Below are 51071 nucleotides of genomic sequence, written 5' to 3' on the forward strand. Positions count from 1 at the left end.
CCGCGCAGGGTCATCAACTTCTCGTTCTGCTCGTCCACCAGGGCGGTGTACTCGCGGAAGATGTCGTAGCGGCGCGAGCGGGTCGCGTGCTGCAGCTTGAAGACGGTCTCGGGGTTGAACAGGTGCGGGGCACCGTCGCGACGCCACTGGTACTCGCCACCGGTGTTCAGGCGCTCGTGCACCCGCTCGGCGGAGTTGTCCGGGTAGGCGCTCTTGTGCCGCGACATGGTCTCGGCGGCCAGGACACCGAGGTCCACGCCACCCAGGGTGCTCACGGTGCCGCCGAAGTAGCCGTCGATGAGTTCCTGGGACAGACCCACGGCCTCGAAGGCCTGGGCGCCGGCGTAGCTGGACACCGTCGAGATACCCATCTTCGACATGATCTTCAGCACGCCCTTACCCAGGGCGTAGATCACGTTCTTGACGGCCTGCTCCGGGGTGATACCGGTGATCACACCGATACGGGTCAGGTGCTCGCAGGTCTCCATCGCCAGGTACGGGTTGACCGCGGTGGCACCGTAGCCGATCAGCAGGGCCACGTGGTGCACCTCACGCACGTCACCGGCCTCGACGATCAGGCCCACGCGCATGCGGTTCTCCCGCTCCACCAGGTGGTGGTGCACGGTCGAGAGCAGCAGCAGCGAGGGAATCGGGGCCAGGTCCTTGGTGGACTCGCGGTCGCTCAGCACCAGGAACTCGGCGCCGCGGGCCAGCGCGGTGTCCACCTCGGCGCGGATCTCGTCCAGGCGGTCGCGCAGCGCGTTCTCGCCGCGGTCGAAGCGGTAGAGACCACGGATGGTCACCGCGAGCTCGGCGGGCGCGCTGGAGAGGTCCTCGGGCTCGATGTGCTGGATCTTGGCCAGCTCATCGTTGTTGATCACCGGGAACTTCAGGATCACCCGGCGCGCGTGGGCGGGGGCGTCCTCAAGCAGGTTGTGCTCGGGACCCAGACCGATCGAGAGCGAGGTGACCCGCTCCTCACGGATCGCGTCCAGCGGCGGGTTGGTCACCTGGGCGAAGCGCTGGGTGAAGTAGTCAAACACCAGGCGCGGGCGGTCCGACAGCACGGCGATCGGGGTGTCGGATCCCATCGCACCGAGCGGCTCGGCACCGTTCTGACCCATCGGGGCCAGCAGGATGCGCACCTCCTCCTCGGTGTACCCGAAGGTCCGCTGACGGCGGGTGATCGAGGCGGCGGTGTGCACGATGTGCTCGCGCTCGGGCAGGTCCTCGAGGGTGATCTGCTCGGTCTCCAGCCACTTGGCCCAGGGCTCGGACTCGGCCAGGCCCTTCTTGACCTCGGTGTCCTCGATGATCCGGCCCTCGGCCGTGTCCACCACAAACATCTGGCCCGGACGCAGGCGACCCTTGCGGGCCACGCGCTCGGGGGCGATCGGCAGGATACCGATCTCGGAGCCGAGGACAACCAGGCCATCGGTGGTCTCGAGCCAGCGGCCCGGACGCAGTCCGTTGCGGTCAAGGGTAGCCCCCACCTGGGTGCCATCGGTGAAGGTCAGGGCGGCGGGGCCGTCCCACGGTTCCATCTGCAGTGCGGAGAACTCGTAGAACGCCCGCAGGTTGTCATCCAACCCGGCCTTCTTCTCCCAGGCCTCGGGCACCAGCATCGTCATCGCGTGGGTGATTGAGCGACCCGACAGGGTCAGCAGCTCAAACACCTCATCCAGCGACGCCGAGTCGCTGGCGCCGGGGGTGCAGATGGGCAGCAGCGGCGAGAGGTCGCCCAGCAGGTCGCTGGCCAGCTGAGACTGACGCGCGCGCATCCAGTTACGGTTACCCTCCACGGTGTTGATCTCGCCGTTGTGGGCGAGCATACGCAGCGGCTGTGCGAGCGGCCACGACGGGAAGGTGTTGGTGGAGTACCGCGAGTGCACCAGCGCGAGCTTGGAGGCGAAACGGGCATCCGAAAGATCGGGGTAGAACGGCTCAAGCTGGAGCGTGGTGACCATGCCCTTATAGACCAGGGTACGGCTCGACAGCGAGGCAAAGTAGGCACCGAGCTCATGCTCGGCGCGACGGCGCAGTCGGTAGGCCAGCCGATCCAGCAGGAGGGGATCCGGGCGGGCGGGACGCGCGGCGGTCGTGGGGACCGCGGGAGGAACGTCCTCGGAGCGCGCGGGAGTGGGGATCGAGGCGCTCGACGAGGGGGTGGTGATCGTGGGGATCGAGGAGGTGGCCGTGGAGGCCGCGGAGAGGTTGGTGACAAGCTTGGTGGGGCTGGGGTTCACCTCCTCCGGGGCGCCGGGTTCGATCGGCGAGTGCTCGTGCAGCTGGGGCTCGGGGGCGTGGTGAGCGATTTCGGTTTCCACGCGCACAAACAGCTGCTCAAACGCGGGCATGGCCTCGCGAGCGAGCGTGCCGAGGTGCTCGGGGTCGGTGGGCACCTCACGCCAACCCAGCACGGTGAGCTCTTCCTCGACGGCGATCTGTTCGATCGCGGCCTTCTGAGCGGCGCGCTCTGCGGCGTCCTGGGGCAGGAAGGCCATACCGACCGCATACTCCCCCGCCTCGGGAAGCTCGAACGGGGTAACCTCGCGCAGGAATGCGTCGGGCACCTGGCTCAGCAGACCCGCGCCGTCACCGGTGCCGGCATCCGAGCCGATCGCACCGCGGTGCTCGAGGTTACGCAGGGCCTGCAGGGCCAGCTCGATGATGTCGTGTCCGGCGGTACCACGCAGGGTAGCGACCGCGGCCAGGCCACAGGCGTCCTTTTCCTGGACCGGGTTGTAAAGCCCCTGCCGCGGCGGAACCGCGGAGAAGCTTTGATAGGGACTGTGTTGCGTCATGAATCCACCCTTACGGAGTGTTTAAGGGGATGGGACGCCATTGGCCCGGGGCAGGTCTAACCTGTCCCGGGCCAATGCGTTGTAACTGGGTATGTTCTGGCTGAACCCGAGCGGGTTAGGGGGTTGCGCCTTCCCGGCTTGTGGCCGGTTCAGCTACCGGCGCCGTTGCCGGAACCGAGGGGTCAGTGGTATCTACGTACTCCACATCGGTGTGTGAAGATCCTACTCCAGCCTGAGCGTCCTTATCGCCACGACCCGGCCGGTAGGCCGAGGGGATCAAACCGGTGTGGCGCTTGTTCTGCACGATGATCAGGACAATTCCCACCACGATGGCGAGCAGAGCGGCCCAAACATTTACCCGAATTCCGAAGAAAATCTCGCTCGGGTCGATGCGAATCGACTCCCACACGGTGCGTCCAGCGCCGTACCAAATGAGGTAGGCGCCAAAGACCTTGCCCCAGCCCACGTTGATCTTGCGCGAGAGCCACAGCAGGAACAGCACACCGAGCAGGTTCCAGATGACCTCGTAGAGGAAGGTCGGGTGGAACAGGGTACCGGCGGGCAGGCCCAGCGGCCAGGCAGCGTTGGTGCTGTCGATCTGCAGGCCCCAGGGCAGGTCGGTGGGGGTACCGAAGAGCTCCTGGTTGAAGTAGTTGCCGAAGCGACCGAAGGCCTGGGCCAGCAGCAGACCCGGGGCCAGAGCGTCGGCGAAGACCCAGAACCGCAGTCCGGTCCACTTGCAGCCGAGCCAGGCACCCACGGCACCACCGAGCAGCGCACCAAAGATCGCGATTCCACCACTACGGATATCCACGACCTCCCAGAGGTTCGCTCCCGGATAGAAGTAGTCGTTGGGGTGGGTCAGCACATGGAAGATCCGCGCACCGATGATGCCGATCGGCACGGTCAGCAGGATCATGTCCAGCACGACGCCGTTACCGGCACCCAGCTTATTCAGGCGGTGGTTCACCAGGAACGCCGCGGCGACGATGCCCGCCATGATGCAGAGGGCATAGAAGTAGATGGTTACGGGCCCGATATTAAACGAGTTAATCTCGGGACTGGGGATGCTCAGGGAAATCACCCGGGTCACGCCTTTCTTCAGATACGCCTGGCGGCGCGGATAATTCTACTTCGACTCGCTCTTACCGGTTGCCAGCTCGGCGGCCTTGGCGGCCACGGCGGGCACTCCACCCTCGGCGAGGGCGGAGACCAGAGCGGAACCGACGATGGCACCGTCGGCATAGCTGAGCACGTCACGCACCTGGGCGGCACTGGAAATCCCCAGTCCCACACAGGCGAAGTTGTCTCCGGCGGCGCGCAGGCGGGTGGTCAGTGCGCGGGCGGCACCGTCCATCTCGCTGCGGGCACCGGTGATTCCCATCGTGGACACCGTATAGACGAACCCACGGCTGAGCTCCGACACGGTCTTCAGGCGCTCGTCACTCGAGGACGGCGCGGCCAGGAAGATGCGTTCCAGATCGGTCCGATCCGAAGCCGAGAGCCAGTCGGCGGCCTCATCCGGGATCAGGTCCGGAGTAATCAGCCCGGCACCGCCGGCGGCGACCAGGTCGTCGGCGAAGCGGTCGGGTCCGTACTGAATGACCGGGTTCCAGTAGGTCATCAGCAGGACCGGCACGTCCACGCGGGCGCGGATCTGACGAACCGCCTCAAACACGTGGGCAAGCTTGAACCCACCGGCCAGGGCCTGAACGGTGGCCGCCTGAATGGCGGCCCCATCCATTACCGGGTCCGAGTAGGGCACACCGAGCTCGATGATGTCCACGCCGTTTTCGGCGATGGCCACCGCGGCGTCCACGCTGGTCTGGAAATCGGGGAAGCCAACCGGAAGGTATCCGATCAGGGCCCCGGAACCGTCGCGGCGCAGGGCCGCAAGGGTATCGTGTACCTGGGTCACAGCTGCGTGGCTCCCTCGTCGATCAGGTCGAAGTAGCGACCCGCGGTTTCCATGTCCTTATCGCCACGACCCGACAGGCTCACCAGGATGGTGGCGTCCGGTCCAAGCTCGCGGCCGAGCTTCAACGTGCCGGCCAGCGCGTGTGAGGACTCGATCGCCGGGATGATGCCCTCGGTGCGGCTCAGCAGGCGGAAGGCCTCCATCGCCTCGGCATCGGTGATCGGGCGGTACTGCGCACGGCCGAGGTCTGCGAGCCACGAGTGCTCGGGACCCACGCCCGGGTAGTCAAGGCCCGCCGAGATCGAATGCGACTCGATGGTCTGGCCATCCTCGTCTTGCAGCAGGTACGAGCGCGCACCGTGCAGCACGCCGGGGCGGCCCTTGGTGATCGTCGCCGCGTGACGCGGGGTGTCCACGCCCTCACCGGCGGCCTCGAAGCCGTACAGGGCCACGTCGGCGTCGTCGAGGAACGCGTGGAAGATTCCCATCGCGTTGGATCCTCCGCCAACACACGCGGTCACCGCGGTGGGCAGCGCGCCGGTCAGGTCCAGAACCTGCTGACGGGCCTCCTCACCGATGATCTTCTGCAGATCACGAACCAGCGCGGGGAACGGGTGCGGTCCGGCCACGGTTCCGAAGATGTAGTTGGTGGTCTCGACGTTGGTGACCCAGTCACGCATCGCGTCGTTGATCGCGTCCTTGAGGGTGCGCGAACCGGTCTTGACCGGAATAACCTCGGCGCCCAGCAGGCGCATACGGGCCACGTTGAGCGCCTGGCGCTCGGTGTCCACCTCGCCCATGTAGATGACGCAGTCGAGTCCAAACAGCGCGGCGGCGGTGGCCGTGGCCACACCGTGCTGTCCGGCACCGGTCTCGGCGATCACCCGGGTCTTGCCGATGCGCTTGGTGAGCAGCACCTGACCCAGCGCGTTGTTGATCTTGTGTGAACCGGTGTGGTTCAGATCCTCGCGCTTGAGAATGATCCGGGCACCACCGGCGTGCTCGGCAAAGCGGGGCACCTCGGTAATGATCGAGGGACGACCCACGTAGTCCCGCAGCAGCGCGCGGAACTCATCGAGGAAGGCCTCGTCATTCCGGGCGCTGTCCCACGCCTCGGTGAGCTCATCGAGGGCCGCGATCAGCGACTCGGGGGAATAACGACCACCGAAGGCACCGAAGTACGGTCCGGTTTCGGAACGAAGATCCGTCATAGGGATTAAACCGCCAGATATTCAGCGAGGGTCGCGACCGGGTCTCCGGTCACCAGGGCCTCGCCGATCAGGACCACATCGGCACCGGCCTCGCGGTAGTGGCGCACATCGGCCGGCGAGAGCACGGCGGATTCGGCCACCCGGATGACCCCGGCGGGGATCTGCGGGGCGAGGGTGCCAAAGAGGTCACGATCGAGTTCGAATGTGGAAAGGTTGCGGGCGTTCACACCGACCAGCTGGGCGCCGAGCGCGAGCGCGCGGTGCAGCTCCTCCTCGCTGTGCGTCTCCACCAGCGCGGTCATGCCGAGCTCGGTGATCAGCGCGTACAGCGAGGCCAGGGTGGCATCATCCAGTGCGGCCACGATCAGCAGCACCAGGTCGGCTCCGGCCGCGCGCGCCTCGTACACCTGGTACGGGGACGAGATGAAGTCCTTGCGCAGCACGGGCAGCGCGACCGAACGACGAACCTCCTCGAGGTCGGCCAGCGACCCCTTGAACTTTCGTCCCTCGGTGAGCACGCTGATGGTGCTGGCGCCGCCGGTCTCGTAGGACACGGCCAGCTGGGCGGGATCGCGAATCTCGGCGAGGTCACCGCGCGAGGGGCTCGCGCGCTTGACCTCGGCGATGATCTTCACCCGGTCACTCGGCGCCAGCGCTGCGAGGGCATCGATCGCGGCGGGGCGGGCGAGCGCCTCGGCTCGCACCGCCTCGAGCGGCTTCAGTCGCTCACGATCGGCGGCATCGGCCGCGGCTCCCGCCATCAGGTCGGCGAGCATGAGCTAGTGGCTCTTGGTGACGTACTTGGGGCCCCTGACGCCCCAACCGGCCTTCGAGAGGATCCAACCGAGCAGCGCACCCACGCCGATCAGCGCAACCGAAGCCCACACCAGCCATACCTGGGCGAACCAGAAGGCAACGGTGCCGATGGTAACGGCGGCCAGCATAACGATGACGGCGGTCCAGGCTGCGGGCGAGTGTCCGTGTCCGGGATCGGAAATGTCGGTGCTCATGAAACTCCTTAAACGAATGGGCGGATCCATCCTATCGGGGATCGCCGGGGGCGTGCGCACCCACGCGGTGCGACTCAGGCGAGGCGCGCGGGTCGAGGTGGTGTGCGCTGGGTGAGAATCCGGGAAACGGCGGGGTGCGCGTCGGGTTAGGGCTTGGGGGCGATGGTGGGATCGGTGGGGTCTTCGCCGCGGCTCAGGTCATCCCAGCTGTCGATCGCGTCGGGCATGGCGTTCTCATCCACGACCCGCACTCGCGGGGTGGTCTGATACTTACGTCCGGCGGATCCCGGCCAGTGCTTGGCCGTCAGGATGATGACAAACCCGGTGAAGACCGCGATCGCCGCCCCGAGCAGACCCACATAGGGCCAGAAGGTGACACTCGACGCGGTAATAACCTGGGCAATCGAGGCGGGTCCGGCGACGCCGGTGGCCTCGGTGACCGCGGCCCCCGAGGAGGCACCGGGGTTCAGCAGTACCAGGATGCCCTCGAGGGCGATGCACAGTCCAAGAATCACCGAGAGTCCACCAAAGAGCAGACGCAGCACATATCCGGCAATCGACAGGGCGGCGGCCAGGGCGATCAGACACAGGGCCAGGGCCGTCAGCGCCGGTGCGGCGATGGTCCCGTTGACCGCGAGGTCCTTACTGCCGCCACTGGGGATGTTGACAGTCAGGTTGACCCAGGTCTGGGTCCACGAGAGCAGTCCCAGTCCCCCGGCAACAATCAGCAGGAGCAGCGAGCGGGACTTGAGTCCGCGGCGCTTCTTGGCGATCTTCTCCGCTTCCGTCGGGGTGGCTTCGGTGGGCTGGGTCATGAAATCCTCGTGAGTGCGTTGGCGATGGCCACCGCGCGCAGCGGTGCGGCGGCCTTATTGCGGCTTTCGGCCGCTTCGAGTTCGGGCACCGAGTCGGCCACCAGTCCGCCGCCGGCCTGCACGTAGGCGGTGCCGTCGACGATGGTGGCGGTGCGAATGGCGATGGCCAGGTCGGCGTCACCGGAGAGGCCGAAGTAGCCCACGACTCCCCCGTACACGCCACGCTGGGCGGGCTCCAGCTCGTCGATAATCTCCAGCGCGCGCGGCTTGGGGGCACCGGAGAGGGTGCCGGCCGGGAAGGTCGCGCGGAAGATGTCCACCGGGCTGGCATCCGCACGGAGCGTACCCTCCACCGAGGACACCAGGTGCATGATGTGACTAAAGCGTTCGATCCGCATGAACTCGGTCACCTCGACGGTGCCGGGCGTGCACACCTTGGCCAGATCGTTGCGGGACAGGTCGACCAGCATCAGGTGCTCGGCGCGTTCCTTCTCGTCGTCGAGCAGCTCGTCGGCGAGTTCGGTGTCCTGTTCGGGGGTGCGCCCGCGTGGGCGGGATCCGGCGATCGGATGGGTGATCAGGTGACCACCCTCCGATTTAACCAGCGCCTCCGGGGAGGAACCCACCACGTGGAAGGGGCGCCCCTCCGCATCCTCCAGCGCAAAGAGGTACATATATGGGCTGGGATTGAGCGCGCGCAGCACCCGGTAGACATCCACCGGTTCCGCCTCGGTTTTCAGATCGAAGCGCTGCGAGAGCACCACCTGGAAGATGTCGCCGGCACGGATGTACTCCTGCGAGGCCAGGACGCCGTCCAGATAGTCCTGCGGATCGGTACGGTTGGTCGGATCGGCCACCAGCGAGAAGTCAGCCTCGGCGAGCCATGCCTCGGCGGGCTGGGCCAGGCCGGTCTGCAGGGCGTCGAGCTGCGCCTGGGCGTGGGCCCAGCGGGTGTCGCCGTCCAGCTCGTCATCCAGCAGCACGTTAACAATCAGGCGCACGGTGGCCGAACGGTGATCGCACACGGCCAGGCTCTCCACGAAGCTCAGCGCCTGATCGGGCACCGGAATCTCGCGCGGCGGCGCATCGGGTAGGTGCTCAATCTGACGAATGGCTTCCCAGCCGATAAAGCCGACCAGGCCACCGGTCAGCGGGGCGAAGCCCTCGATCTTGGGGCCGGCCCAGCGACGGTAAAACGCGTCCACGGCATCCAGCGGGCCGGCGGGGATCGACGCACCGAAGGCGCGCTCGGCACTCAGATCGTAGTCAATCCAGTGGCTCGCACCGTCGCGCTCGGTGAGCACACCAAACGAGGACACCCCGATAAACGAATAGCGCGACCAGATGCCACCCTGCTCGGCGGATTCCAGCAGGAAGCTCCCGGGCTTCCCGGCGGCCAACTTACGGTAGATGCCCACCGGTGTTTCGCCGTCGGCAAAAATCTCGCGGGCAACCGGAACCACCCGGTGCTCGCCCGCCGAAACCAGGCGGTCAAAGTCCGCACGGGTGGTGGTGCCGGACATACTGTTACTCATCAAAACTCCCGAATGTTCGCGCCGCGCCCTCGTTCGAGGCTAGCGGGCGTACGTGCACGTGGCTAGGGGCGGCCGGGAACCTCTCCCGGAACCGCCGGAACCGTGCGCTCATCAAAACATGAGTGTGCGCCGGTGTGACAGGCAGCTCCCACCTGAACCACGCGGATGAGCAGGGTGTCGGCATCACAATCGACACTGACATCCCGGACATACTGGGCGTGGCCGGAGGTGTCACCCTTACGCCAGAACTCCTGGCGCGATCGCGACCAGAAGGTGACCCTCCCCTCGGTCAGGGTGCGCCGCAGCGCCTCCGCGTTGACGTACCCGAGCATGAGCACGCGTTCGGTGCCCACCTCCTGAATGATCGCCGGGGCCAGACCGTTATCGTCATAGGTGACGCTCGCGGCCACGGCCTCGGGGCTCGAGGTGTTCAGGGTGACGGTGCCGCTCATCGCCGCACCTCGATCCCCTCGTCCGCCAGCGCCAGCTTGACCTGGTCGATGGTGAACGCGCCGGTGTGGAACACACTCGCGGCGAGCACCGCATCGGCCCCCGCCTGCACGGCCGGGGCGAAGTGTTCAAGCGCTCCGGCGCCGCCCGAGGCGATCACCGGGACGTGTGAAATGGCGCGGATCGCTCGGATCAGCTCCAGATCGAAACCGTCGCGGGTCCCGTCGGCATCGATCGAGTTGACCAGCAACTCGCCGGCACCGCGGTTGATGGCGTCGGTGGCCCAGGCCAGCGCGTCCAGCTCGGTTTTGGTGCGGCCACCGTGGGTGGTCACCACAAAGCCCGAGGGGGCCGCGGCATCACGGGTGATGTCGAGGGAGAGCACCACGACCTGCGCGCCGAAACGGTCGGCGATCTCGCCGATCAGCTCGGGGCGCGCGATCGCCGCGCTGTTCACACCGATCTTGTCGGCGCCGCAGCCCAGCAGGCGGGCGACGTCCTCGGCGGAGCGCACACCCCCGCCCACGGTCAGCGGCACAAAAACCTGCTCGGCGGTGCGAGTCACCACGTCATAGGTCGTGGCACGCCCATCCACGGTCGCGGTCACATCGAGAAAGGTGATCTCATCCGCACCCTGGGCCGCATAGTTCGCGGCGAGCACGACCGGGTCGCCCTGATCGCGCAGGTTCTGGAAGTTCACACCCTTGACCACGCGGCCATTGGCCACGTCGAGGCACGGGATCACACGCGTTGCGAGTGTCATGACCTTCCCCCTTAGAGACGTGCGGCGTGAATTGCGCTGACCAGAATCGCGCGGGCACCCAGCTCATAGAGCGCATCCATGATCTGGTTGGTGCGGCGCTTGGGAACCATGACGCGCACGGCGACCCACTCGGGCTCGCGCAGCGGCGACACGGTCGGCGACTGGCGGCCACCAGCGATCGCGGTGGCCTCATCCAGCAGCGAGAGCGGCAGGTCGTAGTCCATAAGCACGTACTGACGGGCCACCTGCACACCCTCGAGGCGGCGACGCAGGGTCGCCAAGCCGGGCTGTTCCTGCTCGGAGCGGATCAGAACCGCGGTGGATTCCAGGATGACCGGGCCGAAGATATCGAGTCCGGCCTTACGCAGGGTCGCACCGGTGGAGACCACGTCGGCCACGGCGTCGGCCACGCCGAGCTGCACGGCGGATTCCACGGCGCCGTCGAGCTTCACCAGGTGCGTACTCACGCCGTGTGCGGCGAGGAAGTCGCCCACCAGGCCCGGATAGCTGGTGGCCACGCGGACACCCTCCAGGTCGCTCAGTTCGGTGAACTTACCGGCCGGGCCGGCGAAACGGAAGGTCGAGTCGCCGAAGTTCAGCGGCTCGATCTCGATGGCATCGGATCCCGAGTCCAGCAGCAGGTCGCGGCCGGTGACACCCACATCGAGGGCACCGGAGCCCACATAGGTGGCGATATCGCGGGGACGCAGGAAGAAGAACTCGACGTCGTTCTCGGCGTCGACCAGGTGCAGTTCCTTGGGGTCGCGACGGGTCGCGTAGCCCGCCTCGGCAAGCATCAGGGTGGCGGTTTCGGACAGCGATCCCTTATTCGGGATGGCGATTCTCAGCATGGGTGAACCTTAGGTTTGGAGTTGGGTATCGAGGGTGAAGCGGGGGCTTCACAGATGTCGATACACGTCCTCCAGGGTCAGTCCCTTGGCGATCATCATCACCTGCAGGTGGTAGAGCAGCTGCGAGATCTCCTCGGCGGCCTCATCATTGCTCTGGTATTCGGCGGCCATCCATACTTCGGCGGCCTCCTCCACGATCTTCTTGCCGATGCCGTGGACGCCACGGTCCAGCTCGGCCACCGTCAGCGAACCCTCGGGGCGCTCCTGCGCCTTTCGGGTCAGCTCGGTAAACAGGGTGTCGAAAGTCTTCACGAAGTTCACACTACTAGGTGCCCGGGCCCCACGAAGACCGTGGGGCCCGGATTCGGGCGGGAATATGCCCGGATTTTGGGCACACCGGTGCAGGACCAAACACCGGTACGCCCGCTTCCTCGACGCTAGTGACGGTGGGCGGCGGCCAGGTCACGCAGCGAATCGATCGCCAGCGCGGGGCTCTGCGCCCCGTAGACGGCCGACCCGGCCACAAAGGTATCCGCTCCGGCCTCGGCGGCCTGCGCGATGGTGGCCTCGGCGATGCCGCCATCCACCTGCAGCCAGACGTTGGATCCGCGGCGCTTGGCCTCGGCCGACAGCGTTGCCAGCTTGGGCATCATGTCCGCCATGAACGATTGTCCACCGAACCCGGGCTCCACGGTCATGATGAGAATCTGATCAAATTCGTCCAGGTGCTCCAGGTAGGGCTCAATCGGGGTGCCGGGCTTGAGCGCGATTCCCGCCCGCGAGCCGATCTCACGAAGACGACGAGCCAGCGCAATGGGGTTCTCGGCAGCCTCGGCGTGGAAGGTCACCGAGGCCGCGCCGATCTCGGCATATTCGGGGGCCGTACGGTCTGCATCGCTGATCATCAGGTGGATATCCAGCGGAACCGGCGACACATCCTGGATGCGACGCACCATCTGCGGCCCAAAGGTCAGGTTAGGCACGAAGTGGTTATCCATCACATCGACGTGCACAAAATCGGCGTTGGCAATGCGCTCAAGATCCGCCTGCATGTTTACAAAATCGGCGGAAAGAATACTCGGGTTGATCCGGACTGTCATGCCTCCAGCCTATCGCCTGAGACACCACACGCCCGCCCGAAAGTGCCGGGCGGGCGTGTGGTGCTGTGTGCGGGTTAGCGTCCGGAACCGGCAAGGGCGCCGGTAAGCTTTTCGCTTTCCCCATCAAAGAGGAAGCACTGGATGGTGCGGTCGTCGATGGCGTCCCAGCCATCTTCGGTCGGGTAGAACCAGTCGTAGTCCAGGGCCGAGGTTTCATAGTCCACCCCGACATAGTCGGTGAAACGTGACTCACAGGCACGCGCGGCCACCTCGTGCACGGCGTCCTCCCCGGGGTATCCGTCCTCAATGTCCACGGCGCCGAGGTCGTCCTGGGTGATCTCGTGCTCGTAGTACAGCTCGGCATCGTGCTCGGCATCACAGGGGATGACCTTCAGGTCACTCACCGTGTCCCCGTTGGGCACGTTGACGCAGTCGCCCACCTTAATGGTGAACACATCCTGCTTGCCCCCCTCGACTACCGATCCCTGATCGTCGCGAACGGGGGTCTTCCCGCTGCTGGCGATATCCTCCAGGACCGAGCACGCGCTCATGGTCAGCGCCGCGCTCAGCGCCAACGCCACGCCCAGTCCCCCGCGCATCAGACGGCGCGACATCGTGTTCTTCTTCATGTTGTTCCCCTTGTCCGCCACGGTCACCCGGATGCTGCCGGGGTGCGTGCGATGTTCAAAAATGCGACCGGAGGATTTCGACGAAGTCACCCAGCCGCTACCACAGTAGGGCCTTGACCAGCCGCAAAAGAACGGATGTGATGATTTCGATAGAAGTCCTGTCGCATCCCGCAACGCCGCAGGCCCCGGACCACTCGGGTCCGGGGCGTACGGAAGAAGTCCACCAACTACGCGATCGAGTCGGTGGTTTGCTCATGTCCGGTCATGTAGGCGCCCAGATAATCGGCGGGGATTTCACCGAGATTGGCACGACGATAGTCGATCATAAAGATGCGTGCCTTGCCCGGCTCATAGCGTCGCATGATCTCGTGGATATAGCCGCGCAGCATCGTCGACTTTCCCGAACCCGAGTCGCCATAGAGGAACAGGTGGGACTCGGTCCGTGGGTCGATGCCAAACAGCAACAGGGTGAACTCGTCGATACCCCACTGGATCTGCTCCAGCTGAACGAGTTCATCCGCAAGCACCTGAGCCAGCGGCCCGCGGAGATCTCCACGTGCGCGCCATAGCTGAGTCCGCGAGCGGCGATCAGTCGGATTGAGGTTTCCAGGAATTGATCGTTAGGGCGAATGGTGCCGTCTCTGAGTGGTTGGCCTCACACCGTTGAGCGCTGTTACCACTCGCGGCGTTAAATACGGTGGCGGCCGTCGTCACCGCAGTGACAACGGCCGCCATTTATGGCGTATCGGACCTATCCGCGAACGGCGTCGAAGCCGGCCTGAATCTGCTCGACCAGGTACTCACGGTCTTCCAGCGGCAGGAAGGCACCGGCGGCGGCGTTGAGCTGGAAGGTCTCCAGGTCATCGAGGTCATAGCCGAAGGTTTCTACCAGCAGTCCCAGTTCGCGAGTCAGCGAGGTGCCGCTCATCGTGCGGTTGTCCACGTTGACGCTCACCCGGAAGCCCAGCTGGTGCAGCATGTCGAACGGGTGGTCGGCAAGGTCCTCACCCCAGGCGGCGATGGCGCCGGTCTGCAGGTTCGAGGAGGGGCTCAGCTCGAGCACGATCTCGCGATCCTTGACCCACTCGGACAGGCGTCCGATGTTCACATAGACCTCGTCGTCATCGCTGCGCTCAACGGTGACATCCTCGGCCAGGCGCACACCGTGGCCCAGACGCAGGGCGCGACCATCGATGATCGCCGAGGTGATCGAGTCCAGGCCGGCGGCCTCACCGGCGTGCACGGTCACCGGGAAGAAGTTGGCGGCCAGGTAGTCAAAGGCCGCGCGGTGGCGCGAGGGCAGGAAGCCGTCTTCGGCTCCCGCGATGTCGAAGCCCGAGACGCCGCGGTCGCGGTGACGCACGGCCAGTTCGGCGATCTCCAGCGCACGGTCGGCGTGACGCATCGCGGTGATCAGCTGACCCACCTCGATCTCACGGCCGGACTCGCGCACCTCGGTGACGCCGGCTTCCAGACCGGCCTGCACGGCCTCAACAACCTGGTCCAGGGTCAGGCCGCGGGTCAGGTGCTGTTCGGGTGCCCAGCGGATCTCACCGTAGATGACGCCGTCGGCGGCGAGATCCAGCACAAATTCGTGTGCGACTCGGCGCAGGCCGGCTTCGGTCTGCATCACGGCGGTGGACAGGTCGAAGGTCTTCAGGTAGTCAACCAGGTTGCCGGCGTTGCACTGGTCCAGGAACCACTGGCCGAGGTCTTCGGCGTTGTCGGCGGGGAGTTCAAGATCGATCTCGCGAGCGAGGTCGATGATGGTCTGGGGACGCAGGCCGCCGTCGAGGTGATCGTGCAGCGAAACCTTGGGCAACCGAGAAAGGTCGACACCATCAAGCGAGGGAATAGTAGTGTTAGTCACCCGCTCAGTCTACTTGCGCGCGCCCTAACGTCCCCACCGAGACCCGCCGTTTTGGGGTTGTGTTACGGGGTGACTTCGGAATGCGTTTGTCCACTGGCCGACGACACCGCGTATCGACTCTGCCACGCCCGGGGCAGAGGGCCTGAATCCGTTCTCGAACACTGGACTATGACGCCTCGCCCCCATGCACACCCTCCGTCAGAGACCCATGACCTGCTTCTTCTTTGCGTTGAACTCATCCTGAGACAACACCCCAGCGTCAACCAGATCCTTCAACTTCTTGACTATTTCGATCTGTTCGTCCAGGGAAAGACTCGCTGCGGGCGCACTTGGAGCGACGACTGGCGCGGCTGTCAGCGGGTTGATTGCCTGTGCAAGATTCATTCCCATCAGCATCCCGCCGCCATCTCCGAGACCGTGGTCCTGAACACCCTGAGCAACCTTCATCTGCGCAGCCACGTTAGAAGCCTGCTGCGAGACGCCCTCGAAAGCCGAGACGTTCATCTTGTTCGCCGAGTACCGGTTAACCAGTTCTCGGGATTCGGGCGAGAACTCGATGCTTTCGATACCGACCTGGACCACATCAAGTCCATACCGCGTGATCCAGGAGCCAAGCGCCGAGTCATCGTCAGCAATCAGCTCCGCGATTGCCCCGGCCTGTGAGGGCAGCTCAGAAATGCGATGAGTTGCCGAGAGTGAGTTGACCGCGACGAGAAATGCCTGCATGAACTCGGAGGAAATCTGCCGGCGTGCCTCAGGGCCGTCAAATGCATAGTAGCGCGCGTTCGCGGGGAGAAAGTTCCGAACGAATGTGACGGCATTGACGACTCGAAGGGAGAACGTGCCGAACGACAAAAGCTCCAGATCGGCACCGTAGAACCTGTCGTGATAAACCATCGGACCGCGCGTGCCGAACTTGAGGCCACGTATCTCGCGCAGGTTAACAAAAGCAAGATACTTCAGATCCGAAGTCTGACCGCCGTAGCCGACGCGGTCGACGGTCTGCCTCACAATTGAAGAAGTGAATCCGTCACCGGCAAACATGCTCGGCTGGCCCGCCCGGTATTCGTACCCACCGGCCTGGGTAACAACATCCTCGATGCCGGCCTGGCTGAAGATGAAGGCAGCGGTGTTCTCGGGAACCAAGATCTTCGAGCCATTGGAAATAACATCGGCCGAGCCCCTGAAATTCGTTCCACGCCCGGTGTTCGTCTGCTGATAAACACCCGGCGAGACCACCGTGTGCTCCGTGAAAGGCCCGGTGGTGATGATGTCCTTCCACTGATCCGCGAAGGTGCCACCGAGAGCGCCAGTGAACGCCTGAATGATTCCCATCTTTGTTTCCTCCTACGTGGCGTTCACAATTGCTGCGCAGAGTCGCAGTAGCTACAGATGATTGTTTGCCCCTGGACGCCCGCCATTGGAGCACCGCAACCGCGGCACTTTCCCGCGACCTTCATCGGCGTCGCGGGCTTGGTGGCGAGCTTGGACTTAAATACGTCCAGAGTGTCCTTGAGAACTCCAGCGACCATCTCTGCACCGGGCAAAGCCCTCCCCGTGTTTTGCGGTGCAGGTGCTTCCTCGCCTGTGACTGCCTGGTGGATCTTGGCGATCCACTCGGTGAGCTTCTTCTTGCCCCCCGACTGGAAAGCGAACTTTTCCTGCCCATTCAGGAAATACACTTCTAACAGGTCTGAGCCATTCGTGGCTTTGCCAATCACTGCCTGCGCTTGCTGGTTGTAGACCTTGATCTGATTCACCGGAAACGTTGTAATCCCCTTCGAATTGCCGAACAAGCCCTTCTTGATCAGTACGAGGTTCAAGTTTGTGAGCATCAATTCGTCGGTGTATGCCGACCAGAAGCCGCCGTGCATGACACTCTCATCTTTGAGGAACACCACCTCATTCGGCTGCAAACTATACTTGGCCGCCATCGAACCCCCGCTTCCATCCGCACTCTAGACACTTGCATCATACTGGCAGGCTGTCCCTACTCACGGTAGCCCTGCGCGCGGGAGCTATACTAGCGTCCCGTCGCCCCGGACCGCGTGCGTCGCCCGTGCCGCGTCAGACCAGGAAGCGCGCAAAACTCCGCCAAACACAGACACTCTGAAACTCACTGCGCATCTCGACACCACGGTGAAGGCGGCCTTATCCCCCACACAATCGGGGCGGTCGTACCGCCGCAAAAGGCCGCCGTCCACGTCGCATTCAGCGATGTGGACGGCGGCCGGGTCCGATCCGAAGGGTGTGGGAGGTAGCGCTACCCGATCTTCTCGGCGATCAGCGCAGGCGGGGTCCAGCCGGTGGCGTCGGCGGAAATTTCGAAGGCGCCGTCGATCGCCTCGAGCGCGCGGGCGAAGCGGGCGGGCTCGTCGGCGGAGAGGGTGAACAGCGGGTCGCCCACCTGCACGGTGTCGCCGGGCTTGGCGTGCAGGTCCACGCCGGCCGCGTGCTGCACCGGATCCTGGGCGCGGGCGCGTCCGGCACCCAGGCGCCAGGCGGCGATGCCGAACGGCAGCGCGTCCTGCCGGGTCAACACACCGGCGGTTTCGGCGTATACGGTGTGGGTTTCGTTGGCCACGGGCAGAGCCGCATCCGGGTCCCCGCCCTGACCGGCAACAAATGCGCGCCAGGTATCCATCGCCCGGCCATCGCGCAGCGCGGCCTCCACATCGGCGTCGGGCTGACCGGCGAGGGCCAGCATTTCCTTGGCCAGCGCGATGGTCAGCTCCACGATGTCGGCGGGGCCGCCGCCGGCCAGTACCTCGATCGACTCGCGCACCTCGTTGGCGTTTCCGATCGCCAGGCCCAGCGGGGTGTCCATCCGGGTCAGCAGCGCGGTGGTGTTCACACCCGAGTCACGGCCGAGGTCCACCATCGTCTGGGCCAGCTCACGCGCGCGATCGAAGTCGCGCATGAATGCGCCGCCGCCGAACTTCACGTCCAGCACCAGCGAGGCGGTACCCTCGGCGATCTTCTTGGACATGATGCTCGAGGCGATCAGCGGGATCGAGTCCACGGTTCCGGTGATATCGCGCAGTGCGTACAGCTTCTTATCGGCCGGGGCGAGGTCGGCACCGGCGGCGCAGATCACACCACCCACCTCGCGCAGCAAGCGGATCATCTCTTCGGGCTCAAGGTCGGCTCGCCAGCCGGGGATCGCCTCAAGCTTGTCCAGGGTCCCGCCGGTGTGACCAAGGCCACGACCCGAGAGCTGCGGGACGGCCACGCCGAAGCTGGCCACCAGCGGCATCAGCGGAAGGGTGATCTTGTCACCGACTCCCCCGGTCGAGTGCTTATCGGTGGTGACCTTACCCAGACCCTCGAAGCTCATCCGCTCCCCCGAGTTGATCATCGCGTGGGTGAGATCGCGAATCTCGGTGCGGTCCATGCCGTTCAGGAAGATCGCCATGGCCATCGCGGCCATCTGCTCCTGCCCCACATAGCCGCGGGTGAACGCATCCACCAGCCAGTCGATCTGGGCGGTGCTCAGGGTGCCCGAATCTCGCTTCTGGCGAATCAGGTCTACCGCGTCGAAGGCCTCTACGGCGTTGTTGATGGTCATCTTCGCTCCTCTATTTGTGCCGATTATTTCGGCCCGGATGCCACACAGCGGCGACCCGATTATGTCGGATCGCCGCTGGAGGCACTGTGAAATTATGGTGAAACTGGGTGGCTATTCGCCGGCGTACTCAACCAGGGTGCGCGGCCCGAACGCGTCGGGCAGAACCTCGTCGATCGTGCGAATCCCCGAAAGGGTGTTCAGCAGCATACCCTCGGCAGAGTGCTCAAACAGCAGCTGCCGGCAGCGACCGCAGGGCATCAGAACCGCGCCGTTTCCGTCCACACAGGCGAACGCGACAAGCTTGCCGCCACCGCCCATGATCAGGTCGGAGACCAGCGAGCACTCGGCACACAGGGTCACCCCGTAGCTGGCGTTCTCGATGTTGCAGCCGGAGACGATCCGGCCACCATCGGTGATGGCCGCGGCACCCACCGGGAACTTCGAATACGGGCTGTAGGAGCGTTCCATCGCCGCCACCGCGTGTGCGTGCAGGGCATCCCAGTCAATAGCGTCAGACATGACTATCCCTTAATGTAGGGCTTGCCGGACGCGGCCGGGCCCACCGATTGGCCCACGAGACCGGCCACCGCCAGGATGGTCACCACGTAGGGCAGCATGAGCATGAACTCGCTGGGAACCGGGGATCCCACCGCTGCCAGCACGTTCTGCAGGTTCGAGGCAAACCCGAACAGCAGCGCGGCCAGGGTCGCGCGGATCGGGTCCCAGCGACCGAAGATCACGGCCGCAAGGGCGATGAATCCGGCACCGGCAACCATTTCCTTCTGGAACGAGCCCACCGACACCAGGGTGAAGTAGGCACCACCCAGACCGGCGATTGCACCGGCCAGCGAGACGTTCCAGAACCGGGTACGAGCCACGTTGATACCCACGGTGTCGGCGGCCTTGGGGTGCTCACCCACGGCGCGCAGGCGCAGACCCCAGCGGGTCTTGAACAGGCCGAGGAAGACCAGGGCCACCACCACGTACATGACGTAGACGAGGGCCGACTGGTTGAACAGCACCGGTCCGATGACCGGAATCTCGCTCAGGCCGGGAATCGCCACCGGAGCCAGACGCGGAGCGGTGTTCAGCGTCGCGGCGTCCTTGGTCAGAACCGAGGAGTAGAGGAACGAGGTGAGGCCGGTGACCAGCACGTTCAGCACCACACCGACGATGACCTGGTCCACCAGGTACTTGATCGCGAAGGCGGCGAGCACAAAGCTCACCAGCACACCGGCGACCATTGCGGCGACCAGACCAACCCAGGGGCTGCCGGTCAGCGAGGCAACCATGGCCGAGCAGAACGCACCGGCCAGCAGCTGGCCCTCGATGGCGACGTTGACCACACCCACACGCTCGGAGATCACACCACCCATCGCACCGAAGATCAGCGGCACGCTGAGGCTCACGGTTCCCAGCAGCAGACCGGTGACCGGCACATTGTTGCCCACCATGGCCCAGGCCAGGAAGGCCACCATGAAGGCCACCGCGAACACAACCACCGAGGCGGTGACGATGATACGGCGGGTGCGCGGGATCAGGGTGCCGGTCTTCAGGGTTGCCCAGATGACCAGGGCGGTGAGGACAATCAGCAGTACGGTGACCACGCGGCCGGTGACGGCGGCGTCGGTTTCCCAGGTCGGCAGGCTGATCATGTCATCGGGGTTCGACCAGCGGAAGCCGGTCTTTCCCTCACGCGGGAAGACCACAAACAGCAGGATCGACACGACGCTGAACACGGCCAGCGCGATCGCGGCCTTCCAGCTGCGCAGCTCCTTCTTTTCCAGGACCTCACTGATCGCGGCATCGGCCGCGGGAGTCACGACCCGGGTGTTGTCGTTGTGTGCGCTCATGCCGAAACCGCCTTAGAGTTGCGACGCAGCGGACGGCGCTTGAGCTTGCCGTCGGCCGAGGGGATGAAGAAGATGGCGCGGATCAGCGGCGGGGCGGCGATGAACAGCACGATGAGGGACTGAACCACACCCACGATGTCCACCGAGACACCCTCGGCGGCCTGCATGGCGAATCCACCGGCCTTGAAGGCACCAAAGAGGATACCGGCGGCGAAGATGCCCCACGGACGCGAGCGACCCAGCAGGGCCACGGTGATCGCATCGAAACCGATACCGGCATCGATGCCGGAGGTCAGGCCATCCGGGGTGGTACCGAGGATCTGCATCACACCGGCCAGACCAACCAGTCCACCGGCCAGAGCCATCGCCCACACGTAGGTGGACTTGACGTTGACACCGGCAACCAGTGCGGCGTTGGGGTTGGTACCCACCGCGCGGAACCGGAATCCGGTGCTCGAACGGTTCAGCAGCCACCACACACCCGCGGTGGCGAGCACCACGATGATGAAGCCGGCGTGCAGCTTGTAGTTCGGTCCGAGGATCGCCGGCAGAACCGCGGTCTCCAGCATCGGCGGCGACTTCGGGTTGACCGAACCCGGTGCCTGCAGCAGGCCCTGGGTGCGCAGCATGAAGGAGATCAGGTAGAAGGCGATGTAGTTGAGCATGATCGTCAGGATCACCTCGTGCGCACCGGTGCGCGCCTTGAGGAATCCGACGATTCCACCCCAGATCGCACCGGCCGCGAGACCCGCGAGGATCGCAACGGGCAGGTGAATCCACATCGGCATCGGGAAGGAGAATCCGACCCAGCCGGCGGCAGCGGCGGCAACCAGCATCTGGCCACGACCACCGATGTTGAACAGGCCTACGCGGAAGGCGAGGCCCACACCCAGACCGGCCGCGATCAGCGGGGTTGCGTAGGTCAGGGTGTCGGTCAGCGGACGAATACCGCTGGCGAAGTCATCCCGACCGAAGTTGTAGATGGCACCCTGGAACAGCGAGCTGTACGCACCGGAGACCGAGCTCCAGACGGCCCCAAAGAAGTCTCCGGGCTGGGCGAAGAAGTATCCGGCGGTTTCCTGCACGTCGCTGTTAGTCAGCGCGATCAGGATGCCACCGATGATGAAGGAGACCAGCACGGCCAGCAGCGTCAGAACGATCGGGCCGTTCATGATCTCGCGCAGCACGCGGTTGGTGGCCGGCTCATCGGCGGAGGGCTTGGCATCGCCCTCGGCAACGGCCTTGGCCGCCGCCTTCTGCTGTGCCTTGGTCGCGGCCTTGCCCACAGCCTTGGCTGCAGGGGCAGCTTCCGGAGCCGGGGCTACGGGAGCGGAGGCTGCCTCGGAGGCGACCGGCTCGGTTTCGGTGGCGGCGAGGATTGCATCCTCAACCTCCTCCACGTGTCGGTGGTGCGCCTCCGCGGCCGCCAGTTGGGCGGCGGTCGGGGCGGCATCCACACCGGAGATCGGCTCGCTGGGAACCGCGTCGCTGGAGGCCGCCGCGAGAACCGCCTCGGCGATCTCGTCGGCGTGCGTGGCTTCGTGCGCCTGTGCCTCGGCGTTCTCGGCTTCCTGGCGGCGGCGCTCGGCGCGCGTCGCGGGCTGCTCGGCCTCGTTTTCGGGGTTCATGGGCTCCTCGTTCACGCGGTCACCTCGGCGCTCGCGTCGGTTGCTTCGGCGTGACGTTCGCCGGCCATCATCAGGCCGAGAACCTCACGCGGGGTGTTCGCGGGCACGATGCCCACGATCTCGCCCCGATACATCACGGCGATGCGGTCAGCCAGGGCCACCACCTCGTCCAGCTCGGTCGAGACCACGATCACCGGCACGCCGGCGTCACGGGTGGCGACCATCCGCTTGTGGACAAACTCGATCGAACCCACGTCGATACCGCGGGTCGGCTGCGCGGCCACAAACAGGGCCAGGTCGCGGCTGAGCTCGCGGGCCAGCACAACCTTCTGCTGGTTACCACCGGACAGCTCACTCGCAAACGAGGTGATGCTGCCCGAACGGATATCAAACTCGGTGCGCTTCTCGGTGGCAAAGGCATCGCGGAACTCGCGCTGCACATTGCCGGCCTTCACAAAGGGGGCACCGGTCGAGCGGTCGAGCATCAGGTTTTCGGCGATCGTAAACTCGGCGATCAGGCCGTCCCGGTTGCGGTCCTCGGGGACAAAGCCCACGCCGGCATCCAGGATGCTACGCACGCTGCTGCCCAGGATCTCGCTGCCGTTCAGCGTGATGCTGCCGGACACCTTGTGCTGGAGGCCCAGCAGCGCCTCGGTGAGTTCGGTCTGGCCGTTGCCCTGCACGCCGGCGATGGCGAGGATCTCGCCCTGACGCAGCGAGAAGGACACGTCGTTCACAACCTTGAGGCCGTTCTCGTCCATGACCGTCAGCCCGGAGACCTTGAGCACCTCGTTGCCCGGCTTGGCGGGCTCCTTGTGCACGGTGAGGTCCACCGAACGGCCCACCATCAGCGCGGCCAGCTCGGCGTTGCTCGCGGTCGGTTCCGCCTCGCCCACAATCTTGCCGAGGCGGATCACGGTGATGGCGTCGGCCACCTCGCGAACCTCACGCAGCTTGTGGGTGATGAATACGATCGAGCGTCCCTCGGCACGCAGCTGCTGCATGATCGCCATCAGTTCGTCGGTTTCCTGCGGGGTCAGCACGGCCGTGGGCTCATCGAAGACCAGCACGCGGGCGTCCTGGGAGAGCGCCTTGATGATTTCCACACGCTGCTGCACACCAACCGGGAGGTCTCCCACTCGGGCGTCGGGGTCCACATCGAATCCGAAGCGTGCGGAGATCTCGCGCACGCGGGCGCGCGCCTCCTTCATCTTGAGCACACCGGCGAACCCGGCCTGCTCGTGACCCAGGATGACGTTCTCGGCGACGGTGAAGACCGGCACCAGCATGAAGTGCTGGTGCACCATGCCGATGCCGGCGCGCATGGCGTCGCCGGGACCGGCAAACTGCTGAACCTCATCGTCCAGCAGGATTTCGCCACCGTCGGCCTGATACAGACCGTAGAGCACGTTCATCAGGGTGGACTTGCCGGCGCCATTTTCGCCGAGCAAGCAGTGAATCTGACCGGGCTCAACCACCAGGTTGATCCGGTCGTTTGCGGTAAAGGCACCAAATTTCTTGGTGATCCCGCGAAGTTCGAGTTTCATTCTGTCCTTCTCAGTACAGCGGGGTACAAAGCGAATTCGACCGGGGTCTGGTCGAATAACGGGGCACGCGTCCGGGGGAACGAATGGTGTTTCGCTCCCCCGGACGCGGCTGTACTACGTGCCGAAAATTACTTCTTCGGCGACGAGGGGGACTTCACGACGATCGAGCCGTCGATGATGCCCTTCTTGATGGTGTCCAGCTCTTCCTGCAGCTTGGGGTCAACCTTGCTCTCGAAGTCGTGGAACGGAGCCAGGCCAACGCCGTTGTTCTCCAGGGTACCGATGTAGGCGGTAGCGTCGAACTTGCCCTTACCGGCCTGGGTCACGATGTCATCGGTTCCCGACTTCATCTGCTTCAGCACCGAGGTCAGGTACAGGTCCTTGTCGGCCGGAGCGGTCTCGTAGAGGTCCGCGTCCACACCGATCATGGCGACGTCCTTCTTGGAGTCCTTGATCGCGGTGATTGCGGACTGGAAGACCGGTCCACCCACGGGCATGATGACGTCGACGTTCTGCTCGATCAGACCGGCAGCAACCTGCTTGGCGGTGTCGTTGGCGGCGAAGTCACCGGTGAACGAACCGTTCTGGGTGTCAACGTTCCAGCCGCGGACCTGAACGTCCTTGCCCTTCTGCTCGTTGAAGTACTTCACGCCATCGGCGAAACCATCCATGAAGATGGTCACGGTCGGCAGCTGCATACCACCGAAGGTGCCGACAACGCCGGTCTTCGAGTAGGAGGCGGCGGTGTAGCCGGCGAGGAAGGAAGCCTCGGCGGTGTCATAGATCATGTGCTTGACGTTGGGCAGGTCAACCTGGTTGTCGTCAAGGGTCACGAAGTGGGTCTTGGGGTTAGCGGTAGCGGCAACCTTGGTGGCGTCCGACAGCTTGAAACCAACGGAGAAGATGATCGAGCAGTTCTGATCAACCAGGCTGGTCATGTTGGGTGCGTAGTCGTCGTCCTTGTCCGACTGTACGTCCTTGTACTTCACGCCCAGCTTCTTCGCAGCCTCAGTCAGGCCCTCGAAGCTCGACTGGTTGAACGACTTGTCATCGAACCCACCGGAGTCGGAAACGATGCAGGGCAGGAACTTGCTGTCGGCAGCACCGCCCTCAGCAGGCTTGGTGGGTGCCTGGCCACAGCCAGCCAAAAGCGCGATAACGCCGAGCCCGGCGATACCGGCGGCGGCCGCCTTACGAACGGAAATAGTCACGGGTTAGACCTCCAGAATGCGTCCTCGCCGATCGCGAGGGTCTGTGCCAAACGTTACCTAATGTTTCGGGGCCCTGGGCCTTCGCCCACGCGGCCGAAACACAAGTGTTACATCCGTGCTATGGACGGTGGGTAGCCGTGCGGCGAATTCTCGGGACTTTTGCGCGTTAAACCCTTAACGCGACCTCATTGAACGAATCTGGGACTTCTCGGCGTGTCGCCAGGTTATGGGCGCATCCACAGGCTCGTTTGACCCACCTGATTCTCGAGGCGTTCCCAGCCCGCAATCGAGCGACACTCCTCGCTCATACGGCACCGCCCCGCGCCTCGAACCAGGTCGAGACGCGGGGCGGTGACGCAGGGCGCACGCGGGCTGTCCGATACCGCGAGCGGGGCGATCGGGCTAGATCACGTCCCGACGCCGAGCGCGCAGAGCCATCACGGCGCCCAGAGCCAGAATCAGCCCGGCACCACCGAGCGCAAGGAGCGGCGAGGACCCGGTGTGAGCGAGACCGCCGCTCTTCCCCTCCGGGTCACCCGGGGTGGTTCCGGCGCCGGCCGTGGAGGAGCCGGGGCCCGGGTGTCCGTCGGTTCCGGGCGCGGCACTCGGAGCGGCGGTCCCGGTCGGCGTCGTAGAGGGCTCGAGGCTCGGGTCCGTGCTCGGCTGCGGGGACGGTTCTGTAGTCGGCCCGGTAGACGGATCGGTTGACGGGTCCGGGTCGGGGACGGCCGCCACCAGCGGCAGCTGCAGAGCCGCATCCAGGCTGCGGTCCCCCGGCGTCGCACTGAGCAGGACCACGGAGTAGTCCACGCCGGGCTTCATGGTGCCCGCGGACGGCCGCACCGAGCGGTCAAAGAACCCGTTGCGCAGGTTCCAGCCCGGCTCGATCTCGACCCTGGTGACCGCATCTTCGGCGAGGTAGTCCGCGCCGCGCGCGTTCCAGCTCGCGGTGGGCACGATGCCGTAGATCAGGTTGGTCTTGGGGGTGCCAAAACCGCCCCCGAGCACGTCGATATCATTGTTTTTGGTCACATCGAACCGGGTGCCCGCGGGGTGGCTTTCGACGTTCAAACGCAGGGTGGGTGTGGTCGGGGCGGGGAGCACGGTGAAGTGACCGATACTGCTCACCACGTCGGGACCATGCCCGTTGCGGGCCAGGGTCCGGTACTGTGCGCCATCCCAGTCGGCGGGCACGGCATCCACCACCATCGAACGCGAGTTCAGGAGTCCGTCGCCGGGCAGGACGTTGGCCCAGGACTTTCCACCGTCACGGCTGAGCTGCGGCACGTAGACGGGCTCGGGGTAGCCGGTGAAGCCCGAGGTGACAAACGCCTGAGAGCCGGCGTAGACGACGCGGTTACGCGGCTTGGAGTCCTCCCAGGGCAGCACGAGTGCCTGCACATCCACAAACGCGTCGTAGGTGTTGGCGGAGAGTGATCCCGCCTGCACGCTCAGACGATAGTAACCGGCATCTCCGACCTTGCGATCGGCCAGCACCAGGCTGGCCTCGGTAGCGCCCTCGACGTTTTTCCAGGGACCGCGCCAGCTGTCGGCACGCTGCCACTGGTAGGTCATCGGAATGTTGGTTGTGGCCGCACCGGTGAGGGTCACGGTGTCGCCGGGCAGCGCCTGAACGCCGCTGGGCTGCCGGGTGATCGTGATCGGCTGAATGTCGGCATAGTCAGGGACTCCCCCGGCCAGGCTCAGGGTCACGCCATAGGGAACCTTCTTGGCATCCCCCGATCCACCGCTGGAGTGCCAGTAGGTGGTGAGGCCCGACCGGTAGTGGAAGTCCACCATGTCCGTGGGCCAGGATCCCCAGCCGGTCGGGTTCGCGGCCTTGGTTGCCGGGGAGATCGCCGAGTCCTTGCTGCGCGGGGACGCCGGGTTTTTCGGATCGATCAGTGGGAAGTAGTCGGTGCCCGCATAGTGCGGGGTCGAGCGGATCTCATTGCCCGAGATGCTCACGCCGTCAAGCTCCAGGATCGTTGCGTTTTTCACCGGGGTCAGCGGGGTGATCGCACCGGAACCTCCGGGGTCACCGGCCGAGCCACCCAGGGTTGCCCGGATCACGCCGTGTCCGGTGGCATCCACATCGAGCACCGGATCCTGGATGTACCAGGGCACCAGGCCGCCGTAGGAGTAGATCGTGAATGCGCCGGTCCAGGCGATATGCGCCTCGCCGGTCGCCGTGTTGTGTTGGCCGGTGCCACCGGTGAACAGCGCACGCTGGCGCGAGTCATCGCCCACCATCGGCAGGCAGCGGTTATCGCGGGTGACCTTCAGCGCATCGCCGTTTGCCGCACGCTTGAGCAGGGTCACGTTGCCCTCGGTGGTGCGATAGTCGGCATCGGTGCCGTCGGCGATGCCTGCGACGAAGTACGAGCAGGCACCGCTGTTGCTGGTGCCCTGAGATACGGCGTTGACGCCCCACTCGAAGGTTGCGGTGGTAATGGGGGTTTCCTCGCCGGGGGCGGCGAGGGCCGGTGCGGCACCCACGCCTCCGGCAAGCAGCGCGAGGGTAACGCCGGCGGCGCTCCACGCGGAGAGTGTACGAGAAATTGGCACGGTAACTTCCGGGTCAAATAACGGGGGACGGTTAAGCGTAGCCTAACCTAACCCTGTTAATCGACTCGGAACGATACCGTGTTGCCGCTAGGCGGTGTGAGACTCCCCCACGCGGAACAGTGCGATGAACATCGCGTCGGTTCCGTGACGGTGCGGCCAGAGCTGCACGGTCGATCCGTCACCCACGATCAGTCCCTCGCCGAGGTCCAGCGGGGTGTTGGTCACACCGTTGAGCAGCGCCTGGGTGTCCAGCAGGGTGACCTCCGGGTGACGGCGCAGGATCTCGGAGACCACACCGCGAGTTTCGGCAATGTGCGGCGAGCAGGTCACATAGGCCAGCAGGCCGCCGGGCTTGGTTCCGGCCACCGCGGAATTTACCAGGTCCAGCTGGATCACGCCGAGTTCGGCGAGGTCCTTGGGGGTCTTACGCCAGCGCGCCTCGGGACGACGACGCAGCGCGCCGAGTCCGGTACACGGGGCGTCCACCAGGATGCGATCGAAGCCCTGCGGGTGACGCTCACCCCAGTCGCGGGCATCCGAACGGCTGACCTCAACCTCTTCGGGCAGCACCGAGAGGGCACGGCGCACCAGGTCGGCGCGGGCGGGCACCACCTCGTTGGCAATCAGCGTTGCGCCGGCGTTCAAGGCCTCGGTGGCCAGCAGCACGGCCTTGCCTCCGGGCCCGGCACACAGGTCGCTCCAGGTTTCCCCGGCGGCGATCTCACGCGTCCGGGTCAGGGTCAGGGCCGCGAGCTGCGACCCCTCATCCTGCACCCGGATCAGCCCGGCGGCGGCACGAATCACGGCCTCGGGATCTCCCCCGCCCAGGGTAAACGCCAGCGGCGAGTAGGCGGCAGGCTCGGCCTCGGCCGGCTTCTCGACCCGCTCGGGCAGCGCAATATAGGTGACCTTCGGAGCTTCATTGTCGGCGGCCAGCGCCGCCTCAAGCTCGTCGACCCGACCCTCGGCGCGCAGCGACTGGCGCAGCGCACGCACGATCCACTCGGGGTGCGAGTGCAGCAGGCTCAGGCGCTCATCCTCACTGGTGGCCGATGCGGCCACGCGCTCACGCCACTCCTCGGGCGAGGTGCGGGTGATCCCGCGCAGTACGCCGTTAACAAATCCGGTGGAGGAGCGTGAACCGACCTCGCGAGCCAGCGACACCGACTCGTTGACCGCCGCGTGGGCGGCCACGCGGGTGCCGAGGATCTGGTGCACACCCAGGCGCAGGACGTCGAGGATTTCGGGATCGATCTGGTCGGCCGCACGGTTGGCCGCAAGCTCAATCACCCGGTCGTAGTAGCCGCGCAGGCGCAGGCTGCCATAGCAGAGTTCGGTGGCCAGGCCCGCGTCGGCCGAGCTCAGGGCCGCGCGACGAATCGCCACGGGCAGCAGCAGGTTGGCATACGCGTCATCCGAGCGCACGGCCACGATCACGTCATAGGCGACCCGGCGGGCGGGCTGGACGGCGTCCCCGGCGCGCTCATTGGCGGCGGGTGCGTGCCCGGGGCGACGCTGGCCGCCGCCACGGGGTCCACGTCGCTCTCCGCCACGCTCGGTGTTGCCACGCTCGGTACCGCGGCGCTCACTGCTTGAACCCGACTCACGAACCGGGCCGCGACGCTCCCCGGAACCATTGCCAGCGCCCTCCCCGGCACGGGTGGGCTTGCCGGTGTTCGGCCCACGGCGGGCGGGTCCGGTGCCGCGGGGTCCGCGACGCTCGGGGCCGCGGCCCTCGGGGGTGGAGCCTGGGCGTCCGTCGTACTCGCTCATCGGGTTTCCCCCTCGGTAGAAGTGGTTGCAGAAAGGTCTGAGGAAAGCGCTGCGCGCGGTGTGGGATCGGCACCGAGGCCGCGCCACCAGGAGCCGGCGTCCATCGCCTGCTTCCCGGCGGGCTGAACCCGCAGCAGTTCCAGGGCACCGTCGAGGGTGCCCACCAGCACGCGCTTGCCTACCAGGCGGATTACTCCGGCCTCCAGATCGGTTTCGGTGGCGCGGGCCGCGCGCAGGATCTTGAAGCGTGCGCCATCCACCAGGGTGTAGGCACCGGGCTCGGGAGTGACCCCGCGATAGCGGTTGTAAAGCTCGTGCGCCGGAGTATCGAAGGTCAGCAGCGCATCGTCCAGGCCGAGCTTGCCGGCAAAACTCGGCTCACCCTGCTGGACCGCGGAGGTCGCGCTACCGTCGGCGATGGCATCAACCGTGCGTGCCAGCTGGGCGGCTCCGGTCTCGGCGAGGGCCGCCAGCAGCTCCCCGGCGGTGATGTCGGGATCCACCGGGTGAACCTCGCTGGAGATGATCTCGCCCGCGTCGAGCTCTGCCACGAGATTAAAGATGTCGGTGCCAATCTCGGTATCGCCGTTGATCAGCGCATGCTGCACCGGCGCCGCCCCACGCCAGGCGGGGAGCCGGGAGAAGTGCAGGTTGATCCATCCGTGCGTGGGCGAGGACAACAGGGGCTCGCGGATCAGGCCACCATAGGCCACCACGACACCGAGGTCGGCCTCGATCCGCGCCAGGGTCTCCCCGGTTTCGCCGCCCAGGCGGGCGGCGCGGGTGGTCGGAACCCCGGCTTCCTCTGCCAGAGCCGCAACCGGCGAGGGGGTCAGGACACGCTTGCGTCCGAGCGGAGCATCCGGTCGGGTCACCACGTGCACCACCTCGTGGGGTCCCTCCAGCAGAGCCTTCAGGCTCGGCAGGGCCACCTCGGGGGTGCCGGCGAAAATGATCTTCACGGTAAAAACTCCTGATTTAGTTCACGCATCGGGGCTCGATCCGGGCGGCTAAAGCCTGATCTCCGGGTCATCGAACCGAACCTTAAGTGTAGGGGCCGCACGGCCCGGACGCGCACCCGCGCGCGGTGCGCGGCGTTTTGTCGCGTACTCGATGACCGCAGCCCGCAGCTCCTTGGCCACTCGGGCACCGGCCGCATAGTCAAAACGAACCACCGCGCGGGATTCCCCGGTGGGGCGTCCGGTCTCCTCCAGGATCACCGGAACCGGCCCCAGGATGTCGCCCGCGGGCAGACCCTCCAGGCTCGTGAGCACCTCACCAATCGCATCGGTCTGGCCGGTGATCGTGGCCAGACGTACGGCCGGCGGGAAGCGCAGCGCGCGACGGTCGTTGAGCTCGGCGCTGGCAAACTCCGCCTGGTTCCAGGTCGCAAAGGCACGGGCAAGCTCCCCGCCCACCCCCACCAGCAGCACCTGCGCTCCGGGCGCGGCGAGGGCCGCCGCATGGGACCACCAGCGCAGGCAGTCCGAGGCGATACTCAGCGATTCGGCGGCGAGCATCCGATCCCCGTCCAGCAGCAGCACCGCGCGGTAGCCGCCGTGGGCGATGGGTTCGGCGCCGCGGGTGGCCACGATCAGCGCCGGGCGATCCGGGACCGTGAGCACGGTCTTTTCCCCGTCGGCGACGATCACCGTGGTCGCCGGGAACGCGCGCCCCAACTCCTCGGCCGTGCGTCCGGTCCCCCGGGTCACCAGGCGAAACTCGGTGCCCTCACAGGTCGCGCACACCCAGCCGGCGGCCAGGTGACCACACAGCGTACAGGCAGGCGTCGCCCCGCGCGAGGGAATACCGAGCGGACCGTGACACGCGGTGCAGCGCGCCGCGTCCCCGCAGCGCTTACAGGAGAGCATCGGCGCATATCCCGGACGCGAGACCTGTACCAGTACCGGCCCCTCGCGCACCGAATCGGCGATCGCCTTCCATGCCGCCGAGGGAATACGTGCGGCGGCGGCCGGTCCCTCACCCTGATCCTGCTGCTCGGTGACGATAATTTTGGGGCGCTGACGCGGCTGCGGATCCAGCGGGCGGATAAAGCCCATCTCGACCAGGCGCTGGGTCTCGACACTGCGCGAGTGCGCGGCAAACACCAGCGCCGCCCCAGACTGTTCCTGCCGAATCAGCGCCGCATCCCGGGCGTGCACGTAGGGAGCAAGCGGTTCGGCGTGCAGCGGGTCGCCGTCGTTCCAGAGGGCGATCAGGCCCAGGTTGTGAGCGGGGGCGTACACCGCCGAGCGGTTGCCGATGATGATCCGCGGCCGTGGTTCCAGCGCAGCGAGGAACGCCCGATAGCGGTCGGGATTGGGCTGCTTGGCGTCCATCCGCAGAATATCCACGATCGGGACCCGCTCCTCGAGGGCGAGCAGCAGCTGGTCCAGGTCGCGGTAGTCGGGGACCACCAGGATCGCGCTCTCCCCCGCCGCATAGCGATCCAGCGCAACCTCGGCCAGGGTGATGGCCCAGCGTCCAACCGGGGCCTCCTGCGGACCGGGAAGCACGCCGGGCAGCGCGTCCAGCGCGATCCGCTCATGTGCCGCCAGGGCCTCAGCCAGGGCGTCCGGATACCCGGTGATCGGCGTCGCCGAGACCTGCGGAACCGGCGGCGCCACATCGGCCCCCTGCTCCTCATGCTCGGCGATCCAGGCACGCTCCACCCGCACCTGACGTCCAGGCACCGCGAGGCGCAGGATTCCGTTGGCGGAGCCCGCGGCACGGTCGGCGGCCCGCCGCGCGAGCGCCCACACCTCGGGGGTGAGCACCCGCGCCGGGGAGACCACCTCGCCGAGGTCGCTGAGCTTGCCGGTGAATTCGGCATCGCTGGTGACCTCGACGATATAACCGGCGGCCCCGTTCTTCAGCGACCGCCAGGGCACCACAACCCGCACCCCGGGCAGCGCGACATCGGCGAGTTCCGGCGGAATGCGGAAATCGAACGGATGGTCGAGTTGAGGCAGGGGCGAGTCGATCAGCACCCTGGCGATGCTGGCCGAGGTCATTTAGATTCCGGCGGCGCTTCGCAGGTCGGCGACCCGGTCGAGCTTCTCCCAGGTGAAGTCGGGGAGCTCGCGGCCGAAGTGGCCGTAGGCGGCGGTCTGACGGTAGATCGGACGCAGCAGGTCGAGGTCACGCACGATCGCGCCGGGACGCAGGTCGAAGACCTCACGAATGGCCGAAACAATCTGCTCGTCGGGCACGTGGTTGGTGCCGAAGGTCTCGACATACAGGCCCACCGGGGCGGCCTTACCGATCGCGTAGGCGACCTGGACCTCAAGCTTCTCGGCGAAACCGGCGGCCACGGCGTTCTTGGCTACCCAGCGCATCGCGTAGGCGGCCGAACGGTCCACCTTCGACGGGTCCTTACCGGAGAAGGCACCGCCGCCGTGACGGGAGGCACCGCCGTAGGTGTCGATGATGATCTTGCGACCGGTGAGTCCGGCATCACCCATCGGTCCCCCGATCACGAAGCGACCGGTGGGGTTGATCAGGGTGTTGCGGCCCGAGGTGTCGAGGTCGAGCTCGGCGAGCACCGGGTCGATGACCAGAGCCTCAACCTCGCGGCGCAGACGCTCGGTGGTCACCTCGTCGCGGTGCTGGGTCGAGAGGACAACGGTCTCCACGGTGCGCGGGATGATGCCCTCATAGCCGATGGTGACCTGGGTCTTGCCGTCGGGACGCAGGTAGTCGAGCTCCCCGCTCTTACGCACCTCGGAGAGGCGCTCGGCAAGGCGGTGCGAGATCCAGCTGGGCAGCGGCATGTACTGCGGGGTCTCGGTGGTGGCGAACCCGAACATAATGCCCTGGTCGCCGGCACCCTGCAGGTCCAGCGCGTCGGCGCTGGTGCCCTCACGGGTCTCAAACGCGGTGTCGACGCCCTGGGCGATATCCGGCGACTGCGCGCCGATGGAGACGTTCACACCGCAGGAGGCGCCGTCGAAACCGGTCTCCGAGCTGTTGTAACCGATGCCCAGGATGACATCGCGTACGATGGCCGGGATCTCCACATACGCGGAGGTGGTGACCTCGCCGGCGACCTGGACCAGGCCGGTGGTGACCAGGGTTTCCACGGCCACGCGGGCGGTGGGGTCCTCGGTGATCAGGGCGTCGAGGATGGAGTCGGAGATCTGATCACAGATCTTATCGGGGTGCCCCTCCGTCACGGACTCGGAGGTAAACAGGCGCAGATCGGTCATGGTGATACTCCTCAAAGGTGCTGCGAGACTATAAAAATCGCGGTGGTTAACTCGGGCTATCCGGCGGTGATCGCGGTGAGGATGGCGTCGGCCACCTCGCGCTTCGAACCGGAAGCTTCCCCAACTATAGTGCCGGTGGCATCGAGGATGATGACCGTGTTACGGTCGGCGCCAAATCCGTCATTCCAGCCCACGGCGTTCAGGCACAGGAAGTCGCAGCCCTTGCGTGCGAGCTTGGCTCGACCGAGCTCCAGGAGGTGTTCCCGGTCACGCGAGGTTTCGGCGGCAAACCCGACGATAATCTGCTCGGGACGCGCCAGCGGAACCAGCCCGGCCAGGATGTCCGGGTTCTTTTCCAGCTCCAGGGTGAGCGTGTCCCCACGCTCCTCCTTTTTGATTTTTGTTTCACTCACCTGCACCGGACGGTAATCGGCCACGGCGGCGGCCATGATCACGATGTCCGCGGCGGGCAGCGAGGTGTGCACCGCGCGCTGCAGCTCGGCGGCGGTCTGCACGCCGTGGCTCGGCACGTGATTCGGCAGCGTCTCATCGATCGAGGCGGTGATCAGTTCCACATCGGCCCCGCGCAGGTGGGCGGCGGTGGCCAGGGCAATGCCCTGCTTGCCACTGGAACGGTTACCCAGGTAGCGCACCGGGTCAAGGGGTTCGCGGGTGCCACCCGCGGTGATCAGGATGCGACGACCGCGCAGGTCGCCGGCGGCATCGGGCACCAGGCCGAGCCCCGCATCCACGATGTCCTCCGGCTCGCTCATCCGTCCGGGACCGCTGTCGGTGCCGGTCAGCTGGCCACTCTCGGGGCCCACAACGTGGATACCCCGCTCGCGTAGGGTTGCCACATTCGCCACCGTCGCCGGGTTCTGCCACATCTCGGTGTGCATCGCCGGGGCGACCAGCACCGGCGCACGCGTGGCCAGGATGGTGTTGCCCAGCAGGTCATCGGCGATGCCCGCCGCCAGCTTGGCGAGGGTATTGGCGGTGGCCGGGGCGATGATCACCAGGTCGGCACGCTGGCCCAGGGCCACGTGACGCACCTCGGACACGTCGGTGTACAGATCGGTGGCCAGCGGCTGGCGCGAGATTGCCTCCCAGGTGGGCGCACCCACGAAGTTCAGCGCGTGCTCGGTCGCGATGACCTGAACACGGTGTCCCGCACGAACCAACAAACGGACGACACCGACTGCCTTATACGCAGCGATGCCGCCCGTTACCCCGACAACAATGTTGAGCGCGGAGGTCATTGGGAGATTATTACTCGGCGATCGGCTTGATCGTGAGCTTGTCCTCGTTGATCTCGTGCATCGCGATCGACAGCGGCTTGTCTTCCATGGTCGAGTCGACCAGCGGACCAACGTTGTCAAACAGCGAACCCTCGTGCAGGTCGGTGTAGTAGTCGTTGATCTGACGGGCACGCTTGGAGGCGAAGATCACCAGAGCGTACTTGGACTCAACCTTGGTGAGCAGGTCGTCGATCGACGGATCGATAATTCCCTTGGGCTTTTCAACCATGTGGTTCACACTCCTCGTGTGGTTTACGCGGGGTTAGCGCGGTGGTGAACGGTGCGATGGGCGCGGATCAGCGCGCGGCGACACCGCGAAGCTGAATCAAGTCTACGACCTCGGCCGCCGCTTCGGCGACTTCACCGTTGACAATTTGATAATCGAACTCATCCGCGGCCGCCAATTCGGTGCGGGCGGTCTCCAGGCGGCGCGCCTGTTCCTCCGCGGATTCGGTGCCCCGACCGGTCAGTCGACGCACGAGTTCCTCCCAGCTCGGCGGGGCCAAAAAGACCAGCGCGGCCTCGGGCATGGCGTCCTTCACCTGGCGTGCCCCCTGGATGTCGATTTCCAGGATCACGCTGGTTCCGCGAGACAGGGCCTCACGAACCGGGCCGCGCGGGGTGCCGTAGCGGTGCACGCCGTGCACGGTGGCGTATTCGAGCAGTTCGCCGCGCTCGATCAGTGAGTCGAACTCGGCGTTGTCCACGAAGTAGTAGTCCACGCCGTGGGTCTCCCCCGGACGCGGTTCGCGGGTGGTCGCCGAGATGGACAGCTGAACCTGCGGGTAGTTTTCGCGAATGTGACGCACCACGGTGCCCTTACCCACGGCGGTGGGTCCGGCGATCACCAGGAGCTTGCTGACCGGGTGGCGCCCGAGAGCCGCACGCTGGTGCAGGAACTCCTCCAGGCGCACACGCTGGTGCCGACCGAGTCCGCCCAGGCGCTTGGCCGGGGAAATGCTCAGCTCCTCCAGGATGCGACCGAGCTTGGTGCGACCGATCGCCGGGATGGCCAGCAGGAAGTCGGTGATCCGCAGGCGGCCCTCGACACCCTCGGGCTCGGCGGTCGCCGCGGCCAGCACGTCCAGCGGGCGACGAGTACCCGAGGCGATCTCCGCCTTCACGGCCGCGCGCGCACGGCGGGCAGCCACGGCCGCCCGCGAGGCGGCAACGCGGTCTACCTCGGGCAGGTCACGGGTGACCGCCGAAGCCTCGGCGGCGCTCATGCTGACACCACCACGGTGACACGAGCGGCGAACGCCACGAGAGACTGGGGGGCTACTCGGCGAGGCCGATGCGGGGTCGTACTAGGCACGGTCATACTCCACGGCGATTTCCTGGGTCATAGAAACAATTGCTCCCGTGATGTTACCTGGTCCGGCCGCAAGAACGCTGCGCGACGCCGAAACAATCACACCGGGTGCCAGCGGGCCGTAAATTTCACGGGTATCCGCGAGGCGCGCACCCTGCGCACCGAAGCCCGGCGCGAGGATCGGCAGCGCCGGCTCGGGAGCTTCATCATATGACAGATCGAAGTCGGCCAGATTCAGGGTTGCACCAACAACCAGGCCCACGCCGCCGAAGGGGCCAGGCTCGGCGAGATTCCAGGCGGCAATCTCGTCCACGATCTGCCGGGATACTCGGCGTCCGGACTCCTCCACGCGGGCGCGTTGGATTGCGCGCCCCTCGGGATTCGAGGTTGCGGCGAGCACAAACAGGCCCTTGCCGCGCTCGCGGGCGAGCTCCATGGGCTTTCGGATCGAGCCGACACCCTGGAAGGCGCTGATGGTCATCGCATCGGATTCGAGCGGTGATCCCACGGCCATCCAGGACTGTCCGTAGGCCTCAACCGAGGTGCCCACGTCGCCGCGCTTGCAGTCGGCGATCACCAGGATGCCGGCGGCGCGGGCGGTCTGGATGACCTCCTCCAGCGCCGCATAGCCCGCCGAGCCGAAGCGCTCAAAGAACGCCACCTGCGGCTTGACGATCCCGGCACCACCCTGCACCGTGGCCTCGACCACGCGCAGGCCAAACTCGCGCACACCGGCGGCGCTGTCGGCCAGACCCCACTCCTCCAGCAGGAAGGAGTGCGGGTCGATGCCCACGCACAGGCGGCCGCGGCTGGCAAACACATCCGCCAGCCGCTGACCGAAGCCGGTGCCGGTTGCCCCGGCGGCGAGGTTGCCCTCGCCGCCGGGGGTCACGGCCGCGCTCACGCGGAGGCCGGAGCCGAGGCCGCGAGGCGCTCGGCGCGGTCGATCGCGTAGTCCTGCAGCGAACGCACCTCGAAGCCGTTGCGGATGGCCTCGATCGAGTTCACCGCGGCCGAGAGCTCGGCGATGGTGGTGAACAGCGGCTTGTCCGCGGCCACCGTGGCGGCGCGGATCTCGTAGCCGTCGGCGCGGGCGCTGGAACCGGACGGGGTGTTGATCACAACGTCGATCTTGCGGGCGTTGATCAGGTCCACGATCGTGGGGTCGCCGTCCACCGAGCCCTCGCTGTGCTTGCGCACGGTGCGGGCCTGGATGCCGTTGCGGATCAGGATCTCGGCGGTTCCCTCGGTGGCCAGCAGCTCGTAGCCGAGCTCCTGCAGGCGCAGGGCGGGCAGCACGATCGCACGCTTGTCCTCATCGGTGACCGAGACGAACACGGTACCGCTCAGCGGGATGGCGCTGGAGGCCGCGGCCTGGCTCTTGGCGAAGGCACGCGGGAAGTCGCGGTCGATACCCATGACCTCACCGGTCGAGCGCATCTCCGGGCCGAGCAGCGAGTCCACGACCTTGCCCTCCTTGGTGCGGAAGCGCTTGAAGGGCAGCACGGCCTCCTTGACGGCAACCGGGGAGTCCAGCGGCACACGCGAGCCGTCGACCTCGGGCAGCATGCCCTCGGCGATCAGCTCGTCGATGGTCTTACCCACCATGAGCAGCGAGGCGGCCTTTGCCAGCGGGATACCGAGCGCCTTGGAGACGAACGGTACGGTACGCGAGGCGCGGGGGTTGGCCTCGAGGACGTAGAGGATACCGGCGCTGATCGCGAACTGTACGTTCAGCAGGCCGCGCACGCCCACACCCTTGGCGATGGCCTCGGTGGCCTCGCGGACGCGGTCGATCTGGGCGCGACCCAGGGTCACCGGGGGCAGGGTGCAGCACGAGTCACCGGAGTGGATACCGGCCTCCTCGAGGTGCTCCATGACGCCACCGATGTAGAGGCGGTTGCCGTCGTAGAGGGCGTCCACGTCGATCTCAATTGCGTCATCGAGGAAGCGGTCCACCAGCAGGGGGTGATCCGGTCCGATCAGAGCCTGACCCTCCTGGCGCACGAAGTAGTCGCGCACGGCCTCGGTCGAGTAGACGATCTCCATGCCGCGGCCACCGAGCACGAAGCTCGGACGCACGAGGACCGGGTAACCGATGGTCTCGGCGACCTCGATGGCCTCCTCCACGTTGTGGGCGATGCCGTTGCGCGGGGCCAGCAGGCCACCCTCGTCGAGGATGCGGGCGAACTCGCCCCGCTGCTCGGCGAGGTCGATGTTCTCCGGGGTGGTGCCGAGGATCGGTACACCGGCGTCCTTGAGGCCCTGGGCGAGACCCAGTGCGGTCTGGCCGCCGAGCTGCACCACAACACCCACGAGCTCGCCGGACTGGCTCTCGGCGTGGATGACCTCGAGGACGTCCTCGAGGGTCAGCGGCTCGAAGTACAGACGGTCCGAGGTGTCGTAGTCGGTGGACACGGTCTCGGGGTTGCAGTTGATCATGATGGTTTCGAAACCAGCATCATGCAGCGCGAAGGAGGAGTGCACGCAGGAGTAGTCAAACTCCACACCCTGGCCGATGCGGTTCGGGCCGGATCCGAGGATCACAACCTTCTTGCGGTCCGACGGTGCCACCTCGGTCTCGAAGTCGTAGCTCGAGTAGTGGTACGGGGTGAGGGCGGGGAACTCGCCGGCACAGGTGTCGACGGTCTTGAAGACCGGTCGCAGACCGAAACCGTGGCGGATGCCGCGGACCTCGGCCTCGGTGAGGCCGCGCAGCTGGGCGATCTGGGCGTCGCTGAAGCCGTGGTCCTTGGCCTGGGCCAGGACGGACTCGCTCAGCTCATCCGCACCGGCCACGAAGTCGGCGACATCGTTGATCAGGGCGATCTGGTCGATGAACCAGGGGTCCATACCGGTAGCCTCGAAGGCCTGCTCGACGGTGGCACCGGCGCGCAGGGCCTGCTGCAGGGTGACGATACGACCGTCGGTCGGGGTGGCCGACACGGTCAGCAGCTCCTCGGCCGAGCGGGTCTCGGTACCCCAGTGGAAGGAGGAGCCGCGCTTCTCAAGCGAGCGCAGTGCCTTCTGCAGGGCGGTGGTGTAGTTACGACCGATGGCCATGGCCTCACCCACCGACTTCATGGTGGTGGTCAGGGTCGCGTCGGCGGCCGGGAACTTCTCGAACGCGAAGCGGGGAACCTTGACCACGACGTAGTCGAGGGTCGGCTCGAAGCTGGCCGGGGTCACCTTGGTGATGTCGTTGGGGATCTCGTCCAGGCGGTAGCCGATGGCCAGCTTGGCGGCGATCTTGGCGATCGGGAAGCCGGTGGCCTTGGAAGCCAGCGCCGAGGAGCGCGACACACGCGGGTTCATCTCGATGACGATGATGCGGCCGTTGGAGGGGTCGATCGCGAACTGCACGTTGCAGCCACCGGTGTCCACACCCACGGAGCGGATGATGTCGATGCCGATGTCGCGCATGCGCTGGTACTCACGGTCGGTGAGGGTCAGCGCCGGGGCCACGGTGATCGAGTCACCGGTGTGCACACCCACGGGGTCGACGTTCTCGATCGAGCAGACCACAACGGTGTTGTCGCTGCCGTCACGCATGAGCTCAAGCTCGTACTCCTTCCAGCCGAGGATGGACTCCTCCAGGAGCACCTCGGTGGTCGGGCTGGACTGCAGACCGTCGGTGGTGATCCGGATGAGCTCCTCTTCGGTGTACGCGAAGCCCGAGCCCAGGCCACCCATGGTGAAGGACGGACGCACAACCAGGGGGTAACCCAGGTCCTTGGCGTACTCGACGGCCTCCTCCACGGTGTGGGCGATGTGCGAGCGGGCAACGTCGGCGCCGGCCTCGATCACGAGCTCCTTGAAGAGCTGGCGGTCCTCACCCTTCTGGATGGCCTCGATCTTGGCGCCGATCAGCTCGACGTTGTACTTCTCCAGGATGCCCAGCTCGTCGAGCTGGATCGCGGCGTTCAGCGCGGTCTGTCCACCCAGGGTGGGCAGGATCGCGTCGGGACGCTCCTTGGCGATGATCGATTCGATGACCTCGGGGGTGATCGGCTCGACGTAGGTGGCGTCGGCGAAGTCGGGGTCGGTCATGATCGTGGCGGGGTTCGAGTTGACCAGGATGACCCGGATTCCCTCGGCGCGCAGCACGCGGCACGCCTGGGTGCCGGAGTAGTCGAACTCACAGGCCTGACCGATGACGATCGGGCCGGAGCCGATGACGAGGACGGAGTTAATATCGTCGCGCTTGGGCATTACTTGGACTCTCCCTTACCGGCGAGAACTACCTCGCGGAAACGTGCAAAAAGATAGTGGGCGTCGTGCGGGCCGGCCGCAGACTCCGGGTGGTACTGGACGCTGAAGGCCGGGATGTCCAGGCAGCGCAGGCCCTCCACGACGTTGTCGTTCAGGCTGTAGTGGCTGACCTCGACCTGGCCGAAGCCCTCGGGCGACTCGTGCGAGCCCTCGATGGGCAGGTCCACGGCGAAGCCGTGGTTCTGCGAGGTGATCTCAACCTTGCCGGTGGCCTTGTCGAGCACGGGCTGGTTGATGCCGCGGTGACCGAAGGGCAGCTTATAGGTGTCAAAGCCCAGGGCACGGCCGAGCAGCTGGTTGCCGAAGCAGATACCGAAGTAGGGCAGACCGGCGCGCAGCCCCGCACGCAGCACCTCAACCTGGCCGGAGGCCGCGGCGGGGTCGCCGGGTCCGTTGGAGAAGAAGAAGGCGTCGGTCTTCAGGGCCAGCAGGTCATCGGGGGTGATGTTCTGCGGGACAACGATCACGTCGAAGCCCTGGTCGGCGAGGTAGCCGAGGGTTGCGCGCTTCACACCGAGGTCGAGCACGGCAATCGAGCCGATCCGCTCGGTGGTGGCGGGCAGGGTGTAGTTCTCGGTGGTCGAGACGGTGGCCGAGAGGCTGAGGCCGGCCATCTGCTCCCCCGCGTTCACCTGGGCCACCAGGGCCTCGGCGTCTGCGGAGTAGTCGGCACCGGAGAAGATGCCGCCGCGCATCGATCCGGCCGAGCGGATGTGGCGGGTCAGGGCGCGGGTGTCGATGCCGGAGATCCCGACGACGTTGTCCTCGACCAGGTTGTCATCGAGGGTGCCCTCCGAGCGGAAGTTGGAGACGCGGCGGGAGGGGTCGCGGACGACGTATCCGGAGACCCAGATCCGATCCGATTCCATGTCGGTCTTGTTGACGCCGGTGATGCCGATGTGCGGGGCGGTCATCACGACGATCTGACCCGCGTAGGACGGGTCGGTCAGGGTTTCCTGGTAGCCGGACATGCCGGTGGTGAAAACAACCTCGCCGAGGGTGGTGCCGGTCTTGCCATAGGCGGCACCCTCAAAGCGGGTGCCATCCTCCAGGACGAGGACGGCCGGTTCGGCGGAGCCGAATGCGGTGGTGGTCATGCTGAAATCTCGCTCTCGGTGGGGGTGGGAGTGGGGGCGGCGGCGATCTTTTCAATCGCGGCCAAAATGTTGGCGTGGTCGCCCTGGTCGATCACCCGGATGTAGCTATCCACATCCTGCTCGGGTGCGCGCCAGGCGAGCACGATCAGACCGTCGCGTTCGACCACACGGTCGATCGTCCAGGTGGCGGTCTGTGCGCCGTACACGGTATCGGGGGCGAAAAACACGGGGGCTCCGCCTCGGGCTTCGAGGAGAATGCCCTCCGCATTCACGGTGATCCGGGCGCGGGCGCGGAAGGACAGGCCGTTCAGGGCGAGTCGTTCCAGCGGAGCGCCGGGCCGGGTGGAGGCCACGTAGAACGCGTCGGCTGAGGCCAGCTCGGTGAGGTTTCCGGGAATCACACCGTTCAGGGTGATTCCCCCGTCTCGTCGCGATCGCTTTCGCCAGCCCAGCCACATCAGGACAAACAGTCCCGCGAGGAAGGCAACGATGATCAGCGTGGGGACGAGCGGGTTAGGCATGCGATGCTACCAATTCCTGGATCTTTTCAAGCGGTACCAGCTCCCCACCCAGCACCGTGGCGTATCCGCGGTGGAAGGTTGCCTGGACCCGGCCCGGAAGGCTGGTTCCCAGGTACGGGGAGTTGATCGAGCGCCCGCGCAGGTCTGCGACGGCGAAGTCGGACCGGGCGGCGGGGTCGTAGAGGGTGATCTCGGCGGGGTTGCCCACCGCGATCGCGAGGCCCTGGCCGGAGATGCGGCCGATCTGGGCGGGGGTGCGGGACATGACGCGCTCGACATCTGCCCAGCCGATCAGGCCGGTCTCAACCATCGACTCGTGCACCACGCTGAGCGCGGATTCGAGGCCCACCATGCCGTTCGCGGCCTCGGCCCACGCGCACTCCTTGGCCTCGGCCGGGTGCGGTGCGTGGTCGGTGGCGACGATGTCGATCGTGCCATCGGCCAGGGCCTCGCGCAGCGCGAGGACGTCCTCGGCGCGGCGCAGCGGCGGGTTGACCTTATAGCGTGCATCATAGGAGCGCACGAGCTCCTCGGTGAGCAGCAGGTGGTGCGGGGTCACCTCGGCGGTCACGTTGATGCCGCGGGCCTTGGCCCAGCGGATCACCTCGACCGAACCGGCGGTGGAGAGGTGGCAGATGTGCAGGCGCGAGCCCACATGCTCGGCGATCAGCACGTCGCGGGCGATGATCGACTCCTCGGCCATCGCCGGCCAGCCGGTCAGTCCCAGCTCGGCCGAAACCGAACCCTCGTTCATCTGCGCACCGGGGGTGAGCTTGGGGTCCTGGGCGTGCTGGGCGATCACGCCGTCGAACGCCTTGACGTATTCCAGCGCGCGGCGCATGAGCTGCGGGTCGGAGACGCAGAGGCCATCGTCGGAGAAGACGCGCACCTTGGCGCGGGATTCGGCCATCGCGCCGAGCTCGGCCAGGCGTTCTCCGGCCAGGCCCACGGTGACCGCACCGATCGGCTGCACGCGGGCGTAGCCGGCCTGCTCGCCGAGGGAGAGCTCCTGCTCCACCACGCCGGCGGTGTCGGCCACCGGGGAGGTGTTGGCCATCGCGAACACCGTGGTGTAGCCACCGGAGGCGGCGGCGCGGGTGCCGGTCAGCACGGTTTCGCTGTGCTCGAAGCCGGGCTCGCGCAGGTGGGTGTGCAGGTCAACCAGGCCGGGCAGGGCGATCAGGCCCTCGGCGTCCACGGTGGTCGCACCGGCGCGGGTGAGTCCGTTGCCCAGCTCGGCGATGACGCCGTTTTCCAGGATCAGGTCGGTGGTGTCGCCCGAGGACAGGCGTGCGCCACGGATCAGGTAGGTCTCGTTATGCACGGCGGTGTCCTTCGAAGTCGTGGGAGTGGGGGTGGTCATCGCTGGTCCTCGCGTTCTCCCGAGAGCAGCAGGTACAGGGCGGCCATCCGGACGGATACACCGCTCGACACCTGCTCAAGCACCGTCGAACGCGGCGAGTCTGCGGCGCCGGAGGAGATTTCCAGTCCGCGGTTCATCGGACCGGGGTGCATCACAATGCTATCGCCTGTGAGGCGGGCCAGACGCTCATCATCCAGGCCCCAGCGGCGGGAATATTCTCGACTATTGGGGAAGAACGCATCGTGCATCCGCTCCCCCTGAATGCGCAGCATCATGACCACGTCGGGGTTTTCTGCCAGCACGGCGTCCAGGTCGTAGGACACCGCGGCCGGCCAGCCCTCGATCCCCACGGGCAGCAGGGTGGGCGGGGCGACCAGCGTGACGTGCGCGCCGAGGCTCGCAAGCAGCCACACGTTCGAGCGAGCGACCCGCGAGTGCAGGATGTCGCCGACGATCACCACGTGCACGCCGTCGAGGTCGCGGCCGCGGGAGGCTCCGGCACCGTGGATGCGGCGACGCATGGTGAAGGCATCGAGCAGCGCCTGGGTGGGGTGCTCGTGGGTGCCGTCGCCGGCGTTGAGAATGCCCGCGTCGATCCAGCCGGAGGCGGCCAGGGTGTGCGGGGCACCGGAGGCACCGTGACGGATGACCACGGCGTCGGCACCGATCGCGGCGAGGGTCTGGGCGGTGTCCTTCAGGCTCTCACCCTTGGAGACCGAGGAACCCTTGGCGGAGAAGTTGATGACGTCGGCGCTCAGGCGCTTAGCGGCGGCCTCGAACGAGATGCGCGTGCGGGTGGAGTCCTCGAAGAAGAGGTTCACCACGGTCTTGCCGCGCAGCGTGGGCAGCTTCTTGACCTCGCGCAGCTGGGTGTCGGCCATATCCTCGGCAACGTCGAGGATATTCAGGGCGTCGGCGCGGGAGAGGGTGCGGGTGTCCAGGAGGTGACGCACTAGAGGCTCTCCCCGATGGTCACGCGGTCTTCGCCGTCGATCTCGACCAGCTCCACGTTGATCCGCTCGGACTTCGAGCTGGGCAGGTTCTTGCCCACGAAGTCGGGACGGATCGGCAGTTCACGGTGACCGCGATCCACCAGGGTGGCCAGGCGCACGGCGCGGGGGCGACCGATGTCGCCGAGGGCGTCGAGGGCGGCGCGAATGGTGCGGCCCGAGTAGAGCACGTCATCGGCGAGGACCACGGTCTTGCCGTCGATGCCGCCGGCGGGGATGCTGGTGGGCTGCGGCGAGCGCGTCGGGATGCGGCCGAGGTCGTCGCGATACATGGTGATATCGAGCGAACCGACCGGAACCTCCTGCCCGGAGAACTCCTCAAGCAGCGCCGCCAGGCGGGCCGCGAGGTACACGCCGCGGGTGGGAATGCCGAGCAGAATCAGATCACCCGCGCCACGATTGGATTCAAGAATCTCGTGTGCGATACGGGTGAGCGCCCGGGAAATGTCAGCCTGCTGAAGCACGATACGTGCACTCATAGGGCCTCCCTTCTTCGCCTCTCTGGACGACCTTAAAGGTTGACTGGTGTACAACGTTTCTACCCTAGCACCGCCGGAGCCCTCGGCGCTCGCACACTCGGTCCACGGAGGTGGGCAATCGTGCGCAAATTGCGTGCGGGACCGTCGCGCCCGTGGCTTCGAATGCGCCGGGGCTAATCCGGGATCGTCGTTCGCGGCGTATGCCGGATCCGGCGGCGTAGACTGGGACGATGCCCACAACGATCGCCCTCCCCGCACCGGTGCGCCTGGACCCGGGCGTTCAGCGTGAGCGCGCCCTCGCCCACGAGACCCGTGCCGACGCGCTCACCGCGGGCTGGCGAGAGCGACGCCAGAGCGGCGAAAAACACGCGATCGAGGACTTCCTCTTTACCTACTATCCGATCAAACCCAGCATCCTGCGACGCTGGCATCCGGGAGTGGGTGCCGCGATCGAGTGGCCCGAGGATCGAGAGCTCCCGAGTCGGTATCTCCGACTGGCGGATGGATCGATCACCGTGGATACGGGATCGCTACTGCGCGACCGTGCGCGCCTGATCGATTTTGTTGAGTTCCTACTCACCCGCACCGGCGAGCGCGCCGCTCGCTTTGACTGCTTCGGCCTGCACGAGTGGGCGATGGTCTATAAGCAGGATCCCGAGCAGATCCGGCACGCGGGCGTTCCGCTGCGACTGTCCCCCGCGGCCACCGACGCGGTGGTGGAATCCCACCGGGTGGGCTGCTCGCACTTTGACGCCTACCGGTTCTTCACCCCCGAGGCCGAACCCCTCAACCGGCTCTCCCCCACCCGGGAGAACCAGCCGGAGATGGAGCAGGCAGGCTGCCTGCACGCGGGCATGGACCTCTATAAGTGGATCGCCAAGCTGGGCCCAATGGTCCCCGGCGAGCTGCTGCTGGACTCGTTTGAGCTGGCCCGGGATATTCGCACGCTGGACATGCAGGCCTCCCCCTACGATGTCTCCTCCTATGGACACGCGGCCGTGGCCATCGAAACCGACGCGGGGAAGGCCGAATATGTGCGCGCCCAGCGCGGCTTCACCGAGCGCTCAAATGCCGTTCGGGCGCGGGTGCTCGCGGTGATCCAGGCGGCACGGGCCGAGGTCGCCTCCACGTCCCTCACGCTTTCCCGAGACGCGAGTGTCGGGGCGGCGTGAGGACTGGGCCCGCACCTTTGACGGGCTCGACTTCTACGCCGCACGCCTCACCGTGCATGGCTCGCGGGCGCTCGCTGCCAACACAGGCCTGGCAAACTACCTGCGCGCCGCAAACATCGTCCTACATGAGCTCGACGACAACGCGCCCCTGCGTCTGCGCCTGGCCCAGTTCCCACAGCTGAGTTTTGTCCGGGTGGCGATGCCGGCGATCCGGATGGAGTGGCCGCGGGATGCGCAGTCCGCCGACCGTGCCGCGATCATCATCATCCTGGGCGGTCGAATGAATGTTCGAACCGAGGGTGCGCTGCTGACCCGTGAGCCCGGACTGTTCTACATCCCGCCGGGCACCGAACCACTGTGGATCGACGTGCTCGACACCGATAATGAGGTGCTCTACATCAGCCTGCCGGCGGGACTGGTGGCGGATATTCCCCTGGTCACGGCGAGCGCACGCGTACCCGCCCTGGACCCCTCGCTCCTGGCGCCGCTGCTCGCGTTTACCACCGGGCTGTTTGCGGTGGATCCCGAGCAGGCACCACACACGGCACCGCTCCGGCTGGTCGCCGAGGAGATCACCCGATCACTGGTTCGCCTCATCAGTGGCGACGCACCGGCCCAGGATGACCCGTATGCGCGTGCGGTTGAACTCATCGCCGCCGAGTATCACGCACAAACGCTGCGCATCACCGAGATCGCCCGCCGGCTGGGCGTGGCCCCGCGCACCCTCCAGGCCGAGTTTGCCCGGCGCGGGGATACCGTGAGTGGGGCGCTGCGTCGAGTCCGGGTGGCCGAGGCCAGGGCGCTGCGTCTCGCCAATCCGGCGCTCGGGATGGCCGAGGTTGCGCACGCCACCGGATTCGGCTCGGCCTCGGCGCTGTTCCGGGCGCTCCGCGAGGACTCCGCGGACCAGGGCAGCGTCCCCTCGTCCAGTTAGCCCGCAGCCACCGGGCGGCGCGGAGCTCGTCGGTGAGCGCTGAGCTCCTCGGTGAGCGCAGACCCGGGCGACTCGCCCACGCCCACTCAGTTCGCGCAGACGCACTGTCATTTAGCGCAGCGCCCCGGCACGCTCCGGTGCATTCCCGGTACACAGGGAGTGAGGTTCAATCCCCTAGAACAGAGCGGGCGTCCCACCCGAACGGCCATGCCGCGGATGCCCGCTCCCCACCTCGGCGCACGAGCTAGCCCTGATAGATATCGCGCAGGGTAACCGTGCGCAGTCCGCGATCCTGGACGATCTTCTCCAGCTGATCAAACACCTCGGTGACCGGCGGATGATTGGCGTGACCGATCACGATGTGCCCGGGGAGGAACCACTGGTCGGCGAAGCTCACGACCTGGTCGGGTGTGATCAGACCCGAATCCGAGAGCGATCCGTACCAGAGCACGGGCACGGTGTAGCCGACACTCGCGGCCACCGCATCGGTGTGCGCGTTGCGGTAGCCAAACGGCGGACGGTAGTAGGGTTTGGCGCTCACCCCGAAGGTCTTTTCGATGAACTCATCATTCTTGGTCAGCTCATCCCGGATCTGCTGGTCACTGATCTTGGTCAGCGCCGGGTGATCCCAGGTGTGGTTGCCAATCTGGATCTGCCCCGACTGCACCATCGGACGCAGCTTGTCGGCAACCCTCTCCCAGGATGGATACTGACCGTTTATAAAGAAGGTCAGCCGAGTGCCGGTGCGCTGGGCAAAGTCGACATACTTTTCCACCACGTCCGGGTCGGACCCGTCATCCACGGTCCAGGCCATATAGTTCCCACCCTTGGGCAGACCGGTAATCGCGCCGGCGGGCAGGGGAACCTTGGTTTCGGGCAGGGGCAGCTGAACGATGGGCGAATTCGAGGGCGTCTGCGAAGCCGACGGGGATTCCGACGGGGTGCCCGATCCCGGACCGGTGCCCGTTGACGCCGACGCGGAGGGCGAGTGGGTCCCCTCCGTGGCTTCCGAGTGGACGGCGCATCCGCCGGTCAACAGGACGGTGGCGGCAAGCACACCAACAGAAAGGAGGGCAGACGTTCGCATGAGATCATGCTAGGTGTTGGGCCACGGGCGCACCGTGCCTCAAAGGAAAAACACAGCAATCGCGTCGCAATTGTGATGTGCGCTAGCTCCGCGGGCGCAGCCGCAGCGCATCCATGCCCCCATCCACCGCGAGGGAGACGCCGGTGGTGGACCCCGCACCGGGGCTCGCCAGATAGAGAACGGCCTCGGCAATTTCACCGGGATTCACGAGTCGTCCGTGCGGCTGCCGTGCCTCCAGGGCCGCGCGTTCGGCCGCCGGATCGTCGGCGGAATCCAGCAGGCGACCCACCCACGGGGTGTCGGCGGTGCCGGGGCTCACGCAGTTGACCCGGATGCCCTCGTGGAGGTGATCCGCGGCCATCGCCCGGGTCAGCGCGAGCACCGCCCCCTTGGAGGCGCTGTAGAGCGCACGCTGCGGCAACCCCGCGGTGGCCGCGATCGAGGACGTGTTCACGATCGCCGCCGCCGGCGAACGCCGCAGGTGCGGCAGGGCGGCCCGGGTGACCCGGGCGATCCCGGTCACGTTGATGTTTAGCACCCGCGCCCACTCCTCGTCGGGATTATCGGCAATGTCGCCCTGTGCCCCAATTCCGGCATTATTGATCAGGATGTCGATCCGACCGAAGTGTTCGAACACGTCTTCGATTGCGGTGTTGACCGAGTCCTCCTGGGCGATATTCGCGGCCACCGCAAAGATTCCGGGTGCCGCGTCCTCGGGCCGCAGATCCAGCACCGCGATCCGGGCCCCCTCGGCACCGAGTCGCTCGGCGACGGCCGCGCCGATGCCCGATGCTCCCCCGGTCACCACGGCTACCAGCCCGTCCAGCGCGGGGCTCATGCGGAAACCGCCGCGCTCGCCGCGGAACCCGAGGATGCTGCGCCCGGAGGCGTGGCGATGAACACCTGACGCTGACGCCCGAGCCCCTCGACCTCCACCTCACACACGTCCCCCTCGGCCAGGTAGGGAAAGCGTCCCGACAGCGCGACCCCCTCGGGGGTTCCAGTAAGGATCAGATCCCCGGGTTCGAGCTCCATAAACTGACTCAGGTGCCACACGATGTAGGCCGGATCGAAGATCATATCGGCGGTGCGGGAGTCCTGGCGAACCTCACCGTTCACCCAGCTGCGCAGCGGCGCATCGGCCGGATCAAACTCATCCGGGGTGACTAGCCAGGGCCCGGTCGGGGTAAACCCGGGAGCACACTTCCCCTTGGACCACTGCCCGCCCGACACCTCCAGCTGGAATTCCCGCTCGGACACGTCGTTGGCGAGGACGTAGCCGGCAATGTGCGCGGCGGCTTCGGCCGGGGACTCCAGGTACAGCGTGGGGGCTCCGATCACGATTCCCAGTTCCACCTCCCAGTCGGTTTTGGTGCTGCCGCGGGGAATCCGTACCGCGTCGTGCGGGCCCACCACGGTGTTGGGCAGCTTGAGGAAAATGATCGGGATTTCCGGCGGCAGCGATCCCGATTCGGCCGCGTGGGCGGCATAGTTCATGCCCACGCACACCACGGCACCCGGCCGAGCAATGGGTGCACCGATGCGCGCATTCACGCCGTCCGCATCCTCCAGCAGACTCAACTCCCCCGCTTCCAGTGCCGCGACAACGCGGCCGCGCGGGTCACTGCGCAGAAAGTCTCCGTCGATATCGCGGGTCAGCGGGCGCAGATCCAGCACTCCGGCATCGGTGATCACCGCGGGGATCTCGGATCCGGCGGCACCCAGGCGAACGAACTTCATTGATACGTCTCCTAATCATCAAACCTATTTTTCGATTATGATCGGATTAGCCGGGAAAGAGAACCCCTTTTCCCAAATATTCCCAATATTCATCCGATGAATTCTGTTTTCTGGAGGTCAGCGTTGCCCCTTCCCCTGTTTCCGCCGGTGATCTTCCGCGACGGCACCCCGGCCCGGGATGCCTGGAACTTTGCCCCGGGTATCGTTCCGCTCAACCACGGCTCCTACGGGGCCGTGTCCACCCCGGTGATTACCGCGCAGCGTGCGCTTCAGGAAACATCCGAGCGCTCGGCGATTGGCTGGTTCCCCCACATCCAGACCCACACCAAAAATGCCCGGGAGCATATTGCCGGCTTTGTCGGGGCCGACCCCGCCGACGCGGTGTTTGTGCCCAATGCCTCGGCCGGGGCCACCGTCGTCCTCAACGCACTGCGGCTGAGCGCGACCGATGAGATCCTGGTCACCGATCACGGCTATGGCGCGGTCCTGATGGCCGTACGCCGACTCGCCCAGCGCACGGGCGCGCGGGTCACCACGGTGCCGATCGCCCTGGAAGCCGAGGACACCGAGGTCCTGGCCGCGTTCGAGGCAGCCCTCACCCCGGACACCCGGCTGATCGTGGTGGATCAGATCTCCTCGGCCACCGCGCGACTGTTCCCCACCGCCGCGATCACCGCGCTGGCCCATCGGCACGGCGCTCGGGTGCTGGTGGACGGTGCCCACGCCCCGGGGCTGATCCCGGATGCGGCGAGCGCCGCCGGTGCCGACTGGTGGTTTGGCAACCTGCACAAGTGGCCGGCGGCCCCGCGCGGTTCGGCCCTGCTGGTCACCCGGGATGCGGATCGAAACGATCTCTGGCCACTGATCGACTCCTGGCACGCCGACCTCCCCTATCCCGAACGATTCGACATGCAGGGCACCCTGGATGTGACCCCCTACCTGGCCTCCCCGATCGCCGTGGACTGGATCGAGGACGCGCTCGGCTGGGACGCCGCCCGCGCGGCGATGATCGCCGGCGCCGAGGCCGCGGCGACCGCGGTGGCTGCGGCGATGCAGCCGCATATCGATGGCCCCGCACGTCCGAGTGTGCCCACCCCCGCACCCTCGATGCGCCTGGTGCGACTACCCGGCACGCTCGGTGCCAGCAGGGAGCAGGCGGACGGCCTGCGGGATCGCCTGTTCGAGGCCACCGGAATCGAATCGGCCTTCACCAGTTTCCGCGGCATCGGCTATGTCCGCCTCTCCATTCACCTGTACACGGTGTCGGCGGATATCGAGGACTTCATCGCCCGCGCCGTGCCGCTGCTGGTGCGCTGGTCAGTCGAGGGCTAGCCCCGCCCCCGCTCCGGTCATCACACAGACGGCGTTGGGGGGGGCCCGGGGGGGTGGCCCCCCCCCCCCCAAGCCGGGGCGGGCGCCCCCCCGCCCGCGAGCGGGGGCCCCAACCCCCGGGGCACAAGGCGCCCCCCACCGG

General features: G+C 66.4%; 45 protein-coding genes (1 of these 45 only partly in view). 3 read left to right on the top strand and 42 right to left on the bottom strand.

Annotation, left to right across the window (positions count from 1 at the left end; all coding sequences use genetic code 11):
* From gltB to pyrR, 39 genes are all read right to left on the bottom strand, one after another.
* Window positions 1-2804, bottom strand: partial view of a glutamate synthase large subunit gene (gene gltB, locus M2390_RS06835; RefSeq protein WP_259177744.1) — the 5' portion only. The gene continues 1999 nt to the left of window position 1, outside the view; only the first 2804 of its 4803 coding nucleotides appear in the window; the start codon lies at window positions 2802-2804; its stop codon lies beyond the left edge, outside the window.
* A 115-nt stretch (window positions 2805-2919) separates the two neighbouring features.
* Entirely contained in the window at window positions 2920-3879 is a 960-nt protein-coding gene (gene lgt, locus M2390_RS06840; protein ID WP_259177783.1) for a prolipoprotein diacylglyceryl transferase, read from the bottom strand.
* A gap of 54 nt (window positions 3880-3933) precedes the next feature.
* A complete protein-coding gene (gene trpA / locus M2390_RS06845; RefSeq protein WP_030143524.1) occupies window positions 3934-4722 on the bottom strand; it encodes a tryptophan synthase subunit alpha in 789 nt (262 codons plus the stop codon).
* The gene (gene trpB, locus M2390_RS06850) at window positions 4719-5933 is read right to left on the bottom strand and encodes a tryptophan synthase subunit beta (protein WP_259177745.1); all 1215 of its coding nucleotides are present in this window, start codon (window positions 5931-5933) and stop codon (window positions 4719-4721) included. The genes trpA and trpB overlap by 4 nt, the downstream gene beginning before the upstream one ends.
* Window positions 5934-5938: 5 nt before the next feature.
* On the bottom strand, window positions 5939-6709 hold the full coding sequence (trpC, locus tag M2390_RS06855; RefSeq protein WP_030143522.1) for an indole-3-glycerol phosphate synthase TrpC: 771 nt from the start codon (window positions 6707-6709) through the stop codon (window positions 5939-5941).
* Between the two features lie 3 nt (window positions 6710-6712).
* On the bottom strand, window positions 6713-6943 hold the full coding sequence (locus M2390_RS06860; protein WP_259177746.1) for a DUF6704 family protein: 231 nt from the start codon (window positions 6941-6943) through the stop codon (window positions 6713-6715).
* 146 nt (window positions 6944-7089) lie between these two features.
* Complete coding sequence (locus M2390_RS06865) at window positions 7090-7758, bottom strand: Trp biosynthesis-associated membrane protein (RefSeq protein WP_259177747.1); 669 nt, start codon at window positions 7756-7758, stop codon at window positions 7090-7092.
* Complete coding sequence (locus tag M2390_RS06870; RefSeq protein ID WP_259177748.1) at window positions 7755-9293, bottom strand: anthranilate synthase component I; 1539 nt, start codon at window positions 9291-9293, stop codon at window positions 7755-7757. The genes M2390_RS06865 and M2390_RS06870 overlap by 4 nt, the downstream gene beginning before the upstream one ends.
* 62 nt (window positions 9294-9355) lie before the next feature.
* Window positions 9356-9745 carry a phosphoribosyl-AMP cyclohydrolase gene (gene hisI / locus M2390_RS06875; RefSeq protein WP_187976081.1) on the bottom strand — a complete coding sequence of 130 codons (390 nt, stop codon included), beginning with the start codon at window positions 9743-9745 and terminating at the stop codon, window positions 9356-9358.
* Window positions 9742-10506 carry an imidazole glycerol phosphate synthase subunit HisF gene (gene hisF / locus M2390_RS06880; RefSeq protein WP_259177749.1) on the bottom strand — a complete coding sequence of 255 codons (765 nt, stop codon included), beginning with the start codon at window positions 10504-10506 and terminating at the stop codon, window positions 9742-9744. Before hisF ends, hisI begins: the two co-directional genes overlap by 4 nt.
* An 11-nt stretch (window positions 10507-10517) precedes the next feature.
* Window positions 10518-11357, bottom strand: a complete 840-nt coding sequence (gene hisG, locus M2390_RS06885; RefSeq protein ID WP_259177750.1) for an ATP phosphoribosyltransferase — start codon at window positions 11355-11357, stop codon at window positions 10518-10520.
* A 48-nt stretch (window positions 11358-11405) separates the two neighbouring features.
* On the bottom strand, window positions 11406-11669 hold the full coding sequence (locus M2390_RS06890; protein ID WP_030143515.1) for a phosphoribosyl-ATP diphosphatase: 264 nt from the start codon (window positions 11667-11669) through the stop codon (window positions 11406-11408).
* Between the two features lie 125 nt (window positions 11670-11794).
* Window positions 11795-12457, bottom strand: a complete 663-nt coding sequence (gene rpe, locus M2390_RS06895) for a ribulose-phosphate 3-epimerase (RefSeq protein WP_259177751.1) — start codon at window positions 12455-12457, stop codon at window positions 11795-11797.
* Between the two features lie 74 nt (window positions 12458-12531).
* Window positions 12532-13086, bottom strand: coding sequence for a septum formation family protein (locus M2390_RS06900; protein ID WP_259177752.1), 555 nt, complete (start codon window positions 13084-13086; stop codon window positions 12532-12534).
* 227 nt (window positions 13087-13313) lie between these two features.
* A complete protein-coding gene (locus M2390_RS06905; protein ID WP_259177784.1) occupies window positions 13314-13700 on the bottom strand; it encodes an FtsK/SpoIIIE domain-containing protein in 387 nt (128 codons plus the stop codon).
* A 137-nt stretch (window positions 13701-13837) separates the two neighbouring features.
* The gene (locus M2390_RS06910) at window positions 13838-14956 is read right to left on the bottom strand and encodes an adenosine deaminase (RefSeq protein ID WP_121688583.1); all 1119 of its coding nucleotides are present in this window, start codon (window positions 14954-14956) and stop codon (window positions 13838-13840) included.
* A gap of 198 nt (window positions 14957-15154) precedes the next feature.
* Entirely contained in the window at window positions 15155-16291 is a 1137-nt protein-coding gene (locus M2390_RS06915; protein ID WP_259177753.1) for an SPFH domain-containing protein, read from the bottom strand.
* 23 nt (window positions 16292-16314) lie between these two features.
* Window positions 16315-16890 (bottom strand): hypothetical protein, encoded by a 576-nt coding sequence (locus M2390_RS06920; protein WP_259177754.1) that lies wholly within the window; start codon window positions 16888-16890, stop codon window positions 16315-16317.
* 329 nt (window positions 16891-17219) lie between these two features.
* On the bottom strand, window positions 17220-18524 hold the full coding sequence (locus tag M2390_RS06925) for a thymidine phosphorylase (RefSeq protein ID WP_259177755.1): 1305 nt from the start codon (window positions 18522-18524) through the stop codon (window positions 17220-17222).
* Window positions 18525-18635: 111 nt separating this feature from the next.
* Window positions 18636-19043, bottom strand: a complete 408-nt coding sequence (locus M2390_RS06930; protein WP_259177756.1) for a cytidine deaminase — start codon at window positions 19041-19043, stop codon at window positions 18636-18638.
* 2 nt (window positions 19044-19045) lie between these two features.
* Entirely contained in the window at window positions 19046-20377 is a 1332-nt protein-coding gene (locus tag M2390_RS06935; protein WP_121688575.1) for an ABC transporter permease, read from the bottom strand.
* Window positions 20374-22020: an ABC transporter permease gene (locus tag M2390_RS06940; RefSeq protein ID WP_310503968.1), complete on the bottom strand. Its 1647-nt coding sequence runs from the start codon at window positions 22018-22020 to the stop codon at window positions 20374-20376. Before M2390_RS06940 ends, M2390_RS06935 begins: the two co-directional genes overlap by 4 nt.
* Window positions 22017-23552, bottom strand: coding sequence for an ABC transporter ATP-binding protein (locus M2390_RS06945; protein WP_259177757.1), 1536 nt, complete (start codon window positions 23550-23552; stop codon window positions 22017-22019). The genes M2390_RS06940 and M2390_RS06945 overlap by 4 nt, the downstream gene beginning before the upstream one ends.
* 128 nt (window positions 23553-23680) lie before the next feature.
* Window positions 23681-24763, bottom strand: coding sequence for a BMP family protein (locus M2390_RS06950; protein ID WP_259177758.1), 1083 nt, complete (start codon window positions 24761-24763; stop codon window positions 23681-23683).
* Between the two features lie 402 nt (window positions 24764-25165).
* Window positions 25166-27331, bottom strand: a complete 2166-nt coding sequence (locus tag M2390_RS06955) for a hypothetical protein (RefSeq protein WP_259177759.1) — start codon at window positions 27329-27331, stop codon at window positions 25166-25168.
* Between the two features lie 87 nt (window positions 27332-27418).
* A complete protein-coding gene (locus M2390_RS06960) occupies window positions 27419-29104 on the bottom strand; it encodes an RsmB/NOP family class I SAM-dependent RNA methyltransferase (RefSeq protein WP_259177760.1) in 1686 nt (561 codons plus the stop codon).
* Window positions 29101-30066, bottom strand: coding sequence for a methionyl-tRNA formyltransferase (gene fmt / locus M2390_RS06965; RefSeq protein ID WP_259177761.1), 966 nt, complete (start codon window positions 30064-30066; stop codon window positions 29101-29103). The genes M2390_RS06960 and fmt overlap by 4 nt, the downstream gene beginning before the upstream one ends.
* A gap of 48 nt (window positions 30067-30114) precedes the next feature.
* Window positions 30115-32118, bottom strand: coding sequence for a primosomal protein N' (locus M2390_RS06970; RefSeq protein WP_259177762.1), 2004 nt, complete (start codon window positions 32116-32118; stop codon window positions 30115-30117).
* The gene (gene metK / locus M2390_RS06975; RefSeq protein ID WP_121688561.1) at window positions 32119-33312 is read right to left on the bottom strand and encodes a methionine adenosyltransferase; all 1194 of its coding nucleotides are present in this window, start codon (window positions 33310-33312) and stop codon (window positions 32119-32121) included. It lies immediately after the preceding gene.
* A gap of 56 nt (window positions 33313-33368) precedes the next feature.
* A complete protein-coding gene (coaBC, locus tag M2390_RS06980; RefSeq protein ID WP_259177763.1) occupies window positions 33369-34571 on the bottom strand; it encodes a bifunctional phosphopantothenoylcysteine decarboxylase/phosphopantothenate--cysteine ligase CoaBC in 1203 nt (400 codons plus the stop codon).
* A gap of 10 nt (window positions 34572-34581) precedes the next feature.
* Window positions 34582-34839 carry a DNA-directed RNA polymerase subunit omega gene (gene rpoZ, locus M2390_RS06985; protein WP_030143478.1) on the bottom strand — a complete coding sequence of 86 codons (258 nt, stop codon included), beginning with the start codon at window positions 34837-34839 and terminating at the stop codon, window positions 34582-34584.
* Window positions 34840-34906: 67 nt separating this feature from the next.
* Window positions 34907-35836, bottom strand: a complete 930-nt coding sequence (gene gmk, locus M2390_RS06990; RefSeq protein WP_259177764.1) for a guanylate kinase — start codon at window positions 35834-35836, stop codon at window positions 34907-34909.
* 81 nt (window positions 35837-35917) lie between these two features.
* Window positions 35918-36751, bottom strand: a complete 834-nt coding sequence (gene pyrF / locus M2390_RS06995) for an orotidine-5'-phosphate decarboxylase (protein WP_259177786.1) — start codon at window positions 36749-36751, stop codon at window positions 35918-35920.
* 71 nt (window positions 36752-36822) lie between these two features.
* A complete protein-coding gene (carB, locus tag M2390_RS07000; protein WP_259177765.1) occupies window positions 36823-40134 on the bottom strand; it encodes a carbamoyl-phosphate synthase large subunit in 3312 nt (1103 codons plus the stop codon).
* Window positions 40134-41291, bottom strand: a complete 1158-nt coding sequence (carA, locus tag M2390_RS07005) for a glutamine-hydrolyzing carbamoyl-phosphate synthase small subunit (protein ID WP_259177766.1) — start codon at window positions 41289-41291, stop codon at window positions 40134-40136. Before carA ends, carB begins: the two co-directional genes overlap by 1 nt.
* A complete protein-coding gene (locus M2390_RS07010) occupies window positions 41288-41812 on the bottom strand; it encodes a hypothetical protein (protein ID WP_259177767.1) in 525 nt (174 codons plus the stop codon). The genes carA and M2390_RS07010 overlap by 4 nt, the downstream gene beginning before the upstream one ends.
* Entirely contained in the window at window positions 41805-43175 is a 1371-nt protein-coding gene (locus M2390_RS07015) for a dihydroorotase (protein WP_259177768.1), read from the bottom strand. The genes M2390_RS07010 and M2390_RS07015 overlap by 8 nt, the downstream gene beginning before the upstream one ends.
* The gene (locus M2390_RS07020; RefSeq protein WP_259177769.1) at window positions 43172-44128 is read right to left on the bottom strand and encodes an aspartate carbamoyltransferase catalytic subunit; all 957 of its coding nucleotides are present in this window, start codon (window positions 44126-44128) and stop codon (window positions 43172-43174) included. Before M2390_RS07020 ends, M2390_RS07015 begins: the two co-directional genes overlap by 4 nt.
* Window positions 44128-44664 carry a bifunctional pyr operon transcriptional regulator/uracil phosphoribosyltransferase PyrR gene (pyrR, locus tag M2390_RS07025; protein ID WP_121688553.1) on the bottom strand — a complete coding sequence of 179 codons (537 nt, stop codon included), beginning with the start codon at window positions 44662-44664 and terminating at the stop codon, window positions 44128-44130. Before pyrR ends, M2390_RS07020 begins: the two co-directional genes overlap by 1 nt.
* 230 nt (window positions 44665-44894) lie before the next feature.
* Here pyrR and M2390_RS07030 point away from each other — a divergent pair, with 230 nt between their 5' ends.
* A complete protein-coding gene (locus M2390_RS07030; protein WP_259177770.1) occupies window positions 44895-45836 on the top strand; it encodes a 3-methyladenine DNA glycosylase in 942 nt (313 codons plus the stop codon).
* Window positions 45820-46770, top strand: coding sequence for a helix-turn-helix domain-containing protein (locus M2390_RS07035; protein ID WP_259177771.1), 951 nt, complete (start codon window positions 45820-45822; stop codon window positions 46768-46770). Before M2390_RS07030 ends, M2390_RS07035 begins: the two co-directional genes overlap by 17 nt.
* 244 nt (window positions 46771-47014) lie before the next feature.
* Here M2390_RS07035 and M2390_RS07040 read toward each other — a convergent pair whose 3' ends face one another.
* The 3 genes from M2390_RS07040 to M2390_RS07050 all read right to left on the bottom strand — a co-directional run bounded on the left by M2390_RS07040 (window position 47015) and on the right by M2390_RS07050 (window position 49597).
* Complete coding sequence (locus M2390_RS07040) at window positions 47015-47857, bottom strand: polysaccharide deacetylase family protein (protein ID WP_259177772.1); 843 nt, start codon at window positions 47855-47857, stop codon at window positions 47015-47017.
* An 82-nt stretch (window positions 47858-47939) separates the two neighbouring features.
* The gene (locus M2390_RS07045) at window positions 47940-48695 is read right to left on the bottom strand and encodes an SDR family NAD(P)-dependent oxidoreductase (protein WP_259177773.1); all 756 of its coding nucleotides are present in this window, start codon (window positions 48693-48695) and stop codon (window positions 47940-47942) included.
* On the bottom strand, window positions 48692-49597 hold the full coding sequence (locus M2390_RS07050; protein ID WP_259177774.1) for a fumarylacetoacetate hydrolase family protein: 906 nt from the start codon (window positions 49595-49597) through the stop codon (window positions 48692-48694). The genes M2390_RS07045 and M2390_RS07050 overlap by 4 nt, the downstream gene beginning before the upstream one ends.
* A 123-nt stretch (window positions 49598-49720) precedes the next feature.
* Between M2390_RS07050 and M2390_RS07055 the strand changes: the two genes are divergently transcribed.
* A complete protein-coding gene (locus M2390_RS07055; protein ID WP_259177775.1) occupies window positions 49721-50929 on the top strand; it encodes an aminotransferase class V-fold PLP-dependent enzyme in 1209 nt (402 codons plus the stop codon).
* Window positions 50930-51071 lie beyond the last annotated feature (142 nt).

It is taken from the genome of Mycetocola sp. BIGb0189 (assembly GCF_024810155.1).
Taxonomy (GTDB): domain Bacteria; phylum Actinomycetota; class Actinomycetes; order Actinomycetales; family Microbacteriaceae; genus Mycetocola; species Mycetocola lacteus.

Coding starts and splice junctions, on each gene's coding strand:
- trpB (WP_259177745.1), bottom strand. CDS start 5,933: ATGACGGATCTTCGTTCCGAAACCGGACCGTACTTCGGTGCCTTCGGT.
- trpC (WP_030143522.1), bottom strand. CDS start 6,709: ATGCTCGCCGACCTGATGGCGGGAGCCGCGGCCGATGCCGCCGATCGT.
- M2390_RS06860 (WP_259177746.1), bottom strand. CDS start 6,943: ATGAGCACCGACATTTCCGATCCCGGACACGGACACTCGCCCGCAGCC.
- M2390_RS06865 (WP_259177747.1), bottom strand. CDS start 7,758: ATGACCCAGCCCACCGAAGCCACCCCGACGGAAGCGGAGAAGATCGCC.
- M2390_RS06870 (WP_259177748.1), bottom strand. CDS start 9,293: ATGAGTAACAGTATGTCCGGCACCACCACCCGTGCGGACTTTGACCGC.
- hisI (WP_187976081.1), bottom strand. CDS start 9,745: ATGAGCGGCACCGTCACCCTGAACACCTCGAGCCCCGAGGCCGTGGCC.
- hisF (WP_259177749.1), bottom strand. CDS start 10,506: ATGACACTCGCAACGCGTGTGATCCCGTGCCTCGACGTGGCCAATGGC.
- hisG (WP_259177750.1), bottom strand. CDS start 11,357: ATGCTGAGAATCGCCATCCCGAATAAGGGATCGCTGTCCGAAACCGCC.
- rpe (WP_259177751.1), bottom strand. CDS start 12,457: ATGACAGTCCGGATCAACCCGAGTATTCTTTCCGCCGATTTTGTAAAC.
- M2390_RS06900 (WP_259177752.1), bottom strand. CDS start 13,086: ATGAAGAAGAACACGATGTCGCGCCGTCTGATGCGCGGGGGACTGGGC.
- M2390_RS06915 (WP_259177753.1), bottom strand. CDS start 16,291: ATGGGAATCATTCAGGCGTTCACTGGCGCTCTCGGTGGCACCTTCGCG.
- M2390_RS06920 (WP_259177754.1), bottom strand. CDS start 16,890: ATGGCGGCCAAGTATAGTTTGCAGCCGAATGAGGTGGTGTTCCTCAAA.
- M2390_RS06925 (WP_259177755.1), bottom strand. CDS start 18,524: ATGACCATCAACAACGCCGTAGAGGCCTTCGACGCGGTAGACCTGATT.
- M2390_RS06930 (WP_259177756.1), bottom strand. CDS start 19,043: ATGTCTGACGCTATTGACTGGGATGCCCTGCACGCACACGCGGTGGCG.
- M2390_RS06935 (WP_121688575.1), bottom strand. CDS start 20,377: ATGAGCGCACACAACGACAACACCCGGGTCGTGACTCCCGCGGCCGAT.
- M2390_RS06945 (WP_259177757.1), bottom strand. CDS start 23,552: ATGAAACTCGAACTTCGCGGGATCACCAAGAAATTTGGTGCCTTTACC.
- M2390_RS06960 (WP_259177760.1), bottom strand. CDS start 29,104: ATGAGCGAGTACGACGGACGCCCAGGCTCCACCCCCGAGGGCCGCGGC.
- M2390_RS06970 (WP_259177762.1), bottom strand. CDS start 32,118: ATGACCTCGGCCAGCATCGCCAGGGTGCTGATCGACTCGCCCCTGCCT.
- metK (WP_121688561.1), bottom strand. CDS start 33,312: ATGACCGATCTGCGCCTGTTTACCTCCGAGTCCGTGACGGAGGGGCAC.
- coaBC (WP_259177763.1), bottom strand. CDS start 34,571: ATGACCTCCGCGCTCAACATTGTTGTCGGGGTAACGGGCGGCATCGCT.
- rpoZ (WP_030143478.1), bottom strand. CDS start 34,839: ATGGTTGAAAAGCCCAAGGGAATTATCGATCCGTCGATCGACGACCTG.
- gmk (WP_259177764.1), bottom strand. CDS start 35,836: ATGAGCGCCGCCGAGGCTTCGGCGGTCACCCGTGACCTGCCCGAGGTA.
- carB (WP_259177765.1), bottom strand. CDS start 40,134: ATGCCCAAGCGCGACGATATTAACTCCGTCCTCGTCATCGGCTCCGGC.
- carA (WP_259177766.1), bottom strand. CDS start 41,291: ATGACCACCACCGCATTCGGCTCCGCCGAACCGGCCGTCCTCGTCCTG.
- M2390_RS07010 (WP_259177767.1), bottom strand. CDS start 41,812: ATGCCTAACCCGCTCGTCCCCACGCTGATCATCGTTGCCTTCCTCGCG.
- M2390_RS07015 (WP_259177768.1), bottom strand. CDS start 43,175: ATGACCACCCCCACTCCCACGACTTCGAAGGACACCGCCGTGCATAAC.
- pyrR (WP_121688553.1), bottom strand. CDS start 44,664: ATGAGTGCACGTATCGTGCTTCAGCAGGCTGACATTTCCCGGGCGCTC.
- M2390_RS07030 (WP_259177770.1), top strand. CDS start 44,895: ATGCCCACAACGATCGCCCTCCCCGCACCGGTGCGCCTGGACCCGGGC.
- M2390_RS07040 (WP_259177772.1), bottom strand. CDS start 47,857: ATGCGAACGTCTGCCCTCCTTTCTGTTGGTGTGCTTGCCGCCACCGTC.
- M2390_RS07045 (WP_259177773.1), bottom strand. CDS start 48,695: ATGAGCCCCGCGCTGGACGGGCTGGTAGCCGTGGTGACCGGGGGAGCA.
- M2390_RS07050 (WP_259177774.1), bottom strand. CDS start 49,597: ATGAAGTTCGTTCGCCTGGGTGCCGCCGGATCCGAGATCCCCGCGGTG.